We start from the raw sequence: 57,671 nt of genomic DNA, 5'->3' as shown, positions 1-57,671 counted from the left end.
GCTCGTTATACTATTAATATCGTCACTTTATAGAGCAATGTTACATGGTGCAAGTCAAAGCAATTAAAGCCTTTTCTGATAACTACATTTGGTGCATCACAGATAGCCAAAGCCAATTAGCCTGGGTTGTTGACCCGGGTCAAGCAGAGCCTGTACTCAACCATTTAAATGATGCTGATTTAACACTGGCGGGGATACTAATCACCCATCACCATTACGATCACACTGATGGCGTGGCCAATTTATGCAAAGCCTTCCCTGGTATCATGGTATATGGCCCAAGCAATAGTCCATTTAAAGGGATAACAAACACGCTAAATGAAGGCGATAACGTTACAGTATTTGACACTGAGTTTGCGATCATCCATACCCCTGGCCATACTTTAGACCACATTTGTTATTTAAACCCTGCCCTGGCATTTACTGGTGACACACTATTTAGTGGTGGCTGCGGGCGCCTGTTTGAAGGCAGTGCCGAGCAAATGCAGCACTCTTTTGATAAACTAAAGAAGCTGCCAAATGCGTGTAAGATATATTGCACTCATGAATACACACAAGCAAATTTAGCGTTTGCCTTAGCGGTTGAACCTAGCAACGCGGATTTAATTGAATATGCTCAATGGGTAGATGCGAAACGCAGCAATGATGAAATTACATTACCTAGCACTATCGCTTTAGAGAAAAAGATAAACCCTTTCATGCGCAGTGATATCTCGGGTATTAGTCAAAATATCCCAACTGAATATCAGTATAAATCAAAAAACATATTACAAAATAATGAACCTTGGCAAAACTTTGCGGGTCTTAGAACCTGGAAAGACCACTTCTAAAACTATAACCTCATAGTTATCATATGATTATGGGGTATAAATGCTTAGCGTTGCAGTTTTTAGATGGTCATACAGTGGCAATGTTAGCTCATAACGGGTAGTATTCGCCGAGTTTTTTACCTGATGTATTTGGTATTTATGAAAAAATCTCCCCTCGTTTTAAGCTTGGCATTGGTGCTAAGTGGTTGTCAAACCTTGACTTCAACACAATCCGATAACGCAAGTGAGCAGCTAATTGTCAATCAAACCGCGCAGCAATTAGAAGGTGCGAGCCCTAGCGATATCAATAATGCATTAATGATCAATGCACAATACCTGCAGGTAAACGAACTTGATGACGCTCCCCCTATTTTTGATGATGTATGGGAGCGAATTCGCTACCAATTATCAATTGAGGTGCCGCAAAACCGCCCGGTTGTGACTGAACGTAACTATTATGCACGCCACCAAAGCTACTTAGATCGAGTGTCAAAACGCGCTGAGCCGTACTTGCACTTTATTGTTGAAGAAGTTGAAAAACGTGAAATGCCGATTGAGATTGCGCTACTTCCTATTGTAGAAAGCGCATTTGACCCGTTTGGTTATTCACATCGCAGTGCGTCGGGTATTTGGCAGTTTATGCCGCAAACAGGCGAACGCTTCGACTTAAAACAAAATTGGTGGTACGACGGCCGCCGCGATATTGTGCAATCTACACGTGCTGCCCTTGATTACCTTTCATATTTACACAAAACTCTTGAAGGCGACTGGTTAAACGCCATTGCAGCTTACAACTCCGGCGAAGGTCGCTTGTTACGCGCAATAAAAAAGAATCGTAAAAAGCAGTTACCAACAGATTTTTGGTCTCTTGATTTACCAAAAGAAACCACGGCTTATGTACCGCGTTTATTAGCCTTATCAGATTTGCTAAAACGTCAGGAAGAGTTTGGTCTTACTTGGAACCCAATCATAAACGCGCAGGTTGTAGAAGCCGTAGATGTTGGATCACAAATCGATTTAGCCTTGGCCGCTGATATGGCACAAATTAGCCTTACCGAGCTATACCGATTAAACCCAGGGTTTAATCGTTGGGCAACCGATCCAAATGGACCACACTTTTTACTTATTCCGTCGGATAAAGTTGACAGCTTCCAACAACAATTAGCTAAAACAGATATTAAAGATCGCTTGCGTTGGCAACAATATAAAGTAGCCAGCGGCGACAGCTTGTCAGTAATTGCTAAAAAGTTCTCAACCAGTACCAGCGCAATTAAATCACTTAATAAATTGAAATCAAATACGATACGTGTCGGTCAACAATTGCTCGTCCCCTTGAGTGATGGTGCAATAAATAGTGAACATTTACCTAAGCAAATGCGTATGGCTGCTAATAAGAATAGCCAAAAGAAACTATCGCACACAGTTAAAAGTGGCGACACCCTATGGGATATTAGCCGCGAATATGATGTCACGATCAATGAATTAGCAAAGTGGAATAAGCTAAAAAAGAGCAGTGTGTTACGTTTGGGTCAAAAACTCACGGTTTATAAATCAAGTAACAATACACAAACGGCTCTAGTTAGCACCAACCGAACCATTACCTATAAAGTTCGCCGTGGTGACTCGCTAGCACGTATTGCCTCTAAGTTTAACTTATCAGTGAACGATATTATTAAGTGGAACAAACTAGCTGGACAAAAGTACTTACAGCCTGGGCAAAAGCTGAAACTTAAAGTGGATGTAAAAAGCACTTAGTAAAGTAAGCTAAAACATAGCTAGTAAAAAGAGCGCTTATGCGCTCTATTTTATTTACTCCGGAAGCTTTGTTAACCACAGCTTTAGCCAAGGCTCTGTGACGGGCCAAGGTTCAAAGTCTTCGCAGGCATCTATTTCTAGACGATGGCCAATTGGCTTGGCCTGTAAATCACGAAACAGCTCATCAAAGCTTCGCCCTGCGCCGCAAAAAGTGTCGCCATAACTTCTGTCTCCCATAGCCACAATGCCGTAAGGTTTACCTGCAAGCATAGGGAACTGACTGTTAAGCTGGCTATAGAGCGGCGCTAAATTATCTGGTATCTCACCTTGCCCAGTGGTTGAGGTAATTACCAATATATGACTCGCTGACTTTACATCATCTAACGTGGGTGTGATGATCAGCTTTGCTTGATGGTTTGACTGCTCAATCAATTCAATCACGTCGTCACTTAAGCGTTCTGCTCCACCATAAACACTGCCGACAAATATACTTATCGTTGCCATTAATAATCCTTTTCTTGGTTTGGCCAGCCGAGTTGCTGACAAATGCTCAGCATTGCTTCACCCAGTGGCGCTTTTATTTTTACAGCTTGCTTTGTATAAGGGTGCACAAAGTTAAGCTCAGTTGCAAATAACATTAACCGACGCAATGTAAAGTGCTCCCGAAAAAACTGGTTATGCTGATTATCGCCATGATTAACATCACCAATAATCGGTAATGATAGATGCTTCAAGTGCCTGCGTATTTGGTGCTTTCGCCCAGTTTTAGGAAAACACTCAACCAATGAATAACGCACAGTTGGATATTTACCTATTGGAATTGGCAACGCCGCTTGGTGCAAACAATTAAACTGTGTTTGCGCTTGCTGAGGGGCTTTGTCCTGATCAGCAAATTTATCGGCAATTTTATCAAGCTCTTCTTTTAGCGGTTTATCTAAAAATACTGACTCTGGCGCAAAGCCACGTACTAAAGCTAAATAACGTTTGCTTATTTGGTTATCAATAAACAGCTGGTTTATATCACGAGCAGCTTCTGAGCTAAGGGCAAATAGCAATACACCTGAGGTTGGCCTGTCTAATCGATGAACAGGAAAAACATGTTGGCCAATCTGATCGCGCAGCATTTGCATCGCAAATTGTGTTTCGTGTTTATCTAAAAAAGAACGGTGAACAAGTAATCCTGACGGTTTATTTATCGCGACGTAATTTTCATCTTTATACAAAATCTCTAGTTCACCAAACTCTATTGGGTCAGGACGTTCACTCATTGTGGTTTCCAAAAGCAGTATCAAATTTATTCAGTAATGCAGTCACTTCTGTGCCACCTGATTTGTTAGCAAGCATAAGCTCACCCATTGGAGCAATAGCAAAGTTTCTCGGCAGGGGCTGTTGATTGGCAACAAGTGCAGCCATTTTTTCAATAAACACAAATTGCAGCCATTGCTCAAACGCCATCGTATCATGACAAAAAGGCGTAGTTGAAAGTAACGCTTTGGCATCAATCGGCTCATTTTGCCAAAGTTGATGCTGCTTCAGTAATGATTCAAGTTGCGCTAAATAGCTCTGAATTAGTTGGTGCATATATCGTTTATACCGGGTTGTCTATATCAATGAAAGTTACATCAAAACCATGCTCTTGTGATAATAGCTCACCAAGGGCCTTGACCCCATAACGCTCTGTGGCGTGATGCCCAGCTGCAAAAAGTCGATACCTAGCTCACGAGAGCTATGAATGGTTTGCTCTGATGCCTCCCCTGTTAAATAAGCATCCACACCTTGGCTTGCTGCTAAATCTATATAGCCTTGCCCACCACCCGTACACCAGGCAATGGTTTCAATTGGTTCATCACGAACCAAACTTGTTAACGGCTCACGGTTAAGGACTTGGGCTATTTTTTTCGCAAACTGCTCACCCATCATCGGAGTTTTTAAACGCCCTTTTACAGCCACGCTATTATTAACGGGCTCAAGACCTGTTTCCCACTGCATATCTAACAGCTCTGCTAGTTGCGCGTTATTGCCGATAACGGGGTGAACATCAAGGGGTAAATGATAAGCAAACAAATTGATGTTATGCGCTAATAACGCACCAATGCGGCGCTTTTTCATCCCTGTGATGGGTTGTGATTCACCTTTCCAAAAATAGCCATGGTGCACCAAAATTGTATCCGCACCATGTGCAATTGCGGCATCAATGAGTGCTTGGCTTGCAGTAACCCCCGTCACAATCTTTTTAATCTGCTCCTGCCCTTCAACTTGTAGCCCGTTTGGGCAAAAATCTTTAATTGAATCAGGTTTTAAAATCTCATTTAATAATTGGTTAAATTCTCTACGCTGCATAATACTTTGCCACCTCTGCATTAGATTTTGTGCAAATTTTGGCGCTTATAGCAGCAAAATGAAAGGAAAATCGCAAAAAATTGAAAAGTTCGTCAAAACTAGGTATAAATGTGTATTCTTTATCTGTGTTTACAACGTATAGGGTCTCTGATGAGCAAACTAGACAAAACAGAAGTGTTAAATGCCTTTGAAGCAGCATATGAAGCAGCCAATGGCAAGAAACCTGAAATCACTACAAAACCTGGTTGGTACAGCATCGACGGCGGTAAAAATTTACGCCTTGCAGATGTAGCTGAGTTAACTGAGCAGTTAACATCTGGTAAAACAGCTGAGCAACCTGCTGCAAAAGCGCCAGCTAAAAAAACTAAAACTAAAACTGCCGCGCCAGCAAAATCAGCTGAGAAAAAAGCACCCTTTGCTGTTGTAACAGCTAACGAAGACGGCTATACAGCCGAAGAGTTATGGATTGTTTACCTAGCTGAAAAAGATCACGACTGCCGCCTACCACGCGGTGTTGTGTAACTTAAAGTAATACACTTTAAAATAAAAAAACCGCTGTTAAGCGGTTTTTTTGTGCCTAAATAAATATTCTTTTAGCAGCCACTGAGATAAATAGCCACATAAAACGATGAATATCGTTCCTAGTAATACTGGCGTAATTAAAAACACCCAATTTTGCCCCGTTACCATTATCAAAATAGGATTTGCTCCCGCAGCAGGATGAACAGTGGTTCGTTAACATCATCATGCTAATAGCAAGCCCTGTAGCCATTGCTATGCTAGCTGTATCTACACCGATATAATTAACAAAAATAACCCCTATTAATGCGGTTAAAAAGTGCCCTCCAATTACGTTTTTAGCCTTAGCCAAAGGACTTGATGGTACGCCAAATACTAATACGGCAGTAGCACCAAAAGGGGCCATTAGCCAAACGCCATAATTCCCTAAACTATCTAAAAAAACCAACACACTTAAAGTTATCGCTGAAAATACTCCAGCACTGATCGCTTTTAGTACACCGTTACTCATGACCAACTCCAATAAGTAGACCAATTTGTCTATCTGGATATAGTAGACAAATCGGTCTACTCATGTCAAGCTTACTTTTTTAAAGGAGCCGATATGGATAAACGCACGCAAATTGTAAACACCGCTTTAGCGCTTTTTTACAAGAAAGGCATTCATGCTGTAGGCATCAATGAAGTAATACAGGCTGCTAAGGTCGCTAAAAAGACGTTGTATAATCACTTTAGTAGTAAAGATGAACTCATATGTGCATGTTTAGTAGCACGCGATGAGCGTTTTAACAGGTGGCTAAAATCACAATTTATTTATACTAAAACACCATTTGATGTAGCTGACGCACTCTTTAATGCATTATCGCTTTGGATCAACAATCAAGTAGATGAGCTTGGGGATTTTAATGGCTGCTTTTTTATAAATACGGCAGCTGAATTTCCAATGGACACGCACCCTATTGCTCAATTGTGTGCTGAGCATAAACAGACTGTACTTAAAATTATTTATGATGCGCTTACACTTACACCGCAATTTAAAGAAACCCCTTCAGAGGCAGAGCAATTAAGTAAATTACTTATGACATTAAAAGAGGGAATGATTTGCCAAGCAAGAGTCAGCAAAGAGCCACAAACATTGCTGCTTGATAAAACTATATTAAAAAAGCTTATTGCTTAAAGGGTATGCCCAAAAAGTAAAAAAGCGGCTAATGCCGCTTTTAGTCATAATCACCTATTCGGTGTTTTGTTTTTTACTTCTTTTCAAAGTAAAGCTTATCACGTTGTTTTTGGCCTACTTCATTCATAGTGGCTGCGTTAAATAAACGGCCATTGATCATGGTGTAGTCAACTTTGTCAGTATCACGAATGTTCTCAAGTGGGTTACCATCAATCACCACTAAATCGGCAAGTTTACCTACCTCAAGTGAACCAATATTTTTATCAAGGCCAATGTATTTAGCAGGATCGAGTGTCGCGGCGCGTAGCGCTTCGAGTGGCGTCATGCCGCCTTGTGCAAACATCCAAATTTCCCAGTGAGCAGCTAAACCTTCACGTTGTCCATGCGCACCTAGGTTCACTAATACACCTAAGTCTTGTAGCTCTTTAGCTACGCGAGCATTATTAAAGTGATTATAGTGATGATCGGGCGCTTTAACGCGGCGCATAGATCGCGGCAACAATTGGTTTTTCGGCACAAATTTACTTAAACGCGGATGATTCCACACATCAGTTTTATCATACCAATAGTTTTCACCCCAAATACCACCGTAAGCAACACCTAGAGTCGGTGTATATCCAACGTCACTTTGCGACCAAAGCTGTTTAATATCATCATAAATATTCGCCACTGGAATTGAATGCTCAATCCCTGTGTGGCCATCCACAACCATGGTTAAGTTATGCTGTAATAATGAGCCACCTTCTGGCACCACCATCATTTCAAGTTCACGGCCCGCTTCAATAACTTGTTGACGTTGCTCACGTCGTGGTTGATTGTATGATTTAACACTAAACGCACCTGCTTTCTTTAAGCGCTCTAAATGAAATTTAGCATCATCTAACGAATCAATATGCGAGGTGTATCCTGGCATGTTTGCACCATATAAAATGGTACCCGTTGAGAAAATACGCGGCCCCACAATAGTGCCTGCTTTTTGCATTTCACTGGCGGCAAAAATTTCGGAAGTGTCATTCGATGGATCGTGAATCGTTGTCACACCTAACGATAGTCCAGCTAGGTTTTTCCAATTTTGCTCAGGAATGATTTCGTTACTACCTTGAGAGCCATGCGCATGAGCATCCACAATACCTGGCATAATCGTTTTACCTGCCACGTTAACAACTTCAGCACCTTTAGGAATCGTTACGCTATCTGCACTACCAAGTGCTTTGATGTGTTTGCCATCAGTGATCAGTACGCCGTTTTCGATGACTTTATCACCCTGCATAGTGATAATACGCGCACCGGTTAGCGCAAACATACCTTTAGGCTCTGCCATTTTTTTTGCTAAAGCTGATGTTATCGCCGCTTTTTACTTTAAAATCGGCATTTTCAGCTTGGTTAATATCAAAAATACCCGCCAAGCTAGCATGATAAAGCTCTGGGCCTAAAGTCCAATAAAGTTTATCGCTGTTTGCGCTCCAGCTAATATTTTCACCGGCCCGCACAGATAGCTGCTCGATGGGGAACTGACTGTCTTTCGGGCCGATATTTATGCTTTTACCATTTTCAACAAGCGGCGTTACAAACACTTTAAAGCGCTCTGCAAACGCTAAGTATTTGCCATTTGGCGATACTCTAAATTCAGTCGCATGTTGCGATTCATAAAGTTTTTGTACTTTCTTCGAATCAAGCTCAACTGCACTTAAACTTGGTTTTGGCCACGGACTCATCACAAAAAATGCGGTCACTGGTCGCGCCAAATTGCGGTTGATAACCACTTTTTGTAATTAACTCAGGCTCACCGCCTTTGCTACTCACTGCGTAAATGCCAGGATGCAATGACCAATCCGGATTCAAAATGCCGCCGCCTGACGCTTTGCGATAAACAACGGTTTTACCGTCAGGGCTAAATGTTGGTTCAACATATTTTCCCGGCTGTTCTGTTATTGTGTCGCCGCGACCGCTTCGTGCTGATACCACACGAACACTGCCTTGCTCGTTGTCATCCCAGGTGACATAAACAATTTTTTTACCATCACGAGAAAACTGTGGAAACAATTCAAAATGATCATCTTGGCGTGTTAAACGCTTAATTTTCCCTGACTCTAAATCACGTTTATAAATATGCCCAAGCGCCTCAAAAATAGCGGTTTCACCATCAGGCGAGACTTGCACATTACGCAGCATTTTTACGTCAAATTCATCACTATCAATATTTTGTGTAAAACGCACTGCGGTTTGAATTTTTTTATTGGTTTCGACATTAAAAGCAATGTTTTCGACTGACTTATCTTCAACATCAAGCTTGTTAATTTTACCGCCTGCCCAGAATATTAATTCGTCGTTATCTGGTGTCCACGCGATAGTAGGATAAACGCCATGAATCGCCCACGTTTCTTGCATATCACGTTCAAGCTTGTCGTACAGTTTAGTGTGTTTACCTGAGGTTAAGTCATAAACGTATAAACTGGTTTGAAAGTCATCACGCTTAATGTACGCTAGCTTTTTACCATCCGGTGACGGTGTTGGCCTAATTGCGCCCCCCATACCTTCAATAATGGTTTCAATCTCACCTGTTTGACGGTCAAAGCGTTTTATTTTGTAAATGCCGGCAACAGAATCTTTTGAGTAATGGAAAGTTTTACCTGGTGTTGCATCGTGAGAAAAATAAACATAACGACCATCAGGTGAAAACATCGGTTCACCTAAATCTTTTTGGTCATCAGCTCGCTTTGTTAACTGAACACCTTTACCGCCGGCTTTATGGTAAAGCCACACTTCACCAGCACCTAACGAGCGTGTTGCGGTAAAGTGCTTACGCGCCACAATATAATCGCCATCAGGGCTCCAAGCAGGGCTATTTAGTAATCTAAAGGTTTCGTCGGTAACAGCGGTTTGATTTTCACCATCCACGTCCATAACCCAAATATTGTCACCGCCACCTTGATCCGACGTAAACGCAATACGTTTACCGTCAGGGCTAAAGCGGGGTTGCATTTGCCATGCAATGTCTGATGTCAGTTGTGTCGCTTTGCCACCGTTGATGGGCATAGTGTAAATATCACCAAGCAAATCAAACACAATGGTTTCACCATCAGGACTCACATCAACGTTCATCCATGTACCTTGACTTACATTAATCGTCGCATCAACAAACTGACCTTGTGGCGAATCTACTTGCCATTTTTTATCATCTGCATTATCTGCAGCATGCACATTTGAATAAAGTGCTAACGATACTGATACAGCCAATGCTGTTTGCAGTAGTTTTTTCATCGAATTCTCGCTTGTTTTTGTTGTTTATTAATATGATTGCAACAAAAAGTACAGCAAGTTACCAGCAATATCTGATAAAGCGTCTTAAATTGGCGGTTAATGCCATTTAATTGGATCAAACTGGTAATAGTTCACCAGCATAGTGTAAATCTCAGGGTCGTAATGGCGCAGTTCGCTAGGCTTTTCTAAAAATGTTTCGGTGATCACCGCAAAAAACTCAGCCTCGTTGGTTGCGCCATAACTATGAATAACATGAGGCATACTATAGGCTACATGAGTTTTAAGTTGATTGAATGCACGGCTAAACACCCTGGCCCATTCTTTATAATCAGCCGCTTTTTTTAGTAACGGCGTACCCGTTGTTTTACCCGTTTCCTGATCAAGTTGATGTGCAAATTCATGAAACACCAAGTTATGGCCATCACTTGGTAAGCGGTTTCCTTCAAGTACATCATGCCAACTGAGAACCAGAGTACCGCCAGGCCAAGACTCACCTTGGCGCACTGTATTGTGATAACTAACTAAACCGGCATTATCACGAGAGGTTTGCGGGGCGTAATAGGCACTTGGGTATAATAAGATTTCTCTAACATTCTTATATAAAGGCCAAGGTTTATTTAGCACAAGCACGCAAGCATCCGCTGCAACAATCAGCTTCATGGCATCGTTAAGCTTTAGACCATCGCAGCCAATAAAGCGCTTTTCATTTAAAAACCAAACGATGTGACGCTCAAGTTTAGCGCGTTCAGCATCTGTCATTTTTTGATAAATTGGCATATAACGCAGCAGTAAAGATTTTTGCTGTTCATTAAGGCGGTACTTTTGGTATTTTTTTTGCCAAAGCTGATTTTGAATATCAGGCCAGCGCCAATAAAAAACCACAAACGCTATTAACGCAAGAATCAATAAACCATTTACCATTAGCAGGCTCGCTGAGAAAAGACTAAGTTATTAATATGACCACCAAAGTCATATTTCAATCTTTTACTATAAAATTAACAGGGAGCTGATTGAGGCTGAGTTACTTCAACTCGATTCCGCCCATTGTTTTTTGCTTTATATAAAGCTTGGTCTGCTTGCACTAATAACCGATCATATTCATCCACCAAGCTTGAATCTGCGATGCCAAAGCTCACCGTCACTTTAAGCCCCATGGCAATAGATGAGAAATCATAATTCTCTATATCGAGCCTTAATTGCTCACAAATTTCAACTGCTTGCATAGCCGTTTTGTTTGGTAGAAGTAAAGTAAATTCTTCACCTCCCCAACGTGAGACTTGGTTTGCATTATCATGACAGCATTGTTGCAAGATAGTAGCGATCACACATATCACTTTATCTCCCACAATATGAGACCAATTATCGTTAATACGTTTAAAGTGATCAATATCAATGATCGCAATACTAAGCGATTGACCAGATAGCTTAATATCGGCAAAATTTTCAGCAAGCCAATTGTCAAATGCTCGTCGGTTTGGGATCCCCGTTAATTGATCATGACTCGCCTGATGGGCGAATGCATCAGTCTGTTCTTGTAGATCATTCGTTTGTTGTGCTACCCGGTGTTTTAATTCTTTTTCTATTTTTTTATAATGATATAAGCGATATTTATAAAGCGCAAAAAATATCATCACTAGTGACAAAAATACCATTAATTTAAAGCTCAGCTTTTGCCAAAAATATGACTCAATAACAAAATCCAACACCTGGTAATTTTCCTGCCACTGGCCATTAGGATAACCTGCTCGCACCATAAAGGTGTATTTCCCAGGTGCCAAGTTAGTATATTCAGTAATGTTAAGTTGTTGACGATCAACCCATTTATCATTATAGCCCAGCAATTTAGTTTGGAATTTTAAACGCTGAGGCATTATAAAACTGAGCCCTGCATAGTGAAATGAAACACGATCTGAACCTGCAGGTAAAGATACCATGTCGCCTTTAGTTCCAAGGGGAGTACTTTTACCATCAACAAGTAAGCTTTCTATAACAGTCGGTAATTCAAGTTGTGAGGTACGTTTTAATCGCTCAGGTAACGCTGTCGCTGCACCTAATGCCGTTGCAAACCAAATACTGCCGTCCTTATGCAAAACGGCGGCAGGGTTAGAGCCGCCATTTGCCTGAGCACTAAGCATACCATCGCCTTCATCATACATTTGATATTGTAAAGCAACCCCTTTTACATTTGGGTTGTTGAGCAAGTCATTAACTTGCTGCTGTTTAACTTGAATAACTCCACGATTACTCGAAAGCCAAAACGAATCCCCCTGCTCTATCACCTGAAAGAGCTTATCAACTGGGAGCCCTTGTTCTCTGCCCAGCATCGCAATATCCCCACTATCAATATTGAAACGAATAAGGCCACGATCTGTTGCCATCCACATATATTCATTTTGAGAATAAAAACCAAACGCGTATTCAGCATTAAACTTACGAGGGAAAAGCTGCCCTTTAAACTTTCCTAAAGTGTCATTAAACATAGCAACACCGACCCCTGTGCCGACCCAAACATTGCCCTTTGAATCAAGCTCCAGCGCCATGATAAAATCGCCAGGCAGGCCTTGCTCTGTTGTAAACTGTGTCAATGAACCGTCCAGCTCAATACGGGTCAAACCGGTTGCAGTACCAACCCACAGCCGTTGTTGATTATCAAAAAGTAATGCTCTTACTTCATTGCTTGCTAAACCTGTATCACGATTAATTACAGTATGTATCTGACCATTTAAAATCCGCATTACACCCGCGGTATATGTGCCTAGCCAAACCCCTCCGGTGTTATCTTCGACTAAACTTAAAACCGATAACGGTTTGTCACTATCAATGGGGAAAAATGACTCAATGCGATCATTACTAATCCTATTCAAGCCTGTGCTGCCCCCCACCCAAATACTGCCATCAGAATGAGATAAAACGGTGCGTACATAATCAGAGTTAAGTCCGCGTTTTCTAGTCCATGATGAAAATGGGGCTTCTCTCAGTCTATAAAGCCCGCCATTTGTGCCGACCCAGATGCTATTTTCTCTATCTTGAAGCAATGAGAGTATTCTATTGCCAGGTAACCCGGCTTTTGCATTCAGCTGCTCGAGTCCATAAGTACTTAATCTGAAAACACCTTTGTTGATGGTACCAAGCCAAATATCATTGTGATCATCCTCTAAAATGCTCGAAACAGACTCACCATTCAATTGCTGATGAACAGTTATAAATTGATCATCAACTAACTTCCATGCCCCTTTCTCACCCCCAACAATAAGCTGTCCTTCTCGTGTGAGTAATAATGTATAAATAGGCGCATTAGGCAATCCTTGTTCAGGGGTGACCAAGTGGGCTTGATGATTTTCAATTTGGTATAAACCATCACTGGTAGCGGCCCAAATAACTCCGCTTGCATCTTGTATCAAACGATATGTACTTAGGTTTATTAGCACGCTAGTTTCTTGCTCAGAGCCAGCGCTACGGTACACCAAACCTTTTCCCTCCAACGCTAACCAAAGTTCGCCAGATTCAGTCTTTAAGATATGATTAACCATAGCTTTGGCACTTGGCTGGGTGTCCCATTGCCCATGCTGCCAATGACTTAAACCACCACGAGCACCAACAATATAAAGGCTACCATCAGGCTGAGCAGACAAACTACGTAAGCCTGAGTCCGGTAAACCAGGGATTTCTGAGCGGGTGAATAATTTAAATTCGCGTCCATTAAAGCGCGCAAGCCCCTCCCATGTCGCTATCCAGATATAGCCGTCATTGGTTTGCGCTAAACTATTGATACTATTGTGGGGTAAACCTGTACGGGTGCTCCAAGTTTCAGAAAAGTAATCATTTAAAGGAAGGCGTGCTTGCTCATTAGCAATACACACTGATTGTATTATCAAAAAAGAAATAGACTTATTCGTCGCATTATATTGAACGCCTTCCCAATCACTAATTAATGATTTAGCTATAAAACAACCAATTACATAATGATTTTGCCTTAATTTATTATCATTATTATTGTTTTCATAGTATTTATACTAGCATAGTACTAATTTCAGTTTCATTAACAAGTTATTCATAAATAAAATTACTCTTGGCAGTAACTATTTATACATTGCATGAAACACTCAACAAACCGCGCTACGTGAAGACCATCCATCAATGCATGATGCACATCAATTGATAAAGGCATTTTACCTGTTTCAGTATCATATTTACCAAAGACTAATTTAGGAATGCCCAAGCTTGTTCCCTGACTATGTGCATGAGAAAAGCTGGAAAATGCTAACCAAGGTAAAACGGAAATATGAATCAGATCAGCCTGTCCTTCTGTTTGCTCAAATGCACTGGAAAATAATGGTTGTTGTTTTGCTGACTCGCTTACCTGATATGCATGTTTAGCAAACTCAGTAAAGTTATTGCACAAACTAAAATAGCTAAAGCGAAAAGTATCATCTGGCGCAAGTTCTACCACACTCGCTCGCGTATTTTGCAATTGCACTGGATTATCATCAACAATACGCAGTTGCATAGGTTGATATAGATGGCATGCACGTAGCGCTAAGAATATGTAGCTTTGAAAAAATGAGTGTTGATGAGATTTACAGTATTGATACAGCGGCTGCATATCTATCTGTACACAAACATTAAAATAGGGTTGGGTAAAGCCTTTAAAAAGCTCAAAATGTTGAGCCCGTGGCCAGTGCTCTAAATCAATTGGAGTCATTATAATTTTTGTGAGAGGAAAAACTAAAGTGTAGCTTGATTTTGCAAAGCTATAAAGAAAAAGGCGCGCACCTGCACGCCTTCATAAGCAAAAATACGTTTAAAATTTTCTAGAGTGCTTAAAGACCATTAGCAATGATCTCTTGTGCGAGTTCATCAGCAATAAGATGTGTAGATTTTTGTTCTTTTTCGCTACGAGCAAAAATTTCCGTCAAGGTCGTAAAAATACCTTCAACATGTTTATTAGATGCCTCTTCAGAATAACCTTCTGGTGCAGTTTCATAATAAACATTAATAATGCCACCAGCGTTAATTACATAATCTGGCGCATATAAAATACCTTTTTCACGAATAATCTCACCATGACGAGACTCTGCTAACTGATTGTTTGCACACCCTGCAATGATTGTCGCTTTAAGACGCGGGATAGTATTATCATTAACGGTTGCGCCTAGTGCACACGGTGCATATACATCAACGTCTAAGTCATAGATATCATCAATGCCCACGGCAGTTGCAGAAAAATCATTCACTACTCTATCAATTGCAGCTTGATTTATGTCAGTCACAAACAACTTTGCACCCGCTTCATGTAAATGTTTACACAAACCGTAAGCAACCGCGCCTAAACCTTGCACGGCCACTTTAACGCCGCTTAAATCTTGATGCCCACGTTGATGCTGTAACGCCGCTTTAATACCTAAAAACGTACCATAAGCAGTAAAAGGAGATGGGTTACCACTTTTACCTTCAAGGCCAAGTACATAATTAGTTTCTTTATGCATAATAGCTACATCAGCGCAGGTGATGTTTACATCTTCAGCAGAATAGTAACTACCATTTAAACGCTCTAATTGACGACCAAAGGCACGAAATAGTTGTTCTGATTTAATTTCTTTTGCATTACCAATGATCACCGACTTCCCCCACCAAACGGCAGGCGTGCAACGGCATTTTTATAAGTCATACCTTTTGATAAACGCAATGCATCTACTATCGCATCATCATCGTTGGCATAATCCCACATTCTACAGCCACCAACAGCAGGCCCTAAGTTAGTATTATGTACCGCAATGATTGCACGTAAGCCTGATTCTTTATCTGAACAAAAAACCACTTGTTCGTGGTTATCAAAGTCAACTTGATTAAACACAGCCACTTTATCTTACTCCGAAATTTATTACCCGTGAGAGGGTATGAGCGCTGAAATTGCCAAGACTTTATCACTTCAAATTGCGCCTGACCACTATATGAGATGATAAAACCAAGCAAAATACTTACACATCATAAAGAAATCACAAAAGCAGACTTTAAAGAAGTCTTAATTCAAAATTAAAACCAAATACAAATTAATTATGCAAAACAAGTGAAGTGAGTAACTATCACGTTTACGTACACGTAAGGTAACTATTGAGTGTAAAGTAAATATTACAATCTAAAAATCGCTTATATAGCTTTAAATATAGTGGCTTGAGGAGATTATGAGGGTTTTAAATCAACTGGTAAGAGCTGTTTGCGGTATTCAACAGTGTTGAATACCGCATCAGTAAATAGCAACTTATTTTAATTTGCTATCTAACTCAGCTATTTTTGCTTTCCAAATTGCAGGGCCTTGCGTATGCGCGTTGGCGCCTTCGCTATCTACAGCCACGGTTACTGGCATATCTTCTACTTCAAATTCATAGATGGCTTCCATCCCTAAATCTTCAAATGCCACAACGCGTGCTTTTTTAATTGCTTTAGACACTAAATAAGCAGCGCCACCAACAGCCATTAAGTAAACAGACTTGTTGTTTTTAATCGACTCTACCGTCGCTGGACCGCGCTCAGCTTTACCTATCATGCCCACAATGCCCGTTTTCTCTAGCATCATATCGGTAAATTTATCCATACGAGTAGCAGTTGTAGGACCAGCCGGACCAACCGCTTCGTCGCCTACGGCATCAACAGGACCTACGTAATAAATAAATTTATTATCAAAGTCCACACCCTCTGGTAAGCCTTCACCTGAGTTGATCATATCTTGCAGGCGTTTATGCGCAGCATCACGACCAGTTAAGATAGTGCCCGAAAGTAATACTGTTTCGCCCATCTTCCATTCTTGAGTATCTTCTTTGGTTAGGGTATTTAAATCAACACGACGAGTGCCCTCGCCTACTTCAAACGTTACTTCTGGCCAGTCTTCAAGTTTTGGGGCTTTTAAATCAGCAGGGCCTGAACCATCAAGGGTAAAGTGCACGTGACGTGTTGCTGCACAGTTAGGGATCATAACCACAGGTTTAGACGCGGCATGAGTAGGTGCGGTTTTAATTTTTACATCCACAACCGTGGTTAAACCACCTAAGCCTTGTGCACCAATACCTAATTTATTCGCACGCTCAAAAATGTCTAAACGCATTTTTTCTTCAGTTGTTTCTGCGCCGCGTTCAATTAGCTCATGAATATCAACCGGATCCATTAGTGATTCTTTAGCAAGTACCGCAGCTTTTTCTGCAGTACCACCAATACCTATACCTAGCATGCCCGGCGGACACCAGCCAGCACCCATTGTTGGTAATGTTTTTTCAACCCATGCAGCCACATCATCAGATGGATTAAGCATTACCATTTTAGTTTTATTTTCAGAGCCGCCGCCTTTTGCAGCAACCATAACTTCAATTTCGCCACCCGGCACTAAATCAATGTGTACAACAGACGGGGTATTGTCTTTGGTATTTTTACGCGTGCCAGCAGGATCAGCAACAATCGATGCACGTAGCGGGTTATCTGGGTTTAAATAAGCTCGGCGAGTACCTTCGTCAACCATTTGCTGTACCGTTAAGTCTGTTTTATCCCACTTAACATCCATACCTACTTTTACAAAACACGTGATGATACCTGTGTCTTGGCAAAGCGGGCGTTTACCTTCAGCCGACATACGCGAGTTAATTAGAATTTGTGCAATGGCATCTTTAGCAGCTTTACTTTGCTCTTTGTTATACGCTTTTTCGAGTGCTTGAACAAAATCAAGTGGGTGATAAAACGAAATATATTGTAAAGCGTCTTCAATGCTATCAATGAAGTCTTGCTGACGGATAGTACTCATAGGGGTTCCTTAAGTTACTTTTACGTATTAATACACGTAACATAAATCAAACCGGTGACGGTGGTTTGTAACGCAATAGGCAACTAAACGCTGCCAAAAAAATTTAACTTATGATACCCTCCCAGCCCGTTTCGAGCCAGTTTTTCAGGGTAAAAAATAGATGATAAAACAACATAAAACCTGTATTCAATTAGACATTTCGCTCAACTGTGTCGAGGTTTTTAGCTATTTCTGTGATTTGCCTTATGCTGTACTACTTGATTCTGCTAACAGTGACCATGAAAATAGCCGCTTTGATATCATCGCCATTGCGCCTTTAATGCGTTTAGAAGTAAAAAACAATCAGGTGTTTGTGGATGATCAATTAACTGAGCAAAGTTGTTTTACCGTATTGCAAACACAGTTAAATAAACTTAATGACACTAAAGCGCACCCTGAACTGCCATTTAACGGAGGTTGGCTTGGCTATTTTGGTTATGATTTTGGCCGTGTAATTGAAAAACTGCCTGAAAATGCAATTAATGATATTAATATGCCACAATTGGCAGTCGGCCTATACCCTGATGCACTCATCTACGACAAACAACAATGTACTTGGTTTTATATCGCTCAACCAAATACAGATAGACTAGCCCTTTACTTGTCGTCCCTAGACAATACGGCCAAACAACGCCCCCCTTTTGAAATTACTCAAGGGTGGTCATCTAACATGAGCAAAGCGCAGTACACCGATAAGTTTGCACAAATTCAAGCCTATTTAAAAAGCGGTGATTGTTACCAAATAAACTTAGCGCAACGTTTTAAGGCTCAGTACCAAGGCAGTGCCTGGCACGCATATTGTACTTTGCGTGAAGCTAATAAAGCCCCATTTTCAAGTTTTATAAATCACCCTGATGGCGCTATTTTATCAATTTCACCCGAGCGTTTTATTGCTATTAATGACGGGCGAATTCAAACAAAACCAATCAAAGGGACTTTACCGCGCTGCGCCGATGAATCAGCTGATCAACAACAAGCTGTCCGGTTACAACGTTCTGATAAAGACCGCGCCGAAAACGTGATGATCGTCGACCTGCTACGTAATGATTTAGGTAAAGTTGCAAAGCCAGGCAGTGTAAGCGTGCCCTCACTATTTGCTATTGAAAGCTTTCCTGCGGTGCATCATTTAGTCAGCACGGTCACCGCCCAGTTAGCTGAGGGTAAAACTGCGGTTGATCAACTCCACGCGGCATTTCCAGGTGGCTCAATTACTGGCGCGCCTAAAATTCGCGCAATGGAGATAATTGAAGAGCTAGAACCCCACCGTCGCAGTGTTTATTGCGGATCTATTGGCTATTTAAGTGCATGTGGCAACATGGATACCAGTATTACTATTCGTACCTTAGTTTGCCATAAGCAACATATTTACTGTTGGGCTGGCGGCGGCATAGTAGCTGACTCTCAAGCTGACTTGGAATACCAAGAAACATACGATAAAGTAAATAAAATTCTTCCATTACTTAAGTAAGATACTGTGAACAGTCAACAAGTACTGGCCCGTTTCCAACTGAGTGTTGCAGCAAATGCGCAGTCATTAAGCGCACATCCACACAAAACACGCCGCGCTAGTGCGGTTATGCTGCCTTTAATCGACGTACATGACAGCGCACATATTTTACTATGTAAGCGCCCTAATTATTTAAAACACCACCCTGGGGAGATATGTTTACCTGGGGGAAAGCGCGAATTAAACGACAGAAATTTACGCCATACCGCACTACGTGAATTATATGAAGAGCTTAATATTAACAGCACTCACGTTAATGTAATTGGCCAACTTCCCGAGTATGCAACGTTAACCGGGTTCACTATCACACCATTTGTTGGGGTTTTAAACCCGCATACACAATGGCTTGAAGATCCCAATGAAGTCGCAGCAAGCTTTTTAATTCCAATTAGCGCATTAATTGATAAAAACAACTGGCAACCGATCCCTTTTCAACGTTTCGGTAAAGCTATCACCCTTGAAGGGTTTTCGACTACACATGGCCTGCTGTGGGGTGCAACTGCCAGTATTATAAAAAACTTTACAAAACAGCTCGCCATACCAGTCTAAATCTCTATTGCAAAGGGTTACAAGGGTACAATTACGCGTTATTATGTGCGACCGTTCAAAGGCAGCAGTCGTGCTGAGTAAAAAGTAGAGTAAAGTATATGATCAGTGCATTCGATATGTTTAGTATTGGCATTGGGCCGTCGTCATCTCACACCGTCGGACCTATGCGCGCATCGCGTTTATTTGTTAACGAATTACAACAACAAAACCTGTTAACCGATATCACGAGCGTCAAAGTAGAGTTATACGGTTCATTGGGTCAAACAGGCATTGGCCATGGCTCGGGTAAAGCTGTTATTTTAGGGTTAGCAGGGTACGACCCTGAGACTATCGACGCCGATTTAGTCGACGACATTCTTGCTACCATTGAAAACGAACAAGTTATTTACCTTAATAAAACTCACAAAGCTAAATTCCCCAAGCAAGGTGCCATTGTTTTTCACCGTCGTAAAACATTACCTAAGCACTCTAATGCAATGGAAATTATTGCCTACAAAGAGTCAGAGCGTGTTTACAGCAAAGTATATTACTCAATTGGTGGCGGCTTTATCGTTACTGACGAAGAGTTTGATAACGAAAAACAAGCTGCGTTAGATATTCGCGAACAAAACCCAGCACCTTATCCGTTTGAAACAGCCAAAGATCTGCTCGAAATGTGTAAAGAATCAGGCTATAGCGTTTCGACACTGATGATGAAAAATGAAAAAACACTTCGCAAAGAAGACGATATAAAAGACGAGTTATTCAATATTTGGCAAGTTATGAAAGCCTGTATTGAACGTGGTATGCGCACCGAAGGGATATTACCCGGCGGCTTAAAAGTAAAACGCCGTGCGCCTAGTCTTCATTTAAAGCTCAATATTGAAGTAAATAACGACCCATTACGTGCAATGGACTGGGTTGATTTATTTGCCCTTGCGGTCAATGAAGAAAACGCCGCTGGAGGCCGCGTTGTCACTGCGCCAACCAATGGTGCGGCAGGGATTTTACCCGCCGTACTGATGTATTATCACACATTTATAAAAGAAGTAGATCGTGATATTGCCACTCGTTACCTGCTGACCGCTGCAGCCATTGGTATTTTGTATAAAAAGAATGCCTCAATTTCGGGTGCTGAAGTAGGCTGCCAAGGCGAAGTAGGCGTAGCTTGCTCTATGGCCGCTGGCGCATTAACTGAAATTGTCGGCGGTAACGTAGTACACGTTGAAAACGCAGCTGAAATCGGCATGGAACATAACCTAGGTCTAACATGCGACCCGGTTGGCGGATTAGTACAAGTACCTTGTATTGAGCGCAACGCCATGGGAGCAATTAAAGCAATTAACGCATCTCGTCTTGCTATTCGTGGTAGTGGTGAACAAAAGGTATCTTTGGATAAAGTAATCAAAACCATGCTTGATACCGGTAATGACATGAAAACAAAATACAAAGAAACCGCCCGCGGTGGTTTAGCTGTAAATATCATCGAGTGTTAAATTTAAGCCATTAAAAAAAGCCGCAATTTGCGGCTTTTTTATAGCAATAAAGACGTTACTTTACTGGTAACTCAATATCTTCGAATAACTTATCAACGTCTTCTTGGTTACGTAATAAGCTTGCTCGCTCTACTCGCTCTTTTGTTAAGTGCGGTGCAAAACGCTCAATAAAGTCATACATATAACTACGTAAGAAGCTGCCTTTTCTAAAGCCTATTTTGGTAGTACTGGCTTCGAATAAATGGCTCGCATCGATACACACTAAATCTGTATCAGAGATTTGATCAATTGCCATTGATGCAACCACACCCACACCTAACCCCAAGCGTACATACGTTTTAATGACATCTGCATCAGTTGCAGTAAATACGATATGCGGCTCTAAACCTTGCGCATTAAACGCTTTATCAAGTTCAGAACGCCCAGTAAAACCAAATACATAAGTAATTAGCGGGTATTGTGCAATATCAGCAACGCTTAACGAGTTTGCTTTTTTTGCAAGCGGATGATCTTTCGCAACCACAATACTGCGATTCCAGTGGTAACACGGCAACATCACCAAGTCCGAATATAAATGTAATGCTTCTGTGGCTATGGCAAAATCAGCATCCCCTCGGGCTGCCGCATCAGATATTTGCTGTGGAGTGCCTTGATGCATATGCAATGATACTGCCGGATACTTTTTCATAAAGCCTTGAATTACACTTGGCAACGCATAACGTGCTTGCGTATGAGTAGTCGCAATATTTAACTTACCTTGGTCAGGAAGTGTATGCTCATTGGCAACCGCTTTAATCCCTTCAACTTTTGATAAGATCTCGCGAGAGATATTAATTATTTCGTTTCCCGCGCTGGTCACATGAGTTAAGTGCTTGCCACTTCGACCAAAAATTTGTACGCCCAACTCATCTTCTAACATGCGCACTTGCTTTGAAATACCAGGCTGAGAAGTAAATAAGCTCTCAGCAGTTGCTGACACATTTAGTTTATGATTTTGGACTTCGACGATGTATCTGAGTTGTTGTAATTTCATAGCTACATTTTTAGTGTTGTTATACTGCTTATTTATAAATGTTGAAGCACGCCAAGCCAAGTTTTATTTCTAATATTTAGAATAAAAAGACTAAACCGACCATTATTTATAAGATTATTATCCTTAGGCTAGCACAAACGCTCGATATGAGGTAGCCATCTTTTTACAAGATAAGCTGACGAAAAAGCAAAAAATGCATTTTTATAGTTATAAATAATGAGAAAGAAATTTTTATTTGTCATAAGCCGCGCAAAACTACCCTGTTAGCATATATTTAATGTAAGATAAAAATTATTAGCTTATAAAACCAGAGACCTAAACCATGATCGTTTCTATTATTATTATGTTGATAGTTGCACTTATTGTTATTGCCTTATGGGTAAGTGCGGTACAACAACATAAAGAGAAACAAGAAACTGAGCGCCGAAAAGAGCTCACAAAGCAAAAAAAGATCATAGAAGAATCTGAAGATATATTGCTCAATAGCGCCAATATCCCAATGTCAGAAAACGCCTACCGCGTAATTCAACGCCGTATATATGATGCACTCACAGCTATGGTGCAATTATCACCGACCTCTAAAGAACTAAAAAACCGCTTAAATGAAGCAAAAACACGTATGTCAGACCCTGTAGATGCTAGTAACTCGGAAAACCTCGCATTACCTGATAGCGATAAACAATTAATCACGCTTATCCAAGGAATTAAGAAATTGCGAGCCGTGCTGCGCTCAGAGCATGGCAAAGGTAAAGTAGATAGCCAAGTATTCGTAGCAGAAGATAAACGTTTAGAAAAACTACAACTGAGAATAAATATCGAAAGCCAAATTAAACGAGGTATATCAGCACGCTCGGCAAATATGGTAGGCTCTGCTCGTCAATACTTTGAAAAAGCCTACGCCACTGTGTCGGCTGTCGCTTATAGTGATGATTACATCAATTCAAAAAAACAAGAACTCGAAGGTTATTTAGAAGCAATAAGTACCGAGCTAAAAGCATCCAACGCAACAGCTTTAAAAAAGAAAAACGAGCAAGAGCAAGACGACTTAGATGTACTTTTTGCACCAAAGAAAAAGTGGTAACTCACTTTTTCTTTGGTTGTATTTAGACTAGGATAAAAACGCAAATTTAATGACAAACATCGCCGTTAAAATCCACACACTGATACTTACCTCATCACGCTTACCGCATAACACCTTTACCGCAGTGTATGAAATAAAACCCAATGCAATACCATGCGCAATTGAAAACGTTAATGGTGTCATCAGCAATACCACACTTACTGGTATGGCGTCTGTCATATCATCCCAGTTTACAAACTTTAAATTTTGCAGCATTAGTACCGCGACATATAAGATTGCTCCAGCGGTCGCATAGGCTGGCACCATTTGCGCAAGCGGTGCAAAGAACATCATTAATAAAAAGCAGATGCCCACTACTACCGCCGTTAACCCTGTTCGTCCACCAACAGATACACCGGCAACAGATTCAATATAAGAGGTAGTCGTTGAAGTTCCCAGCATTGACCCTGCAATTGTCGCTGTGCTATCAGCGCTAAGCGCACGACCTAAACGAGGCATATTCCCTTTTTCGTCAGCAAGCCCAGCCTTTTGCGTTACAGCGACGAGCGTGCCCGAGGTATCAAATAAATCAACAAACAAAAACGCAAAGATCACACTAAGCATAGAAAGCTCAAACGCAGCAGCAAAATCTAACTGCATAAACGTAGGTGCTATTGAAGGCGGCATTGACACCACACCTTGGTATTGTACTAAACCCAAACCAAGTGCGATTAAGGTTACAGCTAAAATACTTATTAATACCCCACTTTTAAAATCACGATAAAGTAATGCAGCAATAACAAAAAAGCTAAAAATAGCTAAAAGCGGACCGGCTGCAGTAATATCACCCAACTGAACCAATGTTGCAGGACTCGCTACAATAATACCTGCATTTTTAAGCGCTATTAACGCTAAGAACGCACCAATCCCGGTAGCAATTGCTTGTTTTAACACTAAAGGAATCGCATTGATTATCCATTCCCTAACCTTGAACAAACTTAAAAACAGGAAGATACAGCCTGACATAAACACCGCACCTAATGCTGCTTGCCAAGTGTAACCCATGCCTAAAACAACGCCATAGGTAAAAAAGGCATTTAGCCCCATACCCGGAGCAAGCGCTAACGGATAGTTAGCCCAAAAGCCCATAATAAAACAACCAATAGCCGCTGCAATACACGTTGCTACAAATGCCGCGCCTTGATCCATTCCGGCCTCAGCTAACATGGCAGGGTTTACAAAAACAATATAAACCATAGTAATAAAAGTCGTTAATCCCGCAATACACTCCCGACGAACGGTCGAATCATGGGCTTTGATCTTGAATAACGCATCAAGCATAATAAAATTTCAGCTAACAAATGAATAATTGCGTAATTTTACCATAGATTTAACGAATAACAGGACAAATTACCTTGTATTAGACTAAACTTATGCTGTGAACGAAAACAATAACATGCGTGGTATTATGACAGATACATCTCCAAGTGGGCTGGACCTAGAGCAACAACTAGATAATGTTTTATCCTTTATTACTCAACCGAGTAATACGGTACAAAAAAGAAGGTAAAGCGGATACCCCCGATAATGTTGTTACCAAGGCACTGTATTATTTAAAAAACGACCAACCTCCCCTAGCAGCAAAATGGATGAGACTTGCCGCAATGGCGGGTAACCATCGCGCACAATTTTATTTAGGCCTGTTTTTTATTAAAGGTCAGGGCGTACCGCATAGTGTATTTCATGGCGCTGTTTGGCTTAGCCTTGCAAGTAGCCAAGGTTATGAACCTGCTACAACAGCGCTAACTGATTTGAGAAAACACCTGACAACAAAGCGCTTTCAAGATGCAAAATGTTATGCAGCAACACTGTATGAACAAATTCACCAGCAACAATTTAGTCATTTAATCCCACCGACTTCTTAATGTGAGCTTAACCATAAAAACATAATCCATTGATATTTAAACAAATTGTTTTTATCGATTAATTATCTTTCATTTTAAACGAATAAATTGTTTAAAAAATAGCAAAAAGTACTTGCGCACAACAACTGTATAAACTACTGTATATAAATACTGTATAAACAACCAGTGAGTGAAAGTTATGTTACAGCTAATTACCGTAAGAACTGTTAAAAGCTACCAACAAGATAATCAAAGTGCAGCAGTTAATTTAATTCAAATTGAAGATGAGATATCTGCAACTTTTGAATTATTAAAAGTGCTTCACCATTACAACAGTCAAAATGCGTGGACCCTTTTAATTGCACCTGACCATGTACCAAGTAAAGCATTGCTAGACTCTTGCTCAATTGATACCTCAAAGCTTTTAGTGATCAGACAAAAAACACTTGGTAAATTTAGAGTATGTATTAAATTCTGCACTTCATAATGGTAACTTTGCCGCAGTCATCACATGGACTGATATAGTAAAAGATAACCAGCTTGCTGATTTATCAATCAACTTAGAGCATACTAGCGCAAAATTATATTGTTTTACCAAAACGAAGCAGCCAAGTGAGTTAGCATTAGCACAGTAAGCTGTTAAAATATCGTTTTATCTAACAAGTAAAACATAATGACCTCACTCACGCAAAATCTTTGCTTGTGTAATAGTAAACTGAGTTATGCTGACTGCTGTGAAAAGCTACATACGAGCTCAGCACAGGCAACAACGCCAGAGCAGCTTATGCGCTCACGTTACGTTGCTTATGCTCTTAAAAATGCCAAGTACGTTTACCAAACATACGCAAAGGAAAAACAACCAGAAAACCCTATTAAAGAAATAGCTGATTTTGCTAATAGTTGCCGTTTCAGTAACCTAGATGTAATAGCGGCTGAACACAATGATAAAACAGGGGTCGTTGAATTTTGCGTAAGCTATTTCTACCAAAACTTATATTGCCAGTTGCACGAAAAGTCACGCTTTGTAAAAGAAGATGGCCTATGGCGCTACTTAGATGGTGATATATTTCCCACTACCGATATTAAAGTCGGTCGCAACGATGAGTGCCCATGTGGCAGTGGTAAAAAATATAAAAAGTGTCATGTAAGCTTTTAGCCACAAACTCGCACTGCGCTAACTTATAATAACGGCAGGGGCTACTCCTGCCTACACTGCTCAAATTTTATAGCTTGGCTAACATCATATCTTTTATTTTGCGTGCCTTCACAAAGTGGTCTAACTGATGCGTTTGTATCCACCAGCTAGCAACTTCCATTAATAGTTCTGGCTCATTATTTTTATTGGCAAAAAAAGCATAAAAAGATAAACCTACTTCATCACCTTTTGCTGCTATTTTCTTATCACATACCTCAATAATACGGTTTCTTAGCTCTGTACGCATACCTAGTAACCCCCTTAATTTAACAAACACGACAATCCCCTTGTAGCAGGGTTATTATGTGATTAATTATATATGAATTAAACTTTTCTTATATCCATAGGTTAAGATAAATAAGACAAGTAAAAAACTGGAAACGTCTTGAGATCTGGGATCAAGAAGTACTAGGCACACCTGAAGCTGTTACAGCGAATAAACTGATTTATGATTAGTATATAAAACATGGTTGCACAGCTACCGCTGTAGTTATTTGTAACTCACTTCAAAGACAATTAATAAAAGATATTTTTAAAAGCACCACCGCTGTTTTTACTGATATTGAACAAGCTACACAATGGCTAGAGCAAAATGACCATGAGGCTCGCCTTGTGCAAACAGGTTAACCGATTCGATACACACGAAACCTAACCTGGAAACCTAACCTGTTAGCAACGAACGTTTCTTAGCGATCTTAGTACTAATTACTGTATAGTAAAGTGAAACTATGATAACGAATGTGAACCATGAAAGAGTGTAACCAATGTGGTAAATGCTGTATCAAATATGGTGGCGGCGACCTTAACGCGACCCAAGAAGAAATTGATTTATGGGAACTCTTCAACCCCGATATTTTTGCATTCGTTAAAAATAATCAAATATGGCATGATCCGCAATCAGGCGAAAAACTCAAACAATGCCCATTTCTCAAGATAGCACCAAAAAGTGACCCACACGCCACAACTAAATACACCTGCAGCATCTATTTAGACAGGCCAGAAGATTGCCAACACTATCCTAGCCTAATAACCGAAATGGTTACTGATGAATGTGAAATGATCGAAACCAGTGATTTGCAGAATTATAAAAAAGCACAAAACAAACTTGATATCCTCATGTTGGATAGCCGTCCTAAGCGTTGAGGATAATGCAAAATGTCTTATAAGGTTATGTAAAACAAACTTAAGCAGATAATGCCGTAGGGGAATTTTGCGTTACTAATGTTTTTTTCATACTACCTTCTTGCTCTAGGCGAATATGCCAACTAAACGCTTCTTCAAGTAAATGAGGCGTATGCCCGCCACGCTCACAAGCGCGCTCATAGTAATCTAACATCGCTTCACGATAATCTGGGTGTACACAATGCTTAATAACTTGTACAGCACGCTCACGCGGTGCTAAGCCACGTAAATCAGCTAAGCCTTGCTCGGTTACTAAAATATCAACATCGTGTTCGTTATGATCAACGTGACTCGCCATAGGTACAACGCTTGAAATAGCGCCATCTTTAGCAATCGATTTAGTAACAAATATAGCTAAATGTGCATTACGAGCAAAATCACCAGAGCCGCCAATACCATTCATCATTCGAGTGCCACACACATGTGTTGAATTTACGTTGCCATATATATCAAATTCAAGCGCAGTATTTATAGCAATGATCCCTAAACGACGCACTATTTCAGGATGGTTTGAAACTTCTTGAGGGCGTAACACTAGCTTATCTTTGTATTGTTCTAAGTTATTAAATACTTGCGCGTTACAGCGCTCAGACAACACAATCGAGCTGCCCGATGCAAAACTGAGCTTACCTGCGTCAATAAGGTCAAATGTCGAATCTTGTAATACCTCTGAATACATTGTTAAGTCTTTAAAGTCAGAATCAAGTAGACCCATCATTACTGCGTTGGCAATATTACCAATACCAGCTTGCAATGGACCTAAATTAGCTGGTAATTTATTTTGAGATACTTCATCTTGAAAAAAGTTAACCAAATGGCGCGCAATTGCGGCAGTATCTTCATCAGGGTCGGTAACCGTAGAAAACGAGTCGCTTTGGTTAGTAAAAACAATACCAACAATTTTTTCAGGATCGATAGGAATAGCAGTACTACCAATTCTATCATCTACTTTAACTAACGGCATTGGCTGGCGAGTAGGACGATAGGAAGGAATGTATATATCGTGCAAACCTTCAAGGTTAGGGTTATGCAGCATATTAATTTCAACAATTACTTGCTTAGCAAAGATAGCAAAACTCGCTGAATTGCCTACTGATGTTGTCGGTACAATATGCCCTTCTTCGGTAATAGCGACGGCTTCAATAACAGCTACATCAGGCATGGTTAATTGATGGTTTCGTAGATGTTCAACCGTTTCAGATAAATGCTGATCAATAAACATAACATCACCATTATTAATCGCTTTGCGTAAAGTGTTATCTACTTGAAAAGGCATACGACGAGCTAAAATGCCCGCTTCTGTCAGTAATTTATCTAAATCATTACCTAAAGATGCGCCAGTCATTAAATTTATTTTTATTGGATTATTTTTAACTTGCTCTATTAATGCTCTAGGTACTGCTTTAGCTTCTCCAGCACGAGTAAAGCCGCTCATCCCTACTGTCATTCCATCTTTAATAAATTGGCTTGCTTGTTCTGCCTGCATTACCTTGCCATGCAGCTTGCCATTACGAATACGTTCCAAGTTCATTTTAAGCCCCTTGTTAGATTTTACATTATTCTAATCCTAACTTCGCACTACACAATCTATACTTAAGTCGTATTTACTGATCAAGAAGAGAAACGTGTTCAAATGGGAGATTAACCTACGTCCTGTTAATGTAAAAGAATATATTTAGATGTAAAACTAACAAAAGGAATTAACATTGCGCTAGGCAATGACTATTTAGCGTCACAAGGTTTAGCGTCATTGAGGGATATTTGGATCAATATTCATTACGGGAGATGAACCGCCCATTACACTTCCTGTTAATAAAAAGCGCATGATGGGTGGTGTGGGAGCTGGAGGTTAGAGACCTCCGGCTACCCGATTAACTTTATCTTATACTAGAAGCAAAAATTTTCGTAACTCACGCTCTTGTCTCATGATGTGTAAAATATAAACTTTATTATTGTCTATTTTATAAAAGATACGGCAAGGATTAACAACTACTTCACGATAGTTGAGATTGCTCAATTCGGCAGGCTTCTTCCCCGACTCTGGAAAGTCTTCTAGGCGTTCGACTTTAGCAAAAACCTCGGATACCAAATTTTTAGCTGCGAGCAAGTTACTCAACGCAATATATTCAGCTATATCGTTAATATCTTCCAAAGCAGGGTTAGTCCAAATTATTTCAGCCATTTACTCATTTTCTCTTTAGCTTCAATATTAGACATCGTTTCACCCCGACTTATAGCCTGCTCACCTTTAGCCAAAGCCTCAAGAATTTGCATACGTTTTTGCATGAATTCAAAGTCATCAACATCCACAAGGTATGCAGCTGGTTGTCCATGCTCAGTGATTAGCACTGGCTCTTTAGAAGAATGAAGCTCAGATAATATTTTAGTAGCTTGACGTTTAAGTGTCGTAACGAGTTCAACTCTCATGATCATTCCTAGTTAGAACATGAATAAAGTATCACAATAGTATCACAATAGTTCAGTGTTGCAACAATACGGATAGCGAGTGATATGGGATCCTCACTCAACACATTTTAACAACGCGTCATAGTAAATTTGATTATAAACTTCAAATACGAAGAGTTCATATGTCTATAATTAAAGCCAGAGCCATAATCAAATGGCTGTAAGCATTTTTAACCAAATAGCTGAAGCTATAAAATGCGCTACTACATACCCACCGTATTAAATTGCAGTACTGCATGTACAAGTTGGGTAGCAGGTCGTGTTGCAGAAATTCGCTTCAAGCCCCGAGTTTTCGCTAATGCGTCATTTTTATTATTAGCAATAACTTGATATCCAGATGCTTCATCTAACTGGGAGCTAGGTAAATCATTAACTAATAATTTTAAAGCGGCACTAACTTGTAAACTTTCAACCCCAAATGGGGGCTCAACGGTAAAACTGCCAATATTACGCCATGTGTTAATATGTGTAGCATCAACGCAGTCAATAAAAAGTCCTGTACGGCTTTGCGGTCTATCATGTAAAGGGAGCAAATAACCAATTTCTTTCGATTTATTATTAATAAACCCACTGATATAAAAGCAACTAGGTTTCGACACTAACACCGATAAAGTAAGCGTCTCAGATTCTGAAAACAATAAACCTCTCTTACCTTTATTTGTTTTAATATCTACAAATAACTCCCGATTTTCAGAGCCGTATTGAGAAAACAGGCTCTGTTGAAAGCTTTCTGTATCGGCCTGTTTAGGTCTATGAGTATGATTGATGTAACTAAGTACACTGGCCTGTGTTTGCAATGTTTCTTTATTGATTAAATTAAACATTACTGCAACCGAATCTGCTTCGTAGCTCATACTCCCCGATAAAATATAGTCAGCAGACTGTTCATCACTCACAGTATGGGTAATTGAATTATTAAGTTGTCTAAATACTTCCACTGCAAATTCTGAAATCGACTGGTCATCCAAAATAGCCGGTTTAATAAGTACAGGACCTACGGGTAAAATGTGTTTTATACGTGTAATAAAAGTGGCCATGCTCACTGGCTTTTTGACCATATCTGTTAATAATAATTCTAAGGTTGGTAAATCAAGTAATACTCTAACTTGATAATGTTTATTAGGATCAAGAGAGTTAATGATTGCTTCATATTGTTTTAACGTTGCTAGTTTACTGACCAACATCGACATTGCTGTATAATTATCAACAAACTTTTGTTGTGATGACAAAAGGTAAGTTTTATCTATCTCGGCGGCTAATCTCTCTGCAGATTGAATATATAACTTTACTGAAGTTAACTTATTGAGTTGCGCTGTGCATTTGATTGAGCTATTCGTTTTATCTTGTTCACACACTTGCGTTGCGCCATAAATAGGCATATTAGAGTGAGTACGAGTAGATGTCTCAAAAATACTTTCAATTGTATTATTTCTCTTTTGTTTAAAAACACTCGCATTGGTTTCCACATTAACAAATATTTGTCCGCTGATCATTGCAACAGCTTGCTGCTGAGCATCTAATAAGCACTGCTCTTGTGTTATTTTTTTACAATTACTAAAGCCCACCCCAGTAAGGGTCAGACTGGTTGCCGATGTAGCACAAGAAAAAATTAAAAAAGATAAATAATATACTACTCTAATCATAATTTCTGCGCCCACTCAATTGCTAACTCTGTTTCATAAAATTGCTTACGAGCCAACACTTTCTTAAGGTAATTTTGTGTTTCTGTATGGGTTTTTGTCAATAAAACATGCTTAACTTCAGCCGTTGATAAGTTATTAATTATCAACTGAGCCTTTTTTAAATTTTTGCTCTTGCCATTAAAAGCACGTGCAATATTGCCAACCCCAGTGTTATAAGCAGAAATAGCACATAACATTTTTCTTTGATTATCTTTTATCAAAGAAAAATAATTCTGCTGTATAATATTTAAATACGCTGAGCCGTATAGTAAATTCTTACTTGGAGTAAATAGTAATGATTCTTCTGGCTTCGTTTTTTGTTTGAAAACGCGATGATTCACATCAAGTCCCGCTGTAGCCGGTACTATTTGCATTAACCCAAAAGCAGGAATATGCGACTTAGCCAAAGGGTTAAAACTAGATTCGGTTTCAACAATAGCTAGTATAAGAAAAGGGTCAACATTATACTCTTTAGAAAACGTTCTTATATCATCTAGGTAAAGTTTTGCTTTACTAATTTTACTATCTTTAAAAGTAAACTTATAAGTGCTAATTTTTTTATTAACAACCTGTTCTTGAAGCTTATTTTTTTCTTCTTCTAACGACTTTTTATATACAGTCAGAACTGACTTTTGCTGCTCGTCAGTATTATCTGAATGATGGACAAAATTGTCTATTTTAATTATTTCGTCAGTCAGCTTATGTGCTATTTTTTCTTTTAATGCTTGCTGCGCCTCTACTAAAGGTATGCTCTCAAAATCTTCCTCTTGCATATTAGTAGTTAAATTTAATGATTTCGCTATCGTCAGTGCTGGCACAACACTAATTCGGTCACTATTATTGTCTGCTGTAAATGAGCCAAAACCTTGACTTGTGCCAACTTGCATTATTGGCGTAGCTAATTTTTCATTTACAATATTTACTGCTTGCTCTGCACTTAAAGGGGTTAGTGACACAACTTCTATTGTGTTGCGTTCATAATCTATTGATAATTTAGACGTCAAACTTTCATCGTAAATTACCACCTCTTTCTCATTACTCGTGTCGGCTACGCCCCACTTTGTAATTAATGCTTGTTTAAAGAGCCTATACTTTTCTAATCGTTGTTCGTCAAATGTTTTAACTTTCTCAAGCCGTTGTTTTTTAAATGCCTGAAATCGGTCTTGCGCATTACCTACTTGAGCCACTGCTATGCACACATTAAATAAAACAGCTCCAATGAACACTCTATGCAGCCAACATTTCATCATTTTCTTCCATAAATAACATATTCACGGGGAGATAAAACTGCATCCGCAATTAAATCAACAGGCAATTGGCCAACCCCAAAGAAATTAAGCGGTGCAGACATTAAAGGTTTTGTTTTTTCCAATACCGTACTTTCATCTACTAACATTGCATTTTCTATATCTGCAAGTATTGCAGGCTGTAAGAAATGACGAGCTCCGTACTGCACATTCCCAATGTATTTTTTTAAAAATAAGGCGTTTTTACCCAGTTGATTTTCTATAACAAAAAGCGACTCTTTAGGATCTACAGCAATACCTTCAAAGCTTGGAGCTAATTGCTGTAAGGTTGAATCAGTTGCCATGTTATCTAATTCTAATAATCCTAAAGGTATAAAGTCATCTTTAACCGTAATGATGGTAAAAGCCTTAACTTGCTGACTGTTATAGAAAAGAGTGAGAATATATTTATCATCAAGATAATAAATATAATTAATTTCACTGTTTAATTGCGAGGTTTTGGTTAGTTGTGCTGGACCAAATGTGCCTTCAATAAACTCTTTATTTAACCCCACTTGTACAAACTGTAACTTTTGATAATCAAGGGTATTTGTAAATTTAGATACTGAATAACTATATGCCGATTGAATCAAATCAACTGAATCATTCCAAGCTCCTAACGCAAGAAATGTTGCTGCAGCCGTAACAGAAATATTTTTAACATTACCCCAAAAAGAGTTCGAGTTTTGCGTTTCCATTATTGTTCCGACTTTAGCTCAGCTTTCATAAACTCTAAATAAAGAATTGATTCATTATCTGCTGTGATATCACTTCTAGGCTCATTCATAGCTTGGCCTATCATCGCTTTAACTCTTTCATTTGGCAGTACAACTAAAGCACACAGCTGCTCTACACCATTGAGGTTTATATACTCCACTTTTTCAGTGCGAGCATCAATTAACGCGCCTTCAGCAAAAGAGGTTGAAAGCTGTTCAAATATCGAGCTTGATAATGCTTTATTTGCAGTAGTTCGCTTTTCAGTAAAACGCTTCCTCATTTGTGATATACGAGTATCGATCTGAGTTATTAAGTTGCTCTGGGCTAACAGTACAGCTTCCATCGAATCAACCCCAAAGTCGCCAGAATTGCTTGCACATCCAACAGCCGGCATCCCTCCTTTAACAACCTTGTAAGGTTGAGTAACCCAATCAGTACTCTTCGCTTGTGCGTAAAATGGCACTAGAAGTGTCATGGACACTATTGCTATATAAATATATGTTTTCAACTATTAGACCCTTCAAGATGAACTTAAACTTAATGAATATATGTATAGTATAATCAAATTCTTCTAGATTAATATTCTTTACATTTTCTATTACGTCATTTATTTACTCTAACGCAACAATATGAATTTACTACTCTGTTTTTAAAGGATAAAAAACAAATAGATAAGTTTTAAGCCCCACGTTATCAACGTAACACCTGAAACCTATAATGAAACCAGCACGATGTAAGGACCAATGCTCTAACAGACTTTTTTATTACTCTATACAACATATAACATAATACTTAGTGAATAAGTTCCTTTTGAGTAGTTTTAAGTGTCAATAAACAGATAAAAATACCTATGCGTTAATGTAATATAGTGGATTACTGATATATTGAAAAAGTGAAAGATAGCCGCCGTAATTTATAACAAACTTCAAGCCTCAGATCATTACTGTAAATTACAGAGGGCTTTCACCGTGTAAAATCTCTCGAAAGATATCTATCTAAACCATTATTAGAGCATTAGTAGCTGATAGCTAGGCCTTGTAGTATATCTAGAAAGTGAGGTTTTGCATTTCCCATAGCTGTCATCAAGCAACCAGTATTTAATAATATCGCTACAGTTAACCACCTGCTCTGGACGGCAACCTTAACGTTTTTTCAAGCGATGCCATTTCTATTTTTTATGTCGTAAAAGTAGGATGAATACTTTTCAGTATAGTCGAATAATTTATCCTCGCTCTTTAATAATTCAAACCTGTGTTTAAGATGGTTAAACATGTTTTACTCTTTTTAAAAGCATAACCCTTAGCTAGAAAACCTATTGTTTACCTATTAATTGAAAAGCAGCCCAGTAAAAAGGGTGCTCTCGGTAATTATTTTTGATATCCAGTTGAGCATAACGAAGCGCATCTCGCTTACCTTTTTTATTAATATTACTGTAAAATTCAACCATTAAAGTCTCAGTAGCCTGATCATCTACGACCCATAGGCTAGATACAATGGAAGTTGCACCCGCAAATAAAAAACCACGTGTTAGGCCTATGACGTCGTCTCCTTTTTTATATCTCCCAGCCCTGTTTCACAGGCACTTAGCGTCACTAGATCAGCGTTTAAATTAAGATTATAAATATCGCTCACGGTAAGAAACCCATCATTTTGAGCATCAGAAGCGAGTAACAGCCGAGAACCCAGAGGCTGTTGTGGATCAAATTCGCCATGAGAAGCAATATGCAGTATTCGAGCCTTTAACCCGTTAGCTTTTAAAGCAGTTTCAGTAGCCTGATCTCTGACTAGAAGTTTAGAGCGTGGAGTCACTTTCGCCAGTGTTTCTACCTCTTTTTTGAGCTGCGGGCAAATCAAAAGCTACATTACCTAAATCCGGGTTACCTATTGCTAATAAATTTAGATCTCTGTGTTTTTCGCTATTAACATCAAGATAAGCTTGTACACTGACAGACGGTAGAGAACGTATGCTGTATTTATCGATTAAGAACTTATTACCATCATGAAGCGCATTGAACGGTAAATAATGTAATGGCCCGTGAGCAACAATCGTAATATTTTGGTTGTTGAGCTTATTTTCAAGTGGTTTGATTAGTAAATTATAGAGTACCTGAGCTGATTCTTGGTAGCTAGATGATTGTGGCTTTAAAATTTGCTTGCGAAAGTTAGCTATATGCTCTTCTAATTTAGGAACCACTAATTCACTGACTGAGATTTCACCTTTTTCTATAACAAACGCATACCAGCTATCGTCTGAGCCAAAATATTCAACCAGTATTTCTTCATTAGTAAGCTGCGCGGTCAACTCGCTGTAGCTTTTAGCAGTAACCGTGATTAAAGACGACAGCTGGGGTGACTCTGTCTCAATTTTGCGTTTTAGTCCACGATTACTTCTTGTATTTTCAATAGAATCACTCACTAACATTTGTTGATTAGATTTATCAAGTTGAGCAACTAATGGAGTCATATTAGAGTTTTTCTGAACGCCAAATACACTTTTTGACGCGAGCATATCAACTAATGCTCTCGATTTTGCACGCTCGGTATACTCAAATGCCTCTTCAATTTGATCTAGTTTTATCAATGTAGAAACCATAGTGTTATAAATATTGATATAATTAGAAATGACTCCGATTTTGCTGTATCGGTTATGGTTGTGGAGCGTTGCCCTTCAAGTAAATCGATTGCTTTTTGAAAGTATTGATATGCACCTTCAAGTTTATTTTGTTGATATTGAATCTCTCCTAAGTCTTTTAGGCGTAAAAAAGACAAGTCACCAAATGATTGAATAACAGACTTTACATCGGGATCATTGTAACAAACTTCCGCAGCAGCGATTTTATCTAGTTTTAATAGAGCATGGCAATTTAGAGCATTCATTTGAGCTTCACTTTGATATGCCCAGCGAGACTCATAGCTACCAAATTGGGTACCACGTGCTAATGCAACAGAATAATTAATTGGCGCGCCAAGCAACTCCACAGATGCACTGCCAATATCAGAAAATGAAAGTGACAAACTTTGCTCAATAGTTGTTAACGCCTTTTGATATTCGCCGATTGCCATATAACCTTTTGCAAGCCAAACGTGCTGTTGATCTTCATACCTTTCTGGGTACCCTAACGTGTCAATGCTTTTAAGCTTGTCAATATTAACCTTGGCGGCCTCAAAATTATCTAAATTAGCTTCTGATATTATCAGTACGCCTAAAGCAGCCGTTTGATATCGAGAAAAGAGCCAGCTTTTGTTGTGGCTATCAAGTGTGAAACCAGACATTACATTAAAAACACTAACGAGTTCAACAGGACTCACATCTCCGCTACTAAATAGTTGGTTTGCTGCAAGAGCATGTTTTTTGGCGGTTGAATAGTCAGATAAATCTAATGCTAACTGAGCTCTCCAGACGTGAAATACAGCGTCTTTTCCACTTTGATTAAAGGTAGTACCAAAGCTACCATCAAACCAAGTCCATTTAGCATTCTCCCTGGAATCGTAATGACTAAGGCAGTCTTCAAAGAGTCTATATTGCTTAACCTTAAAGTAAGCCTCACAGACTGGAAGAACTCGGTTCAGTTCGAGTAATGCTAGATCTACCTCATTCTGTTCCATATAGTTAACTATGCCAGCAAGGTCTTGTGAATTGATATGTCGCTCAATGCCATTGGAAACACACCCCTGCAAAACGATTGATAACATAATGAGAAAAATAGAGAAATAGTTTTTCATTTTTATACCTTAAAGTTATGTGTAATTTTCACTATTTTTAACGACAACAAAAACTCACCTAATAATATTTCGATCAACTGTTTTTTGCGTTTTAGCAAAAAGTAATGATTCTTCGTAGCCCGGTTTAACCGATTATTAGTCTGTGATAACAACTCCGGTCTATTTTTGTAATTATGCCAATAATAGTGCTTCATTCAGGGATGAAAAGAAAAGCTAAAGACACTATCAGTTGCAACATGAAGTTTAGGCTTAAATATACACAATAAGAAGTATTTCTTTATTAGCGCAACTTCGCTATGATTTTATATTCTTTAATATAAATAATGAGCAGAAAAACCAAACATCGTGCCCAACATCGATAATATAAGTAATATTCAACCCCAGATAATACTTTAAAATATATACAAAATTCACGTTAATTAAGACACTGTAAAATATATCTGAAAACTATAAAAAAGAACCTCACCATCATGACTTCCACATGACATTGGCCTACTACTTTAGTGAGTCAGCTTAATTCAAAGCCAGAGCCATAATTAGTTTATCAATTAACTAAACAGCAGAGGCTAACATGAACAAACATAGCATACTTTTTATCGGTCTTGATACACATAAAAAATTCAATGAAGTCGCCTATATTGAAGAACATAGAGGTGCACAACCTGTTCACCTTGGTCGCTTTTCTTCTTCCAAAGTGGCCGTTCAAAAGCTTGTTCGTCAGTTTGAATCTAAATACCCTGGCGCAACACTACACTTTGTTTATGAAGCCGGCCCTTGTGGTTATTATTTGTATCGTCCTTGATACTCACTAAAGCCCGCTTCGCGGTTCAAATTTATTCCCTATAAATTTGTGGATTTACAGATTAATCACCAGCCTCGGCCATTGCTGTTATGTGGTTGCACCCTCTCTTATCCCTAAAAAACCCGGTGAGAAAATTAAAACCGATAAACGTGATGCCCTTAAGCTCGCTAAATTACTTAAATCTAAAGATTTAACACCTATCTATGTTCCTTAGCCTGAAGATGAAGCTGTACGCGATTTATCTCGCGCACGCGAAATAGCAATGAAGGATTTAAAAGATGCTAAATACCAATTAAAAGCGCTGCTGCTTCGTAATAATATTAATTACAAAGGCACCGCAAATTGGTCACAAAAACATTTACGTTGGCTCACTGAACTTGTGCTTCCGCATCCCGCTCAGCACATCGTCTTACAAGAATTTTTACAAACAATTACCGAACGAATAAGCCGACTTGAACGGTTAGATAATGAACTCACACACCACGTTCACCAGTGGCGTTATTACCCCGTTGTTAAAGCAATACAAGCTATGCGTGGCGTTCGATTATTGGTCGCCACCGGCGTTGTTGCTGAGCTTGGCGATTTAACTCGCTTCGATCATCCCCGTAAATTAATGAGTTATCTCGGTCTTGTACCTAGTGAACACTCGAGTGGTGGCAAACGCCATATTGGCGCTATCACAAAATGCGGAAACGGCCGAGCAAGACGCCTCCTTGTTGAAGGCGCGCACACTTATCGGTATGCCGCGAATATATCGACAGATATGCAAAAACGACAAGAAGGTTTACCAAAGGATATTATTGATATTGCGTGGAAAGCGCAGCTTAGGCTCTGCAAACGTTATAAAAAAATGATAGCCAAAGGGAAACACTACAATTGGCAAGAGTACCCGCATGATAAACGAATTAGAGTTAGTGCATAGGATCAAGCATCGGGTGTGGCACAACCACTGACGGCGTTAGGATGGCAATGCAGCTAACGCTGCATTGAACCACGAACATAGACTGAAGACAGGTGCCACGACGAACTAAGTAAGGTCTGCTCTGTTACTAGAAATAGTAATAACCAACGACAAAATTGTCAGGAACAATTTTGAACAGCGTAGCTGATTCACGAAAGGCAGGACGCCTGTAGTCATATCAGCAAGATAACCGACGACATTACTTGCTTCATCCTATGTATTAACTCGCTCTAATTCGAGCTGAAGTAATTATGGCTTAAAAAGTTAGGCAAGGATCAGTGTGTTTAACTTGACAGTGGGAGTCATACCAACGCCTCAATAACCGGCGCAGCATTGCTGCGTCCGGCGCCGTAGGCGCGAAGTTGATTGAATTGTTAAGTTCTATTTCGAATAAATCCATCGTTATATAGCCTCTCTTTGATAAGGTTGTAATATTCGCTAGTATCATTAGGAGAAATCGTAACTTCATCTTCTTCTTCGATACGTTTATCTCTTATCCAAAATGCCCCATCCGAGATATAGCTATGAATTCTAATTTTTGAGTATCCATTTGACCGAGATGGATCTTTCTGCTGATTTAGTAAAGGAAACTTATTTATATAATAATAAAGAATAATGAATGGAAGATTTCTAGATAACTCTAGGAGAGCTATAAATGCCTCCTTAGAATGAAAATGCGTATCGACAACCTCAACGGCCACATATGGCGAGGAATCTAAAAAGAGCAATTTTTTCAGTTGATCGACCAAGAAGATCAAAGACAATGTACTTTCCGTACGCCAACCCAAAACCAACCTCTTTGCTCCATTTAAAGTTCTTAGTTTTTATGATTTCTCCAAACCCTTTATCTTCTGACCAAGGTCTTTCGTAATAACCGAAATGGTGCTTGCTGAATTTCTGATCAAGATAATTCTCAAGAAAGTCCACGATATAGTTGTGCTTATCTGACTCACTAACGCCTTTTTCAATATTTTGACGAATTAATCTCTTTCTAAAGAAATGTGGGGTATCTGGGTGGTTTCGTATACCAAGCAATATCTCCCCATTTCGTTTTTCGCGTAAATCCTTGTCGCGTAATTTGGCGCGAACGTTTTCATCTTCAAGCTCTAGATAAGATGTTGGTTCCCAAATGTTCTCTTCGTTTAAGAAGTATGCAATTTCGTATTTTGGCACAATCTATCCTTGGAACATAACGAGCCTGTAGATTAACTCGTTTTTTATTTGTTTTTATTAATGTATTAACCATAGCTGAGTTCCTATTTTGGTTCAATTGATTACTGTGTTTTTACCCAGAATATAAAGAAGTGTTTTATATTGTTTTAATTGACGTTTTGGACGGGATTACGGGGGTTGAGTAGCTTTAATTTAGGTTAAAAGGGCTTACCCTTATTAATGTATCGTGTTTCTCAGCTTTTCTAGATTATGTACTAGACAATACAGCTGCAATTGCGCATTCACTTTCGTTTGTCCGCGTAAAGTCAATTTGTTCATGCCTTTATTAACCGTTATATCCCGCTGTTTATTTAAAGGAAAGCAGGCTCAATACAATCAAGTCGTTTGCCATTCCTTCTATAAAAAGCTGCCGTCGCCCTATTGGGCTGTCTATTTTGACTTTGATTTTTTATAGCTGACGTTAGATTTAAATCATTAGATCCGCCGTAGGATAAGAATGTGCTACTGGCGGCAATGGCGCTCTTTACATGGAATAGCTCGCACCAAAGTACGCAGTTTAATGAAATTGGGTGTTAGCGAGCGACTCGCCATAGTCTGTGGTATCACCAGTAAAGGCCCTTGTAGAAGCTCAAAAACAAAAGGTATTAACATTGCGCTAGGCAATAACTACTTAGCTTCACAAGGTTTAGTGTCATTGAGGGATATTTGGATCAATATTCATTACGGGAGATGAACCGCCCATTGCGGACCCGCATGATGGGTGGTGTGGGGGCTGGAGGTTAGAGACCTCCGGCTACCCGATTAGGCATTTTAGATCATGTCATGCGGTTCAAGTCCAAATAAATGACCAATTATAATATCTATATCCTGCCAATTATCAGACTCTATTTGAGATAAATTTGTTTCGTTATCATCAAGACTAATTAAGCAATCAAGATGACGGCCTCTATTCAATTCAATCTGTAACATAGGATCATCAGCAACCAAATGAAGCTTTTTGTAGATATTGCCTTCTAAGTGCAAATGTTTTGAAAGTTCTATAATTAACCATTCACACTGATTTTCAAAAACATGAATAGTAACATTGTCAAATTCCACTACTTTTAAAGTATCAATACTTACAAGGCTATCTGAAAATGAACTAGGGAGGCCAAATAAATGCACATCATATTTACCAGATAAATTTAAATAATTACTAATGAACTCAAGTAAACGAGAGGTAGCTATACTAGAGTAATGAACTGTAATCCCTTTTGATTTATATTGAGCGTATTTTTTTGATACTCTTCTACAGAAAAACTGCCAATCAATATATATAGCTCCGTCTGCTTTAATAGATGGCTCCATAAGCTTAATTGTTTGTAAGACTTCTTGAGCACACGCTGCAGCATCTCTATAAATCTCACTGCCAGTAAATCTAATTAATGTATAGCCTTCTCTTTGTAAGTGCCTGTCTCGTTGAGCATCATATGTTCTATCTTCTTTAGATTTATGTGTTTCGTGACCATCTAACTCAACAATCAACTTTCTGGATTCATCAATACAATCTACACGATAACGACTTACTTGCTTTTCTCTTTCAAAAACTATATCAATTGCTTTGCATGCGTCATTAAACATTCTTTCTATAGGGGACATCTTATTACTCATAAGGAACTCTGATTGCCTAACACCAAATTAAGCGGCGCTGCCCGCTCTTGGCAGTGTCCGCTTCAATTTTATTGTGTACGCCCGACATGGGCATTGACTTATGAGGTGAAAGTCCTCTGTAGGAAGATCACCGTTTAAATAACATACTGTTATTAAACGATAACTACTAGCGAATGGCAAGGGCTAAATCGCGAGAGATAGTCTGGAGGAAGCCGCTAGCAAATCTGCGAGCTGATGAACAAAAATATCATATGAGGCGTAGGCTGAAGACGAGCTAGCACAAGATAGCGAAGTCATGTGATCTAACGGCCACCGTAAATGATGCAGTTGTGCAGAGAAAGTCGATGCACCTTATTCGGGGAGATCTGATAAACACGCATCCGCGCTAACGCTTGGAGATTACCAGTTAGGGACTGGTCTTTCAACCCTTGGCGCTCTGGTTGCTGCGACCTACAGCGAGCGAAATAGCAGTAAACAAGCGTTAGTTTAGACGCGCTTTATCGAGTAATCGCTAGAGTGATTTATCAGAAGTCAGCAGACGGCATAGTAGCCAAACGCCCATCGTAATGGAGGGGACACGGTGAAGGCCTGAACATCTTAACCAGAGGAGATACTACAATTGAACTTGAATTCACATAGATCACCGTGTTGTGATAGTGATGAACAGCGTTCTGCTGTGAATAATACCTCGAATGAATACAACCAAACAGATCGTGACCTGATGGCAAGTGTACTGAGCAACCACAATATTGGTGCAGCATGGCAACACGTTAAGCGCAATAAAGGGGCTGCCGGTATTGATAATATGAGCATTGAGGAATTTAATCACTTCGCTAAGTTACATTGGCTGGGTATTAAACACCAATTACTTAACGGCACTTATCAACCCTTGCCAGTCAAACGCGTGATGATACCCAAACCCGATGGCGGTGAGCGAATGCTTGGGATCCCCTCTGTTATCGACAGAGTGATCCAACAAGCTATTGCTCAAGTGATTAGCCCTTACTTTGAGCCTCAATTTTCACCACATAGTTATGGTTATCGCCCTCATAAAAGAGCCAGCCAAGCAGTAAATCATGTTCAATCTTGTGTTAAACAAGGTTGCAAAACAGCGGTTGATATTGACTTGTCTAAATTCTTGGATGAAGTAAACCATGACATGCTAATGAATCGTGTTGCTCGTAAAATCAAAGACAAAGCACTCATGCGCCTACTCGGTAAATATCTGCGAGCAGGGATAGCAGAGCGCGAAACAGGTCTGTGGTTTGAGTCAACCAAAGGAGTCCCTCAAGGTGGGCCATTATCCCCTTTACTTTCCAACATTTTACTCGATGAATTAGATAAGAAGTTAACCTACAAACAGCTTAAGTTTGCACGTTATGCTGATGACATAATCATTTTAGTAAAAACGAAAAGCGAAGGGCTCATAATCCAACGGGACATTACTGCGTTTATCACACAGCGATTAAAACTCAAAGTGAATGAATCGAAAAGTCGAGTCGGTCCAGTATCAGGCTCGAAATTTCTTGGGTTTACCTTCCGTTACGGTCATGTGCAGATCCACGAACAGGCGCTAAAGAAATTTAAAGCAAATGTAAGAGAACTCACTAACCGCAACTGGGGGATCTCAATGACCCTACAAATTCATAAACTCACGCAGTATTTACGTGGATGGGGACACTATTACCTAATAGCCAACGCTTATCAGTTAACGGTGGATTTAGATCATTGGATACGCCGTAGGATAAGAATGTGCTACTGGCGGCAATGGCGTAAACCACGCACGAAAGTACGCAGTTTAATAAAGCTAGGTGTTAGCGAACGACTCGCCATAGCCTGTGGCATCACCAGCAAAGGCCCTTGTCGAAGCTCGAAAACAAAAGGAATTAACATTGCGCTAGGCAATGACTATTTAGCATCACAAGGTTTAGTTTCATTGAGAGATATTTGGATCAATATTCATTACGGGAGATGAACCGCCCATTGCGGACCCGCATGATGGGTGGTGTGGGGGCTGGAGGTTAGAGACCTCCGGCTACCCGATTAACTTTCATTTTCAGCCTTAAAATCTAACCTAACTTTCAAACCTCTCTGTGCAACAGCCTCACCATCCACAACTTTTTGGTTTGTATTTCCATTTACTTAGAGCTCGAATCGCTTCTTTATCGAAGGTATCTCCGCTATCAGAATCAACAACGATTATATTTACAGGGTCACCATTTTTATCAATATCAAATTTTAATTCGACCCAACCTTCTGGCGGTAATGTCTCAGATGTTGAGTTACATCCAATTAAAAAAATTAAAAATAGAGCTAATAATAACGTTCTAAACATAAATTCCCTTTTTTGAAAGTTAACGAGCCTGTAGATTAACTCGTTTTTTATTTGTTTTTATTAATGTATTAACCATAGCCGAGTTCCTATTTTGATTCAATCGGTTACTTCGGTTTTACGTAAAATATAAAAAGAGGATTTGCTGTTGCTTTAATTGGCGTTTTGGAAGGTGTTTCTGATGTATGAGTGGCTTTATCAAAGTTAAAAGGGCTTACCTTTATTAATGTATCGTGTTTTGCAGCTTTTCTATATTATGAACTAAGCAATACAGTTGCCATTGGGCATTCACTTTCGTTTGACCTCGTAAGGTCAATTTATTCATCCCTTTATTCACTGTAATGTTCCCGAACACAGGCTCGATACAACCTAATCGCTTACTGTATTGTCGTCGCCCCATTGGGCTGTCTATTTTGACCTTCATTTTATCTATGTAGCTTAGCTTTTTGCGCGATTCATCATTTTTAAACTGCACTTGTCGGCCTGTTTTTATCGGTGGCTTTCGCATACATTGCTGTTGCAGGGGACATACTTTGCAATCTTTTAAGTAACCGCAGAATCTCGTGTACTTTTGATTATGACTGTTTACATTAACCCCGCTTCGCCACATGTCATTGCCTGCGGGGCAGCGGCAGGTTTGGGTTGCTTCATCATAATGGAAGTCGTCTGAGGTAAATAACCGTGGCTTACCTTTACTGCGTTTTAATCGGCGTTTTTCTTGCTCTGTTTCATAGGTTTCGCTGTCTTTAAACAGCGGATTTCGTTTTCTAAATTGGTTATCCGCAATGTAAGTATCAAAGCCGCTTTTCGCCATGTATTCAAGGTTCGCTTCGCTATTAAACCCACTGTCTGCTGTAAATTTTATGGCGTGTTTGTCTGTTTGTTTTTCAGTTTGGAGTTTATCGAGCTGCTGTTTTAATTGCTTAACCGCTGGCTGTAAGGTTTGTTGCTCACCCACCGAGCCCCATGCCTGTGCTTGCAGTATAATTTGATGTTTATCATCGTTTATCGCTATCCCGTTGTAGCCTTGGATTGTGCCTTTTGACGTTGTCATTTTCGCGCTATCGGGGTCGGTGATATTACTTTTTACCGGCTTGCCTTTACTGCCTGTTTTTTCTTGATGTGTCGCTAAGTACTCAGTTATTTTATCTGCACTTTTATCCAGCTTTTCTTTTTGTTTTAAATCCTGTGTTATTAACTCCTTGCCCAGCCCATCTTGTGATTGGTGACGCTCAATAATACGTTTGCTTGCGCGTTCTAGCTTTGCTTTTTTACGACCTAACTCATCGAATGTGCCGCTCCATTCTTTACTCGCATTCGATTTCAATTTACAGCCATCAATCGCAAACATATTACGACCTATCAAGCCTTCTTCATCACATATCATCAGCACTTGGGTGAACAGCGGCTCAATCTGTTCGTGCATTTTGGCCACGAAACTTGCTATTGATGTGTAATGTGGCTGAATATCCCCTGACACACTCATGAACAGAATATTGTTCTCACAGGCCTTGGCTATTCGGCGGCTACTAATTAATCCATGAGCATAACCAAGTAAAATTATCTTTAACATCACCGTAGGCGGATACGCCGCAGCGCCTGTTTTGTCGTTGTTATACCACGCGTCAAAACCCGATAAATCGAGTTTATTTTCGACAATATAACAAAGGGCATATTCAAATGTTCCCGGCAAAATTTGCTCAGCGAAATTGATAGGAATGAATTTGTTTTGGCAGGATAAGTCAGGCTTGTAGTTGGCCATAACAGTTTACCGTGGGTGAATAATATCTATTAGATCACACCGAACAGATGGATTCAAGGTTAAAAAGCAATCAAGTCAAGTGTGTATAATCAGTTCCTAAAAAGAGTAATTCTACAGCCTCAACGCCTTACTAAGAGGCAAATATCAGTTGGTTAAAATAAGCGACGAAGGAGCAAAAACCAACTGTTATTTGTCCTGCTGCAATGACTTGATACTCATTGAGCCTCCTCCCCAGCATCGCGATTATTCGCTACGCTGAAAAGGCAACCAACCTTACAGGAGAAAGCTCAATGAACTTTTACAATAACATGCATCCATATTATTGTGGAATCGATTTACACGCGCGATTACTTTACGTCTGTATCATTGATAATACAGGACTTATCCTTGTTCACAAGAAAATTAAAGATGATCCTGATGCACTGCTAAAACTACTTAAACCGTATATCGGTGACATTGTGGTTGGCGTAGAGTGCATGCACTGTTGGTATTGGGTCGCTGATTTTTGCAAAGAACACACTATCGACTTTATTCTCGGTCATGCTTTGTATATGAAAGCGATTCATGGCGGCAAAGCCAAAAACGATAAAATAGATTCACACAAAATTGCTAAACTCATCCGTGGTGGTAACTTTCCACTAGCTTATGTCTATGACAAAGATATGCGTGCTACACGCGATTTATTGCGCCGAAGAACTAAAATCGTCCGTCATGGCGCTGATTTAAAAGCCCATGTCGCCAATACGGCCAGCCAGTACAATTTACCTGCCCATAATGTCAATTTAAAAAACGTCTGCGACAGAGAAAAGATGCGCTATTACTTTCCTGATCCCGTAGTACAACGCTCTATTAATTTAAACATGGCCATACTCGATTGCTATCATAAGGAGCTTAAGCCTTTAGAGCATTACATTGAACAAATGGCAAAACAGCACAACCCTGTTCACCTTAATATTTTGCAAACAATTAATGGTATAGGCCGCATTCTTGCACTCACCATTATTTACGAAATTGGTGACATCAATCGCTTTTCAAGCGTACAAAAGTTCGCTTCATATAGTCGGTTAGTCAAATGCAAAGCGGAGTCTGCTGGCAAAACCTATGGTACCCAAGGTAATAAAATTGGCAATGCACATCTAAAATGGGCGTTCTCGGAAGCTGCCGTATTACTGCTGCGTCACAATCACAACGCCAACAAATACCTTGAAAAACTACAAAAGCGAATGAGCAAAGCCAAAGCACTGTCAGCGCTTGCGCATAAGCTGGGTCGCTGTGTTTATTTTATGCTTAAAAAAGAGACGGTATTCGATGAAGAAAAATTCTTAAAGAGTTAGTCACGGTACTGAGTGAGCTGAACATCTAACTGGATATAAGGCTGAGCATCAATCAATTGGGTGAGTTAATAACCAACAAGGTTTAACCTGATTATATGCCTACAGACCTAAGCCACTTGCCTTGATTAGACGCTCAGTACGCGTGCATTAATACAATAAACAAAGTCGCTTACACCTGACTTGAGCCTGAAACTAACTGGATCACCAAGATGAAACCAGCCGCCTTGAATAGTGCCATGATTAGGTTAACCGATGAATGTCTAGTGCCCCAGCAACCCCAAAAGGATATGGGAAAAATCTGGCTGCGATGAGATCGCAATAAGAGAGCCTCTATATGTGTTTGCCGTAAGCTACTTGCTTAACAGCCGCATCGACAGACGAAGTAAACGAATTTGTTTATTGATTTTTAATTGACCGTCAATTTATAAAAACGGTCAAAAAAACACTATTGCCTATTGACAGAGTTAAGGCTCATATGTGTTAGAAGGCTATTGCTCAATACTTTGTAGTTCCAATTTTTTAAGAGCAAAATCGCCTCGCTCAGAAACACTTAAGGCTGAATCTTTTGAGAATTTATTAGCCAGTGTTTTAGCTTCATTTCCTAATGAATCTAATTCTCTAATAAGTATTTCAGCGGCAACCCTTCTTACTAATGACGAACGGTCACCTGACGCTTGATGCAAGCTTTTTAGAAATTGAAGCTCCGAAGTTAACTTTCTTTTACCAATTATGGGCATTACTCTGCCTTTACAGAACCTCACATCCGTCCATTTCCATTTATAACCTTCAACCCATGTCATTTCACCTTCAAACAAACATCTAAATGCTTTAGCACGAACGGATGGTTGCACGGCATTTACAGCAAAATCATGTAGTTCACTATCGAAAGTAGCCTCTCGCCCTATTTGAGAAAAAATTGTAGGTAAAGGGCCTGAAGTGCCATTTAATATTTTTATTTTTAAAGCCGCGGCGACCGGCTTAGATGAAATAATTTTTAACAATACTTTCTTGTCTTCGTCTTCAATTCGTCCCCACGAATTCCAATTCGATAGAATTAAGCAGAGCCCATCCGCTACGTGTTCAGGGTTAGAAAGCTCTGCTATTTTAGGTAAGTGTTCTCTTACCGCCTTTCTGACTTGAGGTACCCAATCATTTAATCGGCGTAGAACTAAGGCGAAGAAAAAAGTATTTGGCGCTCCATTAGATAAAGTACGAATTGTCTTTTCTCTTTTGAAGCCGTCCCAGCTACATAAATCAACCCAAGTTAAAAAGTGTTGTGGTTTATTCCAGATTTTCCACTTAGGTTGAGCGGTAGCTTCTAACGCTTTATAAAATTCATTCCGAATTAACCTTTCCCAGTAATCTAATTTAGTTAAAGGTAAAGAAGATGTTGCATTTACAAGCGCAGACATATCAGATACGACTTTACTTCCTGAATTCATTGAACGAGCAAAGTCATGAACTCCTGATATAACGGCTTCTTCCATAATTTAATTGAACTCCAATCTAGAGTGCCTTCTAACAATTTTATAGTGCGCGAAGGGCGGATCTTTCTGCCGATGCCACGCTTATGTATTTATAAATCTATTTTTAACAAATAACATAATGTATTACCAACTATAAATTTTTTATTGGCGCTAAAGATATTCAAAGAAAAGAACATGCGCTCATCGCTCATTTTCTTGAATATGGGAGCAAAACAACTAAACTGTATATTTATACAGTTATTTATATTGGTAATGACATGAAAACGCGCTCCCCATTTTTAAATTATATCGCTGATTATATGTTGGTACGTCAGTATTCATTACGTACCGTGGATACGTACCTAAGGTGGATTGCATCTTATATTCATTTTAATGATAAGCGCCACCCCGCTTCAATGGGAAACAATGAAGTCGAACGATATCTAGAACATCTAGTGTTAAAACAAAATGTTGCACCGCGTACGCAAGCAACAGCTCTCAATTCATTGTCATTTTTATACAAACACATAATAAAAAATGAACTGTCGTTGAATTTAAATTTTGCCCGCAGTAAGAAACAAGCAAAACTACCTGTAGTAATGACGCCTGAAGAAGTCAAAATATTAATGACTCATTTAAATAAACGCTATTATTTAATTGCTGCCCTTATGTATGGAAGTGGTTTAAGAGTAATGGAAGCAGTGCAACTAAGAGTGAAAGATATTGATTTTGATTACAAGTGTATTCAAGTATGGAATGGCAAAGGTAATAAACACCGTATTGTAACGCTGGCCACCGAGCTAATACCGATGCTGAGAAATCAAATTTTACACGTTGATGACCATCTAAAACTTGATTTAAAAAATTCTGATTATGCTGGTGTATGGATGCCTTATGCTTTAACAAAAAAATATCCTTGCGCAGCAAAATCACTTACATGGCAATATTTATTTCCCTCTCATATATTAAGCACAGATCCTCAAAGTGGTGAAATAAGACGACATCATTTTCATCACTCGTGTGTAAGAAAAGAAGTAAAGAAAGCAGTTCAAAAATCGGGATTAACAAAAATAATAACACCGCATACCTTACGTCATTCATTTGCAACGCATCTATTGCAAAGTGGTGCCGATATCAGAACAGTTCAAGCTCAGCTTGGCCATTCAGATGTCAAAACAACGCAAATATATACTCATGTTTTACAGCAAGGAGCAAATGGTGTTGTAAGCCCATTAAGTAAAATATTTTAAACTTTATCAATGTTCATTTCACGGCAAAAGTATGATGAAAAAGCACGCCTATTAGATTAAAAATGAGGTCATTACAATTTTGATGAGGATTTACCAAAAGCACATTATGAGAAATAGTATTGGTAATTTTTAGATAGTTTGAAAAAAGGAAATTTACAACACCCAAATGAGGAATTTGGGTGGCAGTCTTACCAGCCACATCTCGGCACACACGTCACAAACTGTGGCTGCTCCCTTCCGGGCCTGACCAGGTTCGCCTGCTAGTGTTGCGAGAGGACCAATAAGACTACCATTGAGGGCCTTGTTTGGCGCGGGAGGGATTATCTCTACTTTTGCACTCTTATTCAAGAGAAAATCAAAAAAGAAAGTGCGATTGCATGTTAAACACACAATCACACTGTTTTTTATACGATTTTAATTATTACTTACTGTTGCTTATCGAGTTCTGCTTGTACGTTACGCAGTACGGCTTTTATTTTTTTCATGTTCTCTGGGCCCATGCGTAGTAGCTGTTTTTGCGCGGCTGGTAAGCCCTCCCATTCTGAGTAAGCATATTGGTACGTTACTGAGTCGCGCAATAATGGCATATCACCTTTTGGCTCAGGTGTATCAAGTAGTAACTCAATAGCCTCTTCAAGAGTTTGATTAAACGCATCACCTTGGTAGCCAATCTCGGTATAAGCATCGTTAATAAGCGGTTTATACTCTTCGTATAAACGCACTATTTGCGCTGCGCTCATGCTAGTAAATATTTTAACGTACGGGGTGTAACGTTCGTAGCTATTAGGGTCAATCGTGAGTATTTCACCTTCAATAACGCTAAAGCTTTCTTCAGGGCGTTCAACTGGGGCGTGCTTTGCAGCCACTTTACCTTTTGCTAGGTTGTCAATAAATACAACACCACGGCGAATAACGTCATCTGTCACCAATAATCCCATAACTTGGTCACTTAGGTATTCGTCAATATTGGCAACGACCACTTCATCACTTTCATTTAAGCTAGGGAGCGGTTCAACCTCAAGTGCAGGCTCGGCATCTCTACTAGGTGGACGCTCTACAACCTCAGGCTCTGGTAATACTTCTGGGTCAGGCTCAGTTTCCTTTGGCTCTGGTGCTTGATACTCTTGAATTGGTTGCTCTACAGGGGCTTGCTCAACAACGGGCTGTGGCTCTTCATCCGAGCTTAATAAAACAAATGCGGCAGCACATGCAATAACAATCAGTATAACAAGTGCAAATAACAAATTGTTGTTTGGTGGACGTTTTTCGACATCTGGCTGTGGTGATTGATCTGACATACGAACTCCATAAAAATTAAAATGCATTATTCAAACACTTAGAGTCGACTAAGTGAGTAAAATTCCCAATCAAGCGATAAAAAAAGTGTTCTCGCTCAGGTATCCTTTGATTCTTCTAGCTTAAAGACTTACAGTTAATAAATAAAGTAAAGACGGTCAACAGTTTAATCGCAACCATGAAAATAAAACAAGTCGATAAAAATAAGCCTAAAGTAGCTCTACTATTAACTGGGGGGGGGGCGCGTGCTGCTTATCAAGTCGGGGTATTAAAAGCACTTGCGCAAAGTATGCCTCGCACAGCTCCGCTTCCTTTTACCATTATTAATGGCACGTCAGCGGGTGCAATCAACTCTGCTGCTTTAGCGTGCTATGCATCTTGCGCCCATTTAGCCACTCGAAAGCTCGAACATGTGTGGAAAAACTTTTCTACTTCAATGGTTTATAAAAGTGACTTTATTAGTGTATTTGGCCATATAGCGCGAAATATGCTGACCAGTTTTCAGTCTGAGCATATTAACCATCCACCAGCTAGTTTGCTTAACAATCAGCCGCTTCGCAAGTTACTTAGCGAGATATTAGATTTAACCAGCATTGAGCGTAACCTTCACCGTAATTATTTAGATGCATTGTCAATTACGGCGTCTAGTTATACCACTGGTGACTCTGTGGCGTTTTTCCAGTCGAACACTCAATCACCTTGGCAACGAGCCAAACGTGAAGGGCAAGCGACACGAATAAATGTTGAGCATTTAATGGCGTCCAGTGCAATTCCGATGGTGTTCCCAAGTGTTAATGTACACAATCACTATTTTGGTGATGGTTCAATTCATCAGCTGTCACCACTCAGTCCAAGTGTGCATTTAGGCGCTGAAAAAATCTTTATTATCGGGGTTGATCAACCAAAAGAGCTACACCCACCGGGCTACTTGCCGCATTTCCCGGGGTTATCTTCAATTGCGGGTCATTTACTTGATAGTGTTTTTAGCGATACCTTGCAATCAGACTTAGAACGCTTACAACGAATAAACCGTACGTTGGGGCTCATGCCAGGACGTGATAAACACCAAGAGTTAAAACAAATAGAAACGTGTGTGATCAACCCATCAGAGAACTTTAATGCCATTGCTGCTCAGTATTATGATGATATGCCGCTGCCCATCAAAATGCTTTTGCGTATGATTGGTGTAAAAAAGCGCTCTCAGTCGAGTTTAACCAGTTACTTATTATTCGAAAAACGCTATACCCAACATTTAATTGAAATAGGCTATAAAGATGGTATAGAAAAACTCCCACAGATCAGGGCGTTTTTAGAGCTAGATTAAATTATTCGCTGCCATCAATAAGGTAACGCTCTACGCGCTCTACTCGCCTAGGCTTGCCTTGAAGTACTAAGATGTCGCCGGTGAGTAAAAGAGTATGGTGTGAGGGCGAGTCTATTTCACGACCTTGGCGGCGCAGAGCCCTTACCGTTACTCTGCGCTTTTCTAAATGCAGCTCATTGATACTTTTATCAACCGAAAACGCCCCCTCAGGTAATGCTATGACATGTAAGTACTCTAGTCGCTCTGCATTATTATCCTCTTTGCTAAATTTGTCGCCAGCAAAAAAGCCATGTAAATACTTATAGCGATTTCTCCGTTCTTTACTCACTCTTCTAACGATACGGGTCATTGGCACACCTGACATATACAACACATGTGATACCAACATTAAACTGGCTTCAAGGGTCTCTGGTACAACTTCTGTTACACCTAACTCTTGTAATAATTCGAGCTCACTGTCATCTCTCGTACGCAAAAGAATTTTAACTTCTGGGGCAATTTGTTTTATTGCATCAACCACTATTTGTGTTTGCTCAAAGTCAGTAAAAGTAATAATCACTAAGCGAGCTCGCTCAACCCCTGCTGAGCGTAAAATATCTTTTTGTTTTACATGACCAAAAATCACCGGCTCACCGGCGGCTTTTGTTTCTTGTACTAATACTGGGTTACTTTCAACTGCGACATACTCTATCGCCTCGGGCTTTAAAAACCGCGCAATAGTTTGGCCAACCCGTGAAAAACCACATATCACCACATGGTTACTGTATACAACACTACTGGTAGGTGGTTGCTGTGCATAGCTTTGTGCATTTTTAAGGTAGCCGAATTTTGCTAACAGCCAGGGGGTACGCTCAATGAGGTAAGGCGTGAGTGCCATCGACATAACCGCAAGCGCAATTAAAAAAGATGCTTGCTCAAACAACAATAGCTGGTGCTTCATCGCTAATGCTATAAGTACAAAACCAAACTCTCCCATTTGCCACAACATCCCCCCTGTGGCTAGGGAGTCTTGCTTTCTCTCGCCCATAAATTGTGCGAGCACGGCTATAACACCTATTTTTAAAACAAACATGAGCGCCAAAGCGGCTAATATCCAATACCAAACATCAACCACAAATAAAATGTCGAGCTGCATACCCACAGTAACAAAAAATAAACCCATAAGAATATCGCGAAACGGTCGTATATCAGCTTCTAGTTGATAGCGGTACTGGCTCTCTCCAAGCATCATACCGGCTAAAAATGCTCCGAGCGCCATAGATAACCCAAATAAATAAGTAAGCCCGGCAGCAAATAACGCAACCAGTAACGTCGTTAAAACAAACAATTCTTCTGTGCGCATTAGTGCAACTTCGCTAAATACACGAGGTAATAGCCACTTTCCAATGGCCCATAACAGCACACAAACAAATGCACCTTTGGTTAGTGCAACAGCCAGTGCCCAAGCTATGCCCTCTGAGTCACTACTTTGCGCAAGTAAAGGTAAAATAATTAATAGCGGCACCACAGCTATATCTTGAAACAATAAAATCCCCACAGCCAGCTGTCCGCGCCGCTGCTTTAAATCGCCTGATTCTTTAAGTAATTTGACTACCACTGCTGTTGATGAAAGCGCCATTAAGGTGGCAACTGTAAAGCTTGTTAAAAGTGAAAGACCAAGCAGTAATAAAATAAGCATGATCACCACACTGGTCACCACCACCTGCAAAGTTCCTAGGCCAAACACAATACTTCGCATGGCCATTAACCTACTAACAGAAAATTCTAAACCTAAACTAAACAATAAAAAAACAATGCCGAGCTCTGCGACAAAATGAATTTCATTACTTTGCGCCATCCAACCAATGCCATGGCTACCGGCCAATAAACCTGTAGCTAGATAAGCTAGGATTGGTGGCAGGCCTACGCGTTTAAATAGCCACACTAAAACCACCGCAGCAAGCAGTAAGCCAAAAACTTGAGCTATTACACTGTGCAAGTAGACCTCCGCTAATTTACTTGTTCTAAAGAGCCATTAAAAAGCGACCAACTAATAAGTTAACTATAGCAACTATCTGTTTTTCGACCAGTTTGAAATAGTGGCACAAAAATCGCTTTATTTAAGTTATAACCACTCCTGGGGGGAGATTTCAGTGGAAAACGTCCATATTTTGACGCAACGCATTTCGGCTCGTGGCGAGTTCCTGCCGTTTTCGGCAGAGCATTACCGAAATAATGAGCCTGCGGCTATTCATAGTTTAGTTGCAAAGCTACAAACTACGTTAAATATTGAGGAAATACTCAGCATTTACGCAGAAAATGCAAAGCAAGTTATTAATTTTTCAGGTATGCAGTTTCAATCGTCGCAAGGTGTGACCCAAGTTAATAACAGTGATAATACCAATCCACCCTACTCGTTTGATTTAGATATAAACAATGAGCATTTAGGGCAATTGATTTACTTTAGCCAGTATCCACTAACAGGGAATATTGAAGCTAAGCTAGTGGGATTACATAATGCCTTAGTGTACCCGTTGAGAAATGCATTAATGTATAACCGCGTGTTACGTTTAGCCACTAAAGACACGTTAACGGGGTTAAATAACCGCAGCCAATTTAATGACATTTTATTAGAAAAGCTGGAACGCTGTCGACGTCAGCATCGTCCATTCAGTTTGATGTTGCTTGATTTAGACAACTTTAAGCAAGTTAATGACAGCTTTGGTCATAAAATTGGCGATGACGTATTAAAAGAGTTTTCAACAGTATTACAAACCAGTATTCGCGGCACTGACTCAGTATTTCGCTTTGGTGGCGACGAGTTTGCTATTTTAATCGACGATCCTGAATTTATTACTAATAAAGTCATTGCACAACGCATAATGCGTTTAGTGGGGGATTCCAGTGTTATGGCACAATACCAAGTCACTACGAGTATTGGCTATACTTTGGTAAATAGCCATGATTGTGAAGATGAGATATTTTCGCGTGCTGATAAAGGCTTATACAAAGCTAAAGCCGCAGGTAGAAACTGCGCTAGGGCGTATTAATAAATAGGTAGCGCCTAGCCCCCAAGGCGCTTAACGTTTACTTATTAGCTTATAACCGAGTAATGCTAAGCAAAAACCAAAAAAGAACCCACTCACTAAATAAAGTAACGCTGCCATGGTGGCAAGCGGCATCATAACCACCAATAATAAAGGCACACTCACCCCAGTTATAAAATAAATTCCCCCTTTACCCAGCCAATAAGCGATTAAAATAATTCCACAGGCTAAACCGCCTATAAACGCATAGAGTAAGGTTAGTAAGTCGATTTCAAATAAAAAAACCTGCTGCTATTGCAATCAATGTTGTTACTAACAAGCCAAGCGGTGCTTTATTAACAAGTGATAAGCCGACATGAGGCTGTTGGTTCATGTATGGTACTCCCAAAAAAATTCCTTCATCGCTAACATGATTTGCACTGATGAAGTAACCGACGACTTGAACTAACTCGTCGTTATAGAAAATAAGTGGCACACTGGCTCGTAACCAAGGAGCTACTTTTGCATCTTTAAACCAATGCTTTACAGTATTGCGGCCGGGTTTATTCAAAGGTTTTATTTTTGCCTGAGGATAATCAAATCTCACTGTTACATGCTCGTCGGCTTGAGGGGGTCTTATACCCTTGCCTTGCACTGCGCTGATATGAGCGCCGTTATTAAGAATGAAGGTGTCATTTGATTGCGCAGTGACAATAACTGGCGCTTGTGCTTTGTGTTTTACAAAATACAAAAAACCTTGATGACGACGGATGTCTCCGTCTTTTAATTGTATTTTTAACTGTGCGTCAGCCTGTGCATTAATCCCTTGCTCTAAGATTTGCTCAGTTTGCTTTTGCGATGGCATTAAGGCAGTAAACTGCTCAAGCCAACAGCGTAATACATTTGCTTGGCGTGCAGCACTGTACATTGCAAGCTCGCCACAGCTTAAGCCTTGAGTTTCATTTTGGCATTGAGCTAAATCTTGCAAGGTATATTCGTGAAGTAAATCCTGCTGCTGTTGCAGTAACCTAATACTGCGTGAAGCGCTTTTTTCAAAACCGGTAAATTTACCTGATAAAACCGACACCACTTTTTGCCGGATAAAGTTACGGTCAAATCGCTCATCGCTATTTGAATCATCAGTAATATGAGCCAACGAAAAGCGTTGAGCAAACGATTCGATTTCTGTGCGAGTGGTATTCAGTAAAGGTCTAAAACACACACGGGCGCTATTAAGCGTTCGTGTTTGCCGCATTGATGATAACCCCTTTAAGCCTGAACCACGCTTAAGGCGAAGTAAAAACGTTTCTAGCTGATCATTTAAATGCTGGCCCAGTAAAATAACACTGCCCTTAGCGCTATGTTTATCTAATGCTAAATACCGCGCATTACGAGCCTGCTCTTCTAAACTGGTGCGCGAACGTTGCTCGATAGTTACTTGCGCAGCTGTAAATGCGACATTTAATAGTCGGCATAAATTAGCACAAAACCGTTGCCAGTCATCAGCATAATCACTCAATCCATGATTAACGTAAACAGCACTCAGTTGCAGCGCTGGTATTTCACGTTTCATTTCATTCATCACATGTAATAACACCACGGAATCCACCCCACCTGAGAGCGCGATTGTAAATGACGTTTGATTCTCATCGACAAACGGCATTACGGCGTTTTTAACTTGTAGATACAAAGGCGTTGAATGCATGAATTAAACCGCAAAATAGTTAATGAATAGCTCCTAGCTCCTAGCTTACAAACATTTTAAAACAAAAAAGCCGCTAAAGCGGCTTTTTTCTGCATTCTAGCTATTTTTTAGCAATAACCAAATGACATTAATCGTTTGTAACGTTG

General features: G+C 39.8%; 45 protein-coding genes, 1 other RNA gene and 10 pseudogenes (1 of these 56 only partly in view). 19 read left to right on the top strand and 37 right to left on the bottom strand.

Annotation, left to right across the window (positions count from 1 at the left end):
* The first annotated feature begins 44 nt into the window (after positions 1-44).
* Positions 45-830 (top strand): hydroxyacylglutathione hydrolase, encoded by a 786-nt coding sequence (gene gloB / locus ACU8V8_RS04935; protein WP_446889013.1) that lies wholly within the window; start codon positions 45-47, stop codon positions 828-830.
* 138 nt (positions 831-968) lie between these two features.
* Positions 969-2,564, top strand: coding sequence for a LysM peptidoglycan-binding domain-containing protein (locus ACU8V8_RS04930; RefSeq protein ID WP_290210714.1), 1,596 nt, complete (start codon positions 969-971; stop codon positions 2,562-2,564).
* Positions 2,565-2,618: 54 nt separating this feature from the next.
* Here the strand turns inward: ACU8V8_RS04930 and ACU8V8_RS04925 are convergent, their stop codons facing one another.
* The 4 genes and pseudogenes from ACU8V8_RS04925 to ACU8V8_RS04910 form a co-directional block, all read right to left on the bottom strand.
* Complete coding sequence (locus ACU8V8_RS04925; RefSeq protein WP_290210713.1) at positions 2,619-3,068, bottom strand: flavodoxin; 450 nt, start codon at positions 3,066-3,068, stop codon at positions 2,619-2,621.
* On the bottom strand, positions 3,068-3,832 hold the full coding sequence (gene truC, locus ACU8V8_RS04920; protein ID WP_290210712.1) for a tRNA pseudouridine(65) synthase TruC: 765 nt from the start codon (positions 3,830-3,832) through the stop codon (positions 3,068-3,070). The genes ACU8V8_RS04925 and truC overlap by 1 nt, the downstream gene beginning before the upstream one ends.
* The gene (locus ACU8V8_RS04915; protein WP_290210711.1) at positions 3,825-4,145 is read right to left on the bottom strand and encodes a YqcC family protein; all 321 of its coding nucleotides are present in this window, start codon (positions 4,143-4,145) and stop codon (positions 3,825-3,827) included. Before ACU8V8_RS04915 ends, truC begins: the two co-directional genes overlap by 8 nt.
* Positions 4,146-4,152: 7 nt before the next feature.
* Positions 4,153-4,904, bottom strand: a pseudogene (locus ACU8V8_RS04910) (Nif3-like dinuclear metal center hexameric protein).
* A 150-nt stretch (positions 4,905-5,054) separates the two neighbouring features.
* On the opposite strand from ACU8V8_RS04910, the gene ACU8V8_RS04905 reads away from it, so the two are divergent.
* On the top strand, positions 5,055-5,426 hold the full coding sequence (locus tag ACU8V8_RS04905) for a hypothetical protein (RefSeq protein WP_087534209.1): 372 nt from the start codon (positions 5,055-5,057) through the stop codon (positions 5,424-5,426).
* A gap of 36 nt (positions 5,427-5,462) precedes the next feature.
* Here the strand turns inward: ACU8V8_RS04905 and ACU8V8_RS04900 are convergent, their stop codons facing one another.
* On the bottom strand, positions 5,463-5,594 hold the full coding sequence (locus ACU8V8_RS04900) for a hypothetical protein (protein WP_446889012.1): 132 nt from the start codon (positions 5,592-5,594) through the stop codon (positions 5,463-5,465).
* A 100-nt stretch (positions 5,595-5,694) separates the two neighbouring features.
* Positions 5,695-5,934, bottom strand: a pseudogene (locus ACU8V8_RS04895) (HPP family protein); the annotation flags it as partial.
* Between the two features lie 93 nt (positions 5,935-6,027).
* Between ACU8V8_RS04895 and ACU8V8_RS04890 the strand changes: the two are divergent.
* Positions 6,028-6,600 carry a TetR/AcrR family transcriptional regulator gene (locus ACU8V8_RS04890; protein WP_446889011.1) on the top strand — a complete coding sequence of 191 codons (573 nt, stop codon included), beginning with the start codon at positions 6,028-6,030 and terminating at the stop codon, positions 6,598-6,600.
* A gap of 73 nt (positions 6,601-6,673) precedes the next feature.
* Here ACU8V8_RS04890 and ACU8V8_RS04885 read toward each other — a convergent pair.
* From ACU8V8_RS04885 to ACU8V8_RS04860, 6 genes and pseudogenes are all read right to left on the bottom strand, one after another.
* Positions 6,674-9,861: pseudogene (locus tag ACU8V8_RS04885) on the bottom strand (amidohydrolase family protein).
* 96 nt (positions 9,862-9,957) lie between these two features.
* Positions 9,958-10,782 carry a M90 family metallopeptidase gene (locus tag ACU8V8_RS04880; protein WP_290210706.1) on the bottom strand — a complete coding sequence of 275 codons (825 nt, stop codon included), beginning with the start codon at positions 10,780-10,782 and terminating at the stop codon, positions 9,958-9,960.
* A gap of 74 nt (positions 10,783-10,856) precedes the next feature.
* Positions 10,857-13,736 carry a two-component regulator propeller domain-containing protein gene (locus ACU8V8_RS04875; protein ID WP_446889010.1) on the bottom strand — a complete coding sequence of 960 codons (2,880 nt, stop codon included), beginning with the start codon at positions 13,734-13,736 and terminating at the stop codon, positions 10,857-10,859.
* 188 nt (positions 13,737-13,924) lie between these two features.
* Positions 13,925-14,563: a CatA-like O-acetyltransferase gene (locus ACU8V8_RS04870; protein WP_446889009.1), complete on the bottom strand. Its 639-nt coding sequence runs from the start codon at positions 14,561-14,563 to the stop codon at positions 13,925-13,927.
* Between the two features lie 118 nt (positions 14,564-14,681).
* A pseudogene (locus ACU8V8_RS04865) lies at positions 14,682-15,721 on the bottom strand (Leu/Phe/Val dehydrogenase).
* Positions 15,722-16,120: 399 nt separating this feature from the next.
* A complete protein-coding gene (locus ACU8V8_RS04860; protein ID WP_290210702.1) occupies positions 16,121-17,647 on the bottom strand; it encodes a fumarate hydratase in 1,527 nt (508 codons plus the stop codon).
* 160 nt (positions 17,648-17,807) lie between these two features.
* On the opposite strand from ACU8V8_RS04860, the gene pabB reads away from it, so the two are divergent.
* The 3 genes from pabB to ACU8V8_RS04845 all read left to right on the top strand — a co-directional run bounded on the left by pabB (position 17,808) and on the right by ACU8V8_RS04845 (position 21,217).
* The gene (pabB, locus tag ACU8V8_RS04855) at positions 17,808-19,154 is read left to right on the top strand and encodes an aminodeoxychorismate synthase component I (protein ID WP_446889008.1); all 1,347 of its coding nucleotides are present in this window, start codon (positions 17,808-17,810) and stop codon (positions 19,152-19,154) included.
* Between the two features lie 6 nt (positions 19,155-19,160).
* Entirely contained in the window at positions 19,161-19,742 is a 582-nt protein-coding gene (locus ACU8V8_RS04850) for an NUDIX hydrolase (RefSeq protein ID WP_446889007.1), read from the top strand.
* Positions 19,743-19,840: 98 nt separating this feature from the next.
* Positions 19,841-21,217, top strand: coding sequence for an L-serine ammonia-lyase (locus tag ACU8V8_RS04845; RefSeq protein WP_446889006.1), 1,377 nt, complete (start codon positions 19,841-19,843; stop codon positions 21,215-21,217).
* A 55-nt stretch (positions 21,218-21,272) separates the two neighbouring features.
* On the opposite strand, the gene cysB is transcribed toward ACU8V8_RS04845, so the two are convergent.
* A complete protein-coding gene (cysB, locus tag ACU8V8_RS04840) occupies positions 21,273-22,250 on the bottom strand; it encodes an HTH-type transcriptional regulator CysB (RefSeq protein ID WP_421959846.1) in 978 nt (325 codons plus the stop codon).
* A 322-nt stretch (positions 22,251-22,572) separates the two neighbouring features.
* Here cysB and ACU8V8_RS04835 point away from each other — a divergent pair, with 322 nt between their 5' ends.
* Positions 22,573-23,331: a hypothetical protein gene (locus ACU8V8_RS04835; RefSeq protein ID WP_446889005.1), complete on the top strand. Its 759-nt coding sequence runs from the start codon at positions 22,573-22,575 to the stop codon at positions 23,329-23,331.
* 27 nt (positions 23,332-23,358) lie between these two features.
* Here the strand turns inward: ACU8V8_RS04835 and ACU8V8_RS04830 are convergent, their stop codons facing one another.
* Entirely contained in the window at positions 23,359-24,651 is a 1,293-nt protein-coding gene (locus ACU8V8_RS04830) for an NCS2 family permease (protein WP_446889004.1), read from the bottom strand.
* Positions 24,652-24,778: 127 nt separating this feature from the next.
* Here ACU8V8_RS04830 and ACU8V8_RS04825 point away from each other — a divergent pair.
* The 3 genes and pseudogenes from ACU8V8_RS04825 to ACU8V8_RS04815 all read left to right on the top strand — a co-directional run bounded on the left by ACU8V8_RS04825 (position 24,779) and on the right by ACU8V8_RS04815 (position 26,370).
* A pseudogene (locus ACU8V8_RS04825) lies at positions 24,779-25,235 on the top strand (tetratricopeptide repeat protein).
* Positions 25,236-25,413: 178 nt separating this feature from the next.
* Positions 25,414-25,849: pseudogene (locus tag ACU8V8_RS04820) on the top strand (SulA-like leucine-rich domain-containing protein).
* A 38-nt stretch (positions 25,850-25,887) separates the two neighbouring features.
* On the top strand, positions 25,888-26,370 hold the full coding sequence (locus ACU8V8_RS04815; protein ID WP_446889003.1) for a YchJ family protein: 483 nt from the start codon (positions 25,888-25,890) through the stop codon (positions 26,368-26,370).
* A gap of 67 nt (positions 26,371-26,437) precedes the next feature.
* Here the strand turns inward: ACU8V8_RS04815 and ACU8V8_RS04810 are convergent, their stop codons facing one another.
* A complete protein-coding gene (locus ACU8V8_RS04810; RefSeq protein ID WP_446889585.1) occupies positions 26,438-26,656 on the bottom strand; it encodes a DUF6500 family protein in 219 nt (72 codons plus the stop codon).
* A gap of 500 nt (positions 26,657-27,156) precedes the next feature.
* On the opposite strand from ACU8V8_RS04810, the gene ACU8V8_RS04805 reads away from it, so the two are divergent.
* The gene (locus tag ACU8V8_RS04805) at positions 27,157-27,552 is read left to right on the top strand and encodes a YkgJ family cysteine cluster protein (protein WP_446889002.1); all 396 of its coding nucleotides are present in this window, start codon (positions 27,157-27,159) and stop codon (positions 27,550-27,552) included.
* A gap of 40 nt (positions 27,553-27,592) precedes the next feature.
* On the opposite strand, the gene ACU8V8_RS04800 is transcribed toward ACU8V8_RS04805, so the two are convergent.
* The 10 genes and pseudogenes from ACU8V8_RS04800 to ACU8V8_RS04755 all read right to left on the bottom strand — a co-directional run bounded on the left by ACU8V8_RS04800 (position 27,593) and on the right by ACU8V8_RS04755 (position 37,465).
* Complete coding sequence (locus ACU8V8_RS04800; protein WP_446889001.1) at positions 27,593-29,122, bottom strand: acetyl-CoA hydrolase/transferase family protein; 1,530 nt, start codon at positions 29,120-29,122, stop codon at positions 27,593-27,595.
* Positions 29,123-29,473: 351 nt separating this feature from the next.
* Positions 29,474-29,773 carry a type II toxin-antitoxin system RelE/ParE family toxin gene (locus ACU8V8_RS04795; protein WP_446889000.1) on the bottom strand — a complete coding sequence of 100 codons (300 nt, stop codon included), beginning with the start codon at positions 29,771-29,773 and terminating at the stop codon, positions 29,474-29,476.
* Complete coding sequence (locus ACU8V8_RS04790; RefSeq protein ID WP_446888999.1) at positions 29,761-30,018, bottom strand: type II toxin-antitoxin system Phd/YefM family antitoxin; 258 nt, start codon at positions 30,016-30,018, stop codon at positions 29,761-29,763. The genes ACU8V8_RS04795 and ACU8V8_RS04790 overlap by 13 nt, the downstream gene beginning before the upstream one ends.
* 242 nt (positions 30,019-30,260) lie before the next feature.
* On the bottom strand, positions 30,261-31,700 hold the full coding sequence (locus ACU8V8_RS04785; RefSeq protein WP_446888998.1) for a hypothetical protein: 1,440 nt from the start codon (positions 31,698-31,700) through the stop codon (positions 30,261-30,263).
* Positions 31,697-32,965, bottom strand: a complete 1,269-nt coding sequence (locus ACU8V8_RS04780) for a transglycosylase SLT domain-containing protein (RefSeq protein ID WP_446888997.1) — start codon at positions 32,963-32,965, stop codon at positions 31,697-31,699. The genes ACU8V8_RS04785 and ACU8V8_RS04780 overlap by 4 nt, the downstream gene beginning before the upstream one ends.
* 20 nt (positions 32,966-32,985) lie before the next feature.
* Positions 32,986-33,723 (bottom strand): ETEC_3214 domain-containing protein, encoded by a 738-nt coding sequence (locus tag ACU8V8_RS04775; RefSeq protein ID WP_446888996.1) that lies wholly within the window; start codon positions 33,721-33,723, stop codon positions 32,986-32,988.
* Positions 33,723-34,217, bottom strand: a complete 495-nt coding sequence (locus ACU8V8_RS04770) for a hypothetical protein (RefSeq protein ID WP_446888995.1) — start codon at positions 34,215-34,217, stop codon at positions 33,723-33,725. The genes ACU8V8_RS04775 and ACU8V8_RS04770 overlap by 1 nt, the downstream gene beginning before the upstream one ends.
* Before the next feature lie 837 nt (positions 34,218-35,054).
* Positions 35,055-35,551: pseudogene (locus ACU8V8_RS04765) on the bottom strand (CHAT domain-containing protein).
* Positions 35,535-36,323: a CHAT domain-containing protein gene (locus ACU8V8_RS04760; protein WP_446888994.1), complete on the bottom strand. Its 789-nt coding sequence runs from the start codon at positions 36,321-36,323 to the stop codon at positions 35,535-35,537. Before ACU8V8_RS04760 ends, ACU8V8_RS04765 begins: the two are co-directional and overlap by 17 nt.
* Positions 36,320-37,465, bottom strand: a complete 1,146-nt coding sequence (locus ACU8V8_RS04755) for a hypothetical protein (RefSeq protein WP_446888993.1) — start codon at positions 37,463-37,465, stop codon at positions 36,320-36,322. Before ACU8V8_RS04755 ends, ACU8V8_RS04760 begins: the two co-directional genes overlap by 4 nt.
* A gap of 571 nt (positions 37,466-38,036) precedes the next feature.
* Between ACU8V8_RS04755 and ACU8V8_RS04750 the strand changes: the two are divergent.
* Positions 38,037-39,144 (top strand): annotated as a pseudogene (locus ACU8V8_RS04750) (IS110 family transposase); the annotation flags it as partial.
* A 774-nt stretch (positions 39,145-39,918) separates the two neighbouring features.
* Here ACU8V8_RS04750 and ACU8V8_RS04745 read toward each other — a convergent pair.
* Complete coding sequence (locus ACU8V8_RS04745; RefSeq protein ID WP_446888992.1) at positions 39,919-40,401, bottom strand: hypothetical protein; 483 nt, start codon at positions 40,399-40,401, stop codon at positions 39,919-39,921.
* 216 nt (positions 40,402-40,617) lie between these two features.
* A pseudogene (locus tag ACU8V8_RS04740) lies at positions 40,618-40,849 on the bottom strand (transposase); the annotation flags it as partial.
* A gap of 30 nt (positions 40,850-40,879) precedes the next feature.
* Here ACU8V8_RS04740 and ACU8V8_RS04735 point away from each other — a divergent pair.
* A pseudogene (locus ACU8V8_RS04735) lies at positions 40,880-41,134 on the top strand (group II intron reverse transcriptase/maturase); the annotation flags it as partial.
* Between the two features lie 77 nt (positions 41,135-41,211).
* On the opposite strand, the gene ACU8V8_RS04730 reads toward ACU8V8_RS04735, so the two are convergent.
* On the bottom strand, positions 41,212-42,051 hold the full coding sequence (locus ACU8V8_RS04730; RefSeq protein ID WP_446888991.1) for an endonuclease domain-containing protein: 840 nt from the start codon (positions 42,049-42,051) through the stop codon (positions 41,212-41,214).
* A gap of 619 nt (positions 42,052-42,670) precedes the next feature.
* On the opposite strand from ACU8V8_RS04730, the gene ltrA reads away from it, so the two are divergent.
* A complete protein-coding gene (ltrA, locus tag ACU8V8_RS04725) occupies positions 42,671-44,026 on the top strand; it encodes a group II intron reverse transcriptase/maturase (RefSeq protein WP_446888990.1) in 1,356 nt (451 codons plus the stop codon).
* Positions 44,027-44,155: 129 nt separating this feature from the next.
* Here the strand turns inward: ltrA and ACU8V8_RS04720 are convergent, their stop codons facing one another.
* Together ACU8V8_RS04720 and ACU8V8_RS04715 are read right to left on the bottom strand one after the other, a co-directional pair.
* A complete protein-coding gene (locus ACU8V8_RS04720) occupies positions 44,156-44,386 on the bottom strand; it encodes an energy transducer TonB (protein ID WP_446888989.1) in 231 nt (76 codons plus the stop codon).
* Positions 44,387-44,606: 220 nt separating this feature from the next.
* Entirely contained in the window at positions 44,607-46,145 is a 1,539-nt protein-coding gene (locus ACU8V8_RS04715) for a transposase (RefSeq protein WP_446888988.1), read from the bottom strand.
* A 290-nt stretch (positions 46,146-46,435) separates the two neighbouring features.
* Between ACU8V8_RS04715 and ACU8V8_RS04710 the strand changes: the two genes are divergently transcribed.
* Positions 46,436-47,479: an IS110 family transposase gene (locus ACU8V8_RS04710; protein ID WP_446888987.1), complete on the top strand. Its 1,044-nt coding sequence runs from the start codon at positions 46,436-46,438 to the stop codon at positions 47,477-47,479.
* Positions 47,480-47,967: 488 nt separating this feature from the next.
* Here the strand turns inward: ACU8V8_RS04710 and ACU8V8_RS04705 are convergent, their stop codons facing one another.
* Positions 47,968-48,966: a hypothetical protein gene (locus tag ACU8V8_RS04705; protein WP_446888986.1), complete on the bottom strand. Its 999-nt coding sequence runs from the start codon at positions 48,964-48,966 to the stop codon at positions 47,968-47,970.
* 257 nt (positions 48,967-49,223) lie between these two features.
* Between ACU8V8_RS04705 and ACU8V8_RS04700 the strand changes: the two genes are divergently transcribed.
* Entirely contained in the window at positions 49,224-50,195 is a 972-nt protein-coding gene (locus ACU8V8_RS04700; RefSeq protein ID WP_446888985.1) for an integron integrase, read from the top strand.
* A 186-nt stretch (positions 50,196-50,381) separates the two neighbouring features.
* Here ACU8V8_RS04700 and ffs read toward each other — a convergent pair.
* Both ffs and ACU8V8_RS04690 read right to left on the bottom strand, forming a co-directional pair.
* An RNA gene (gene ffs, locus ACU8V8_RS04695) (signal recognition particle sRNA small type) lies at positions 50,382-50,478 on the bottom strand.
* A gap of 142 nt (positions 50,479-50,620) precedes the next feature.
* On the bottom strand, positions 50,621-51,493 hold the full coding sequence (locus ACU8V8_RS04690; protein ID WP_446888984.1) for a DUF3014 domain-containing protein: 873 nt from the start codon (positions 51,491-51,493) through the stop codon (positions 50,621-50,623).
* 176 nt (positions 51,494-51,669) lie between these two features.
* On the opposite strand from ACU8V8_RS04690, the gene ACU8V8_RS04685 reads away from it, so the two are divergent.
* Positions 51,670-52,815 carry a patatin-like phospholipase family protein gene (locus ACU8V8_RS04685; RefSeq protein ID WP_446888983.1) on the top strand — a complete coding sequence of 382 codons (1,146 nt, stop codon included), beginning with the start codon at positions 51,670-51,672 and terminating at the stop codon, positions 52,813-52,815.
* 1 nt (position 52,816) lies between these two features.
* On the opposite strand, the gene ACU8V8_RS04680 is transcribed toward ACU8V8_RS04685, so the two are convergent.
* Complete coding sequence (locus tag ACU8V8_RS04680) at positions 52,817-54,793, bottom strand: cation:proton antiporter domain-containing protein (protein ID WP_446888982.1); 1,977 nt, start codon at positions 54,791-54,793, stop codon at positions 52,817-52,819.
* A 154-nt stretch (positions 54,794-54,947) separates the two neighbouring features.
* Here ACU8V8_RS04680 and ACU8V8_RS04675 point away from each other — a divergent pair, with 154 nt between their 5' ends.
* The gene (locus ACU8V8_RS04675; RefSeq protein WP_446888981.1) at positions 54,948-55,844 is read left to right on the top strand and encodes a GGDEF domain-containing protein; all 897 of its coding nucleotides are present in this window, start codon (positions 54,948-54,950) and stop codon (positions 55,842-55,844) included.
* A 30-nt stretch (positions 55,845-55,874) separates the two neighbouring features.
* Here ACU8V8_RS04675 and ACU8V8_RS04670 read toward each other — a convergent pair whose 3' ends face one another.
* From ACU8V8_RS04670 to accA, 3 genes are all read right to left on the bottom strand, one after another.
* Positions 55,875-56,000 (bottom strand): hypothetical protein, encoded by a 126-nt coding sequence (locus tag ACU8V8_RS04670; protein ID WP_446888980.1) that lies wholly within the window; start codon positions 55,998-56,000, stop codon positions 55,875-55,877.
* Positions 56,001-56,112: 112 nt separating this feature from the next.
* Positions 56,113-57,525, bottom strand: coding sequence for a tRNA lysidine(34) synthetase TilS (tilS, locus tag ACU8V8_RS04665; RefSeq protein ID WP_446888979.1), 1,413 nt, complete (start codon positions 57,523-57,525; stop codon positions 56,113-56,115).
* Positions 57,526-57,632: 107 nt separating this feature from the next.
* Positions 57,633-57,671, bottom strand: the end of a protein-coding gene (gene accA / locus ACU8V8_RS04660; protein ID WP_087530680.1) for an acetyl-CoA carboxylase carboxyl transferase subunit alpha. It continues 918 nt past the right edge of the window; only the last 39 of its 957 coding nucleotides appear in the window; the start codon falls outside the window, past its right edge — the gene reads right to left on this strand; it ends in the stop codon at positions 57,633-57,635.

This window comes from Pseudoalteromonas sp. SaAl2 (assembly GCF_052947895.1).
This window is presented reverse-complemented; position numbering and strand designations above follow the sequence as displayed.

Coding starts and splice junctions, on each gene's coding strand:
- ACU8V8_RS04705 (WP_446888986.1), bottom strand. CDS start 48,966: ATGGAAGAAGCCGTTATATCAGGAGTTCATGACTTTGCTCGTTCAATG.
- ACU8V8_RS04815 (WP_446889003.1), top strand. CDS start 25,888: ATGACCTCACTCACGCAAAATCTTTGCTTGTGTAATAGTAAACTGAGT.
- ACU8V8_RS04785 (WP_446888998.1), bottom strand. CDS start 31,700: ATGATTAGAGTAGTATATTATTTATCTTTTTTAATTTTTTCTTGTGCT.
- ACU8V8_RS04700 (WP_446888985.1), top strand. CDS start 49,224: ATGAAAACGCGCTCCCCATTTTTAAATTATATCGCTGATTATATGTTG.
- ACU8V8_RS04810 (WP_446889585.1), bottom strand. CDS start 26,656: ATGCGTACAGAGCTAAGAAACCGTATTATTGAGGTATGTGATAAGAAA.
- ACU8V8_RS04755 (WP_446888993.1), bottom strand. CDS start 37,465: ATGAAAAACTATTTCTCTATTTTTCTCATTATGTTATCAATCGTTTTG.
- ACU8V8_RS04915 (WP_290210711.1), bottom strand. CDS start 4,145: ATGCACCAACTAATTCAGAGCTATTTAGCGCAACTTGAATCATTACTG.
- ACU8V8_RS04775 (WP_446888996.1), bottom strand. CDS start 33,723: ATGGAAACGCAAAACTCGAACTCTTTTTGGGGTAATGTTAAAAATATT.
- ACU8V8_RS04805 (WP_446889002.1), top strand. CDS start 27,157: ATGAAAGAGTGTAACCAATGTGGTAAATGCTGTATCAAATATGGTGGC.
- cysB (WP_421959846.1), bottom strand. CDS start 22,250: ATGAAATTACAACAACTCAGATACATCGTCGAAGTCCAAAATCATAAA.
- ACU8V8_RS04715 (WP_446888988.1), bottom strand. CDS start 46,145: ATGGCCAACTACAAGCCTGACTTATCCTGCCAAAACAAATTCATTCCT.
- ACU8V8_RS04730 (WP_446888991.1), bottom strand. CDS start 42,051: ATGAGTAATAAGATGTCCCCTATAGAAAGAATGTTTAATGACGCATGC.
- ACU8V8_RS04800 (WP_446889001.1), bottom strand. CDS start 29,122: ATGAACTTGGAACGTATTCGTAATGGCAAGCTGCATGGCAAGGTAATG.
- ACU8V8_RS04870 (WP_446889009.1), bottom strand. CDS start 14,563: ATGACTCCAATTGATTTAGAGCACTGGCCACGGGCTCAACATTTTGAG.
- gloB (WP_446889013.1), top strand. CDS start 45: ATGGTGCAAGTCAAAGCAATTAAAGCCTTTTCTGATAACTACATTTGG.
- ACU8V8_RS04720 (WP_446888989.1), bottom strand. CDS start 44,386: ATGTTTAGAACGTTATTATTAGCTCTATTTTTAATTTTTTTAATTGGA.
- ACU8V8_RS04905 (WP_087534209.1), top strand. CDS start 5,055: ATGAGCAAACTAGACAAAACAGAAGTGTTAAATGCCTTTGAAGCAGCA.
- ACU8V8_RS04925 (WP_290210713.1), bottom strand. CDS start 3,068: ATGGCAACGATAAGTATATTTGTCGGCAGTGTTTATGGTGGAGCAGAA.
- ACU8V8_RS04890 (WP_446889011.1), top strand. CDS start 6,028: ATGGATAAACGCACGCAAATTGTAAACACCGCTTTAGCGCTTTTTTAC.
- ACU8V8_RS04685 (WP_446888983.1), top strand. CDS start 51,670: ATGAAAATAAAACAAGTCGATAAAAATAAGCCTAAAGTAGCTCTACTA.
- ACU8V8_RS04795 (WP_446889000.1), bottom strand. CDS start 29,773: ATGGCTGAAATAATTTGGACTAACCCTGCTTTGGAAGATATTAACGAT.
- ACU8V8_RS04900 (WP_446889012.1), bottom strand. CDS start 5,594: ATGGTAACGGGGCAAAATTGGGTGTTTTTAATTACGCCAGTATTACTA.
- ACU8V8_RS04790 (WP_446888999.1), bottom strand. CDS start 30,018: ATGAGAGTTGAACTCGTTACGACACTTAAACGTCAAGCTACTAAAATA.
- tilS (WP_446888979.1), bottom strand. CDS start 57,525: ATGCATTCAACGCCTTTGTATCTACAAGTTAAAAACGCCGTAATGCCG.
- ACU8V8_RS04830 (WP_446889004.1), bottom strand. CDS start 24,651: ATGCTTGATGCGTTATTCAAGATCAAAGCCCATGATTCGACCGTTCGT.
- ACU8V8_RS04845 (WP_446889006.1), top strand. CDS start 19,841: ATGATCAGTGCATTCGATATGTTTAGTATTGGCATTGGGCCGTCGTCA.
- truC (WP_290210712.1), bottom strand. CDS start 3,832: ATGAGTGAACGTCCTGACCCAATAGAGTTTGGTGAACTAGAGATTTTG.
- ACU8V8_RS04860 (WP_290210702.1), bottom strand. CDS start 17,647: ATGAGTACTATCCGTCAGCAAGACTTCATTGATAGCATTGAAGACGCT.
- ACU8V8_RS04880 (WP_290210706.1), bottom strand. CDS start 10,782: ATGGTAAATGGTTTATTGATTCTTGCGTTAATAGCGTTTGTGGTTTTT.
- ACU8V8_RS04835 (WP_446889005.1), top strand. CDS start 22,573: ATGATCGTTTCTATTATTATTATGTTGATAGTTGCACTTATTGTTATT.
- ACU8V8_RS04710 (WP_446888987.1), top strand. CDS start 46,436: ATGAACTTTTACAATAACATGCATCCATATTATTGTGGAATCGATTTA.
- ACU8V8_RS04770 (WP_446888995.1), bottom strand. CDS start 34,217: ATGACACTTCTAGTGCCATTTTACGCACAAGCGAAGAGTACTGATTGG.
- ACU8V8_RS04690 (WP_446888984.1), bottom strand. CDS start 51,493: ATGTCAGATCAATCACCACAGCCAGATGTCGAAAAACGTCCACCAAAC.
- ACU8V8_RS04930 (WP_290210714.1), top strand. CDS start 969: ATGAAAAAATCTCCCCTCGTTTTAAGCTTGGCATTGGTGCTAAGTGGT.
- pabB (WP_446889008.1), top strand. CDS start 17,808: ATGATAAAACAACATAAAACCTGTATTCAATTAGACATTTCGCTCAAC.